We start from the raw sequence: 57671 nt of genomic DNA on the forward strand, positions 1-57671 counted from the left end.
GATAACTCAACAACCTCAACATTTTTTTCATACTTTTTATTAACAAACTCTACGCCAGATTCAAAACCAAATTGATAGTTTACATTTGATGGATAAGCAATTCCATTTACGACTGCAACTTTATTTGATTTTGTTTCAAGTGCTGCTGCCATTCCGGCAAAAAAGCCACCTTCTTGTTCGGCAAAAGTCATAGAGTAAATATTATCGAACGTTTTTTGGTCACCTACAGGTGTAGGCTCAGAATCAATTAAAATAAATTTCTTATCAGGATTTTCTAAAGCAACACTGGAAACTCCAGCAAATTGGAAGCCAGGTGTTACAATCACGTCATAATCTGCCACGATATCAGCAACGGCTTGTACTCCCGCAGCAGGATCACCCGTTTCTTCTTTAATAGCTTTTACAGTAGCTGTTGGATGGTTTTCGATGAATTTTAAAATACCATTGTAGTTATTTTCGTTAAAGTTGCCATCGTCAACACCAGTTAGGCTTGTTACAATCGCAATTTTTAACCCATCTTTATTACTTCCGGATTCTTTATCTTCACTTTTCCCGCATGCTGCCATAGCAAAAGTCAGTAGGGCAATACATACTAACATAACCAATTTCTTTGCATTTCGCTTCAAGATATTATCCTCCTATATCATCTTTACTATTAATTTTTTCTTCTGGCTATAGAACATATCCAATTCCAACTGAAAAAATCTATTTACACTATTCATAATGCCCCAGCAGAAATATTTAAGTCATAGCCTTTATATTATATTAAAATAACATTAATCAGTACAAACCAATCATATCAACAAGAGGTAAGTTCGTCAATAAAAAATCCGTACGATTTTTAAAAAATAACGATTAATATTCGCTATTAATACAACAAACACGAATATTACAGAAGAATACATGCATAAGATTGACAAAAAAACGAAATATCCCTAATAAGAGGGGGGCAATGTGATTTGTATTTTATGGATAGGGATGAAGGAGTTTGATTCATACTTCATATGGACTTGAATAGCATTTGACCTTCCTTTGATCAGGGATAGGCCAGGCATAGCCCGAGTATGTCCAGGCCATAAACCCTTTTCCTCCGAATTTCCCCGGACTTGTCACGCATTTCACCGAGGATACTAGATTCAATGTGGACATGTGAATCAATTAGACCTGGAACCAATGTGTATGAAGTCCCATCAATTTCTTTTTGGCCATTTATAAAAAATCATTAGTATAGGCCGGTTGCTTATTATGTATCGATTTATTCAAAATAGGATATGTAGTTCCCCTACAAGAATGGAATGCAAACCCCTAAGATGCCTAACACCCCGCTAACTATATAAAGCTAGCAGGGTGCTGTATTTTAAAGAGCATCTTCCAATTCTTCTTCAGTATAACCAAACATATAATCTTCATCTTTCCCGTGAGAAGCCCATATCTCCGCTGCTTCGTAAACACTTAATGACTCATCTAATTCTTCAATATCGTCTATATCTTCAATATCATTGATACCATCATACTCGCCTAATTCTTTAGATTTATCAGATTCATTATTAAGTACACCGAATGGAACAAATCGTCCACTTCTTGGAAATTTTAAATTAGCCATTGCTTACCCTCCTTTATATTTATAAAGCAGTCTACTCAAGAAATCCCAAGCCAATTGTACTTAACCGTCATAATTTCTGAAATCATCCTTAGATTCATAGATTGTATCCGAAGAAATGCTATTCTTATGACCACACTCTGTACATTTCCAAACATAGTGATGGTCATCAAAACCCGGCTGCTCGCTCAGGCAAGCATTGCAGCGATCGCAAAACCACACGATACCCGGAAATCTCTCCTGCATAATGTCCACCTCCTTGTTCTGAATTTGCCCCAAGTAATTAATATGCTCCTAATGCCATATGGTGTAATAGCATGGCGCATGGAGCACCTATGAATTAAGCAACACAGTATAAATCATACTAATATATTATATAATTATAGTAATATTTCTCTGAATATTTTATCAAATAATTTCAATTCAATTCGTTCTATCCTATAGTTCATTAATATATTTTCATTAGCAAAAATACTTCTCTACAATGGCATACATCTTCCTTTCCCTGAACAACTGGCAGTATTGTGGCGATTTGGCGCAAAACCGGGCAACCTTGTAAAGTCGAAAGACACATTGAAGTCCACCCCTAAAGTTAGAGTTAAAAAAACTAACTTTAGGGGTGTTTTATTTTGACTAAATACAGCGAATCATTTAAATACAAAGTTGTACAGAAGTACCTTCATGGACAAGTATTCCAAAGTATGTCCCATATGGGCAACTGCCTGGACAATTCACCGACGGAAAACTTTTTTGGCGTACTGAAACAAGAGATGTATTATGGAGAACCTTTATGTACCTATGAAGAATTAAAGAATAAGATTAACAAATACATTAACTATTACAATACAAAACGCATCAAGCAAGAATTGGTTGGTATGATTCCGGTTGAATACCGTCTTCATACCAGCCAACCAGTTGCTTCATTATAACTCTAACTTTTTGAGGTCACCTCACGTCTTTAATACGATAAGACCAGCTATTCGAGCTTTAGCAGTATGGTGATGTACCATTGCGTTTAAACACAATGTAGCAGGACAATTTATTTACCAGAACCTTGCATCTATGACTGTACTATTAATGCACACCTTACTATCCTGCCAATACCGGAGAAGACCCGATTATTAAAGAATTTCCCACTAACTTAACTACATATGTAGATACCGCATTCGATGGATTGTTGAACAAATTTACGTGAATGATTCATACGCATTTAGCTACAAACAAGTGGAAACAGACCTCTCAAGCATGATTGAAGACTTTCGAGAGGCCTCTTCGTTTAATTTACACACTTACATCCACAAACGTAAATGTATCAACATCTAACAATCCTTGATTTGTAAGCTTTAACGAAGGAATAACTGGCAAGAACAAAAAGGATAATGTCAGCAATGAATCAAAAAAACTCCCCTAGATTCAGATTGTTGCTGAATCTAAGGGAGTTTTTATGAAATCATTTATTAAGCTCTAATAAGCTGTTTTTTTTTCTAATCCCCAAGTCCAATTTATAACTTCCGGAATATCTACTCCATGCTCACGAATGTAGCTATGATGGAAGCTGATTGTTTCATCCATTTGTTTTGCGAAATCTGCTGCTCCCATACCATATACTGCATTAGCTGCATCTTTTGCAACATGGAAACGATCCATTTCAGAATAAACACGCATATCAAATGGTGTTGTAATGTCACCATTTTCACGATAACCATGAATATATAGTTTATGATTATGACGATCAAAGAAAATATCACGAATCATTCCTTCATAACCATGGTAACAGAATATAACAGGCTTATCTTTCGTGAAATACTGATCAAATTCTTCATCCGTTAGACCTCTTGGATCAATATCAGGATGGCGTAATCTTAAAATATCTACAATATTGATAAAACGAATTTTAAGTTCAGGGAATGCTTTATTTAGTATTGTAACAGCAGCTAAGGCTTCTAAATTAGGCTCTGTTCCTGCCGCTGCAATAATAACATCTGGATCTTCACCATCAATTTCAGTGGATGCCCAGTCAATTATTTTTAAGCCGTCCTTCACTAAAATTTCCGCTTCTTCGGCAGAATAGAATTGCGGACGTGGATGCTTTGAACAAACAACCAGATTAATTAGTTCTTCTGAACTCAAAACCTCTGCCATGACAGCCATCATTGTATTAGTGTCCGCTGGCAAATATTCTCGAATGAATTCCGGTTTCTTTTCCGCTAAATGCGTTAACAATCCTGGATCTTGATGTGTATAACCATTATGATCCTGTTGGAAAACAGTTGAAGTGGCAATCAAGTTTAATGATGGATAGTTCTTACGCCATGATTGTTCCTTAGCCTTACGCAACCATTTAAAATGTTGGGTAATCATTGAATCTACTACACGCAAAAATGCCTCATAGCTTACAAAGAACCCATGTCGCCCAGTTAAAACATACCCTTCCAAGAAACCTTCACATTGATGTTCAGACAACTGTGAATCGATTACACGACCAGCCGGAGCGATCCATTCATCATAATCATTATGTTTGGCTTCTAACCATTGACGATTCGTTACTTCAAAAACTTTGTTTAAGCGATTCGATTTGGATTCATCAGGCCCAAATATCCGGAAATTATCTGGATTTGCCAGAACTAGATCTCTTGCAAAATTGCCGAATTCCACCATATCCTGTGCGACTACTGCTCCAGGTTTCGTCGTATCAATCGCATATTGCTTCCAATCCGTAATCTTCATTGGTTTTGGATCAATGCCGCCATTTGTAATTGGATTAGCAGACATTCTGCGATCGCCTTTTGGTGAAATCTCACGAATTTCCTCAACAATTGCACCTTTTTCATCAAATAACTCTTCTGGACGATAGGATTTCAACCAATCAATCAACGCATCAATGTGCTGCATATGATGAGCGTCTACTGGAATTGGCACTTGATGGGCACGAAATCCGCCTTCAATTGGTTCTCCATCCCACTCTTTAGGGCCTGTCCATCCCTTTGGTGTACGAACGATGAGAACTGGCCAGTTAGGGAGTTGGGCTACCTCAGCCTTTTCTTGGCGAGCTTCGGTTTGTATAGCTTTAATCTGCTCAATAGCTTTATCTAATTGCTCAGCCATTAATGGGTGGACTACTTCCGGGTCTGTTCCAGAAACAAAAATAGGATCCCAGCCTAAACCTTTAAAGTATTGCGCTAACTCTTCATCTGATTTACGCTCTAAGATAGTCGGATTTGAAATTTTCCCGCCATTTAGGTAAAGAATTGGCAAGACAGCTCCATCATTGACTGGATTAATAAATACATTTGAAAACCAGCCTGCTGCTAACGGGCCTGTTTCCGCTTCTCCATCACCAATAACAGTTGCTGCAATTACATCCGGATTATCTAAAATGGCACCTGTCGCATGTGCTAATGAATATCCAAGTTCTCCACCTTCATGAATAGATCCAGGTGTTTCGGGTGCTGCGTGTGATGCTATACCTCCTGGAAAAGAGAAGATTTTACATAACTCTTTTAAACCCGCTTCGTCCTGTGTAATTTCCGGGTATATTTCAGTGTAGCTGCCATCAATATACGAATTCGCTACCATCACTTGACCGCCATGTCCGGGGCCTTCTATGTAAAACATATTTAAATCATATTTATTGATAACACGGTTTAAATGTGCATAAATAAAGTTTTGACCAGAAATTGTCCCCCAATGCCCAATTGGGTGGGTTTTTATATCCTTTTCTTGAATTGATTCTCTAAGCAGTGGGTTATCTTTTAAATACATTTGTGCTACTGAAATATAGTTAGCAGCACGCCACCACGCGTCAACTTTTGCTAAATAATCTTTCGAATCAAAGTTTGTCATTTATAAGATCTCCTTCCAATTCCCATCAAACGTTAAACCAGTTCATCTTACTTGTTATACCTCAGACCTTATTTGCCAAAGTAACTATGACAAATCTCTTTTGTTCCTTCATATACTTTGCGATAACGCGCATAAACTTCTTTATATTTTTCTACATTCTCTGCTTTAGGTATGATTTCTTCTTTATAAGAAACAAAACGCGCTGCACAATCATTTAAATCAGAGAACCAGCCACAGCCAACTGCTGCCAGCATTACAGCTCCTAAACCTGGCCCTTGTTCTGTCGTTAAGTTAACAACGGCTGTATCAAAAATATCCGCCTGCATTTGTAACCAGTCATTATTTTTGGCTCCACCGCCCACTGACACAATACGATCGAATTTCTTATCTGCAATTTCCTCCATGATTATTTTTGAGTCCATCAAAGAGAAAGTAATACCTTCTAATACACTTCTTGCAAAATGTTTTAATTGATGATGTGTATCGATTCCAATAAAGCTTCCGCGAATCTGACTATCACTATACGGTGTTCTTTCACCAACAATATATGGAGCAAAAAGAAGCCCATCACTGCCAATAGCCACAGAATTAATATCAGCTAAAAGTTCCCCAAATGATTGATTTGGTGCAAAATTTTGTTTAAACCAGTTTAAACTATTTCCTGCAGCTAAGGTGACACCCATTGAATAGTTTGCATCATCCATAGCATGATGAAACATATGCAATTTTCCTTGATAATTCTTTTTGGCATCTTCTTCATATGAGAGAAAAACACCACTGGTTCCAATAGAGCACATACCAATACCCTCTTGCAAAATACCAGCTCCAACTGCAGCACATGCATTATCTGCTCCACCCGTAATAATCTTGACGTCACGAGAAAAACCATAATATTCTTGCAGCTCGGGCTTCAAGAAACCAACGACTTTAGTTGAAGGTACGACATCTGGTAAAATTGACTTTGGAATATCAAATCTGCTTAAAATATCATGATCCCATTCCTTTGTATCCTGATTTAACATCAAGGTACCAGCGGCATCTGAAAAGTCCATATGATATTGATTAGTTAACCAGAAACGTAAATAGTCTTTAGGTAACTGTATGCGTTTAACTTTTGACCAAATTTCCGGCTCATGCTTTTGAACCCATAGGATCTTAGGCAAAGTAAACCCTTCTAATGCAATGTTTTTAGTATGGGAAAGAATCAGTTCCCCTGCTTTTTCTTTAATTTCCTTACATTGTTCGGTGGTACGAACATCATTCCATAGAATGGCCGGACGTAGTGGCTTATCTTTCTCATCTAACAATACCAAACTGTGCATTTGCCCAGAAAAGCTAATTCCCTCTAACAACTCTTTCATATCAGGAACCTTTTCTAAAAGCTCATGCATTACATGATTGGCAGCTTCTATCCAATGCTTTGGATTTTGCTCACTAAATCCTATTTGCGGGGTATCCAATGGATATGTTGCCGTCGCTTCTGCAACCAGATTTCCATCTTTGTTTACTAATAATCCCTTTATTGCACTAGTACCTAAATCTAGCCCTAAGACGTATGCCATTTTTTCACCTCTAAACGATCATTCTAATACATGAGAGATAAACAGTCTGTTTATCTCTCATTCTATTTATCTTCCAAATGACGAACTATGCTTATTATTCTGCATCGTCAGTAGAGCTAGTTTTTACTTTACTTTTTCCTTCTCCATATTCTTTCAAATCATCAGCTTTAACATATTTAACGTCAATTGGAATTGTAGAATCAATTTCTTCACCATCGATTACTTTTACTAGGTTTTCAATTACTTGATAACCAATTTGATAGGCATCCTGATCAACAATAGCAGTAATACGGCCATCTTCAATACCTTTTAACCAAGTATCAGTATAGTCAAATCCATAATGAAGAATTTTTCCAGCTTTTCCTTGTGATTGAATTGCACTCATAACACCTACATCTGGACCTTCAGAACCAAGTGAGAATACAGTTACTAAATCTTTATTCGCAGAAATATAACCTTCTAATTGCTTCTTAGATTCAGATGGTTGGTCATTATCCTGGATAGTAGCTAAGAATTTGAAATTCTTCGCGTCAGCTCCATAAACTTCTTCAAAGCCTTCTTTTATCCCTTTTTCACGGTCAATCATCGTCGGCTGTGCCACGTCTACACAAACAATTGCAATTGAACCGCTTGTAATCCCTTTTTCCTTCATTTCTGTAGCTGCTTGAACCCCTAATTCTTTACCGGCAGATACGTTATCTGTTCCAACATAAGCTGTACGATCTGCCTCATTTTCTAAATCTGCATCAAAAGTGATTACAGGGATATCTTTATCCATTGCTGCTTTGATTGGAGAAACAAATGCTTTCTTTTCAATAGGCGCAACTGCAATACCTGCAACGTCTTTTGCTGTTGCTTCCTTAATAAATCCAATATGTTTTTCTTTCTTACTTGGCTCAGCGGATGGGGAGGTTTTCGTTACTAATGTGTAACCGTATTCTTTCGCTGCATCCTCTGCTCCTTTTTTCATCGGATTCCAATAGGCACCCGTATCTACGATAGGAACAAAATACAAGGACTTATCCTCAGCTCCACTCGCAGTGTTTTCTTCTTTCCCACATCCAGCTAATAACAATGTTGCAATAGTGAGTCCAGTAACTAGTTTTTTCCCTTTTTTCAACATGATAGACTATCTCCTTTACCTTATCTATTTGAGTAGAAATAAACTCCAATTCTTATTTGTTACCCTTTTGCTCAAAACAAGATCAGCGACTTGCTTTGCGTTTGAAGTAATCTATGATGATTGCCAGGATGATTACAAGACCTGTTACCGTATCCTGCAAGAAAGAATTCACTCCCATAAGAGTTAATCCGTTTTTGAATACCTGCAAAGTCATGATCCCAGCTACAGCTCCGCCAATAGTACCAATACCGCCACTAAATGATGTACCGCCCATTATCGCAGCTGCCATGGCGAATAAATCCAAACCATTGGCATCTTTTGAAGCACCGCCATCTAAATTAGACACAATCAATAGACCGGCAATTGCTGCTAGAATACCCTCAATAATGAAGACCTTGACAATATGAAGGTCCGTATTGATACCAGATAGGCGTGCTGCCTCCTGATTAGAACCAACAGCATATGTATTTTTTCCAAGACGTGTCTTTTTCATGATAAAGACAAATAATACGATTATCACAATGAATATCAATGTGTTACTTTTTACAGTTTCAGTACCAATAGGTGTTTTGGCTAATCCACTTAACCACTCTGCTTCTGAACCAATAAATTGTTCGTTCGTGAAAAATCCAAGCATACCTTTAATTACATAGCATGAACCTAAAGTCAAAATAAATGAAGGTAAGTCGAACTTTTTGATTAACAAAGCATTCATCGTTCCTAATATTGCACCTGTCATCAATGCAAGGAGGATCACAACAGGCGCTGGAAGCCCGCTATTAGCAGCATATAAACCTACCATACCAGAGGCCATTGCTACATAACCAATCGATAAATCAACATAACCACAAATCAGAATCATGGCATATGCAACAGTTAAGATTCCTACAGGTGGTATTTGTTGCAAGAAATTCTCAATATTGTATGAACTAAGAAAATCACTATTTGCGATTGAAAAGTATACCAGTAGAACGATTAAAACTATATACACTGAATAATTCATAAATAGGGATTTTAAGTCTATTCTTTTTCCCGCTTTTTCCATGTTTTTGCTCCTATCATTCATAGTAAGTATGATTTGATGAACGACTCCCTAGGATAAGAAATTTATCATTGACTCCCAGTTGCATATTTCATAATCAATTCTTGTGCTTCATCTTTTCTATTCTTATAATCAGAAACAATTAACTCACCGGTTATCTTTCCTTCATGGAAGACATGAATGCGATCGCAAGTACCCAATAATTCAGGAATTTCCGAAGAAACAATCAAAATGGTTTTCCCTCGAAGAGCAAGCTGATTAATAATTGCATAGATTTCTGATTTTGCACCTACATCAATTCCTTTTGTCGGTTCATCAAAAATATAAATTTGATTATCCGCATTTAACCATTTAGCCAGTACGACTTTTTGTTGATTTCCCCCTGATAAACTAGAAACTGGATTATCGATGTCACTAACTTTTATATTCACCTCTTCAACGGAATCATTGGTGATTTTGACTAATTGCTTCTGATTGAGAAGGAATTGTTTCAAGCTAGTAATTGTGATATTGTCCTTAATTGATAGTCCCAAGAAAAGCCCTTGGTGCTTCCTATCCTCCGTCAATAATCCAATCCCATTCTTAATTGCATCTACTGGAGATTTTATGGTTACTTTACGGTTATCAATAGTGATTTCTCCCGATTTTAGGCGATCAGCTCCAAAAAGCAATCGCATCGTTTCAGTTCTACCACTACCAACCAACCCCGCAAATCCTACTACTTCTCCACGCTTTGCTTCGAAGCTCACATCATTTACTTTCCCGGCCTTACATGTGAAGTTTTTCACATGTAAGCGCACAGGTCCAATATCGGTAGGTTGTTTGGGATATAAATCCTTTATTTCCCTACCAACAAGCATGGATATAATTTGGTCTTCTGATAAACTCTTTACTTCCTCCGTCGCAATGTAATTTCCATCACGCATGATTGTAATCCTTTCACATAATTCAAAGATCTCTCTCATGCGGTGAGAGATATAGATACTCGAAAAGCCTTTCTCTTTTAGGCGACGGATAATAATAAATAATACTTCTACATCTTTATCAGAAAGAGACGTTGTTGGTTCATCAAAAATAATTACTTTAGCATTCAAGCTCAAAGCTTTTGTAATTTCAATCAACTGCTTATTTGCCGTAGAAAGAGAGCTTACAAGATCTGTAGGTTTCACCTTAGCTCCAACCATATTCAGCCAGTACTGTGTATCTTCATATAATTTTTTAAAATCAATTATCCCAAGAAACTTATTGATATACGGCAAACGTCCGATGAAGACATTTTCTGCAACTGATAAATCCTCTGCTAAGTTTAATTCCTGATGTACAAAAGCAATTCCTAATTCGGATGCAAGATCTGGTGTCATTTTGCTTATCTGTTTTCCTTCAAAAGTAATTTCACCAGCATCCTTATCTAATAGTCCCGCTAGAATATTCATCAAGGTAGACTTGCCAGCACCATTTTCACCCATCAATGCATGAATTTCGCCCTTACGGACTTCAAATTGAGTATTCTTTAATACATGAACCTTGCCAAAACTTTTTTCAATACCAGTCATTGAAAATAAAATCTCATCTTTCATGGTATCTTAATCCTCCTTTCTCAGAAAATAAGTAACTAAGAGCTACAATTTATTTATTTTTCTTGATACTTGAAGTAATCAAATTTAGCTTCTAGCTCATAACCAGAATAGTCTACGTTCACCATTCCTACAAATGCACCTGTAAAGAAACCGCCATAGCTTTGATTCACATAATCATCAGATAGGATCTTGGCATCCAATTGGACAGGAATATCTATCCACGTTAATCCGTCAAATGAATAAGCATATGTATAATAGCTCTTCTTCACAACCGTCTTAAAGTAAACATATTGAACTTCTTCTGGAATGGCAATTGCCCTTTCCTTTAAATAGCTAGTGAGTACACCACGATTATTCTCAGTCACTTCAATTACACGACCATTAAGCTCGTTCCAGGTTACTTGGACCATGGACCAATGCTGACTATTGTAGTAATTAGTCAGTCCAGCCATTTGTTGAAAAGTTGTTGGGTGATAGCTTAATTTTGTTTCTGCTTCAAATTCAAATGCCTGCCATCTTCTAGCCACAAGTGAATTTTCATGCAGATTAGTTAAGCTTCCAGAGCCCATCAATACAAGATGACCATCTTTGATTTTTCCAATTTGTTCTGTAAATGGTACACGTAGAGTGTTAAAGTGAATGTTTAACTCTGGTTGATCAAAATCATCCATCACTAAATAGTTAGAAGGATAACTATTTGGCACCACATTTTTAGGCGGTTCCACTTCAACGCATCCTTGTTTTCCACCAACAATCATTGGCCATAAATCTTTCGACCATTCAACTTTTTGAATCGCAGTTTCTCTTCCTAACGTACACCAGCCACGAGGATCATGGCTAGATTCGTAAGAATGGTGCCATGGACGTCCCGTTAAATGGGCGAAATACCATTCTCCATCCGGTGTATCCACTAAAGACCCATGCCCACATTTTTGCAAAGGATGATCAGGATGATTAAAAGCGGTCAGGAACGTATCTGGTTGACTTTCATATTCACCATAAATCGAAGAAGATCTAGCTACAACTTCTTGGTGTGTATAAGTTGTTCCGCCTTCGGCACAGAAAAGATAGTACTTTCCGAATAATTTATACAGATGTGGACCTTCAACCAGTTTTACATCCGTACCCTTCCATATAATCTTTGCGGTTTCTGGAAGTAAGCGTTCATCCTGCACAGAATACTCCGTGCACTTAATACCATTAAATGGATGATGGTATTCTCGATGATCCCATTCCATTTGCAGCAGATATTTCCGCCCGTCATCATCATGAAAAAGGGAAGCATCAAAGCCTACTCCATTTAATTTGATTGGTTTACTCCAAGGGCCATGGATATTTTCTGAGGTGGTCAGATAGTTTGTACAATCCTTAAACGCACCGTTTACCACTTTCACATCAGTATAAACTAACCAAAATTTCCCGTCAGCGTAAGATAGATCCGGCGCCCATATTCCCCCAGAATCCGCATTTCCTTTCATATCCAGCAATTCAGTAGTTGATAATGGATGCGAAACTAATTGCCAATGAATCAAATCCTTTGATTCATGAATCCTTACACCTGGAAACCACTCAAAAGTAGAAGTCGCAATATAATAGGTATCTTCTACGCGAATAATAGAAGGGTCTGCATTAAAGCCTTTTAAAATAGGATTTGTAATTTTCATGATAAACTCCATTCTTAAGTTCTTTATACGCTATTCCATAAAGACGGTACCCTGTTAAATCAATACTATATAATAGGTTTAAAAGATTAAGTAGCTTATACACTGTGACTGGAGATGTAAATCCTTTTTAGTATAGATAGTCATTTAAGCGAGATTTCACGTATTCAATATGACTGGATTCCAATTTGATGTCATCTAATTTTAATGCGTATTCTGTCAGGCTTTCTAAGTCTTCCTTGCCATTAACAATGGAAGCTCCAATTCCTTCATAGAAAGAGGCATAGCGTTTTTCTTTCAAACTATCAAAGAAGCGATCTTCTTTTAATTTAGCCGCTGCTTTTAGTCCTCTAGCAAATGTGTCCATACCGGCAATATGGGCTAAGAACAAATCTTCCATTTCAAAGCTGGAACGACGCACTTTAGAGTCAAAGTTAATACCACCTGGTGCAATTCCTCCATTTTCTAGTACACCATACATGGCCATCGTAACATCATAAACATTTGTTGGGAATTCGTCTGTGTCCCAACCTAGCAGAACATCACCTTGGTTCGCATCGAGAGATCCTAAGGCATTATTTATGCGTGCAACTTCAATCTCATGTTCAAATGTGTGGCCAGCAAGTGTAGCATGGTTTGCTTCAAGGTTCAGCTTAAATTCACCAGTAAGATCATATTTTTGGATAAACTGTAATGCGGTAGCAGCATCAAAATCATATTGGTGTTTAGATGGCTCTTTTGGTTTAGGTTCAATCAAAAATTGTGGTTTATGATTAATCTTTTCTCCATAAGCTACAGCCATCTTGAATAAACGCGCAATATTATCTTGTTCAAGAGCCATGTCTGTATTCAATAGTGTTTCATAGCCTTCACGGCCGCCCCAGAACACATAATTTTCGCCGTTCAACTTTTTGGAAATATCAAGCCCTTTTTTGACTTGTGCCGCTGCATAAGCAAATACATCTGCATTATTAGTAGAAGCTGCTCCATTTACATATCTTGGATGACTAAACATATTTGCGGTATTCCACAGTAATTTGATTCCAGTTCTATCCATTTGTTCTTTTATCAAATCAGTAATTTCATCTAGATTTCTATAGAACTCTTCTAAAGAATTACCTTCCGGCGCAATATCCACATCATGGAAGCAAAAATATTCAACGCCTAGTTTCTCTAAAATTTCAAAGAAAGCGACCACACGGTTTCTAGCTGTATCCATTGCTGTTTCACCAAACCAAGTTCGTTGATTTGTAGGCAAACCAAATGGATCACTACCATCTTGTGTCATTGTATGCCAGTATGCGACCGCAAATCTCAAATGTTCTTTCATTGTTTTGCCGGCCACAACCTCTTCTGGATTGTAATAACGGAAAGCAAACGGGTTATCTGAGTTTTTTCCCTCATACTTGATTTTTCCTACATTCGGAAAATAAGTCATCTGAAATCCTCCTCCCAAACTAAGCAAGTTAGTTTGTTTATATGTTTTACTAACTTGATTGTAGTCGCTTTCATTTTAGTAGTCAAGTAATTTTTGCACTATAATAAATTTATACTAAATTACTACTTTTCCAACAAATGACTAGTAAATTACTACTTTTCCAACAAATGACTAGTAAATTTATGAAAAATCTATTAGTATATTAGTTAGTATGTTTAATAAATAAATTAACAAAGGAGGTGTTTATGATATGGAAAACTCTCATTATATTATACGTACTCAAAATGAATCCCTTTGTCTGGAGACGATTATTAATAATCTAGGTGTGTCACGAGCTGAACTGGCTACCATAACTGGTTTAACTAAAGCTACTGTCTCTAGCATCGTTAAGAAATTACTGGATGACAATTTAGTCACTGAAACAGGCAGTGGTCAAAGCAGTAATTTAGGCGGACGTAAACCCATCAAGCTACAATACAATGGAAAATCCGGTCTCTCTATCTCTATTGATGTTGGATATAATTACATTCGCGCCTTATTAACTTATCTTGATGGTGAAGAAATTTCCTACATTGAGAAGAAACCAATTACCTTAAATGAAGACACCGTCAGATCTTATTTTTCTGAGATATTCTCTTCTTTTGATAAGATAAAGCCTAAATCGCTCTACGATATTATTGGTGTAGTAATCGCTGTTCATGGACCTGTTTTTAATGGAAATATTATTTTTACTCCACATTACAATTTAGATAAGATTCGATTCCGTGAAATAACTGAAAGCCTAATTGATTACCCTATATTTCTAGAAAACGAAGCTAACTTATCAGCGCTAGGTGAGTATACTTTTACATCTGAATCCTCTAGTTTAATCAGTATTAATATTCATGGAGGTATAGGTGCCGGTATCGTCCGAGACGGAATTATACAAACTGGTTCGCATGGGTTCGCTGGAGAGATTGGCCACCAAATTATCTCTGCTGGCGGTAAGAAGTGCAAATGCGGGAATCTCGGGTGTTTAGAAGCCTATGCCTCAAATAAAGCTTCCTTTGAATATTTTGCACAATTAAAAGATATGGATTATGTCAATGCAATTATTTTAAGAGAATACTATAACAATGGGGATACTGATGCCAAAAAAGTCGTCAAGGAGAATACACGCTATTTAAGTTTCGGTATAAATAATATGATTGCCCATTACGACCCTGAGGTTATCGTTTTAAATAGTTCTCTTTACCGCGAAATTCCTGAAATGATGACAATGTTAAAAAATAATCTATATAGCACTTTTTCTAAATGTGTAATTGTTCGAAACAGCAAACTTAATGAACGAGCTACTCTTCTAGGAGGCTTAGCCTTAAATCTCCAAAATTTCCTTGGTATTAAACATATGAAATTCAATACAAAGGCTTAGTGGAATTTTCAGATGGACCTAATGGGTTTCTTTGCGTTTGCTCTCGTTCAAATGATTTTCCATAGGTAAAAATGCCCAAGTAGTCAACTATGCAGACTTGTTTGGGCATTTTCAATTAGATTCCCAGAACTTGCATGCATCAAGGCTCAAGCGACTTTACCATGTTCATTAGGCCACACAATGGATAACCAGATAAAAGAGCTGAAAATGCTATGAGGGCATAAATAAAACGTTCGCTTCCGATCCCTGTTAGCCATAAATTCCATGTACCGCAATTTTCATAGTAATTGCCCTCGAATTTACTGACAAATCGTAAAGTTAATCTCATTTCACCCCTCTCTTCACTTCAATTTCAAATATTATATATAGCAAGGCCTTTCTTTTCACGTTTTCGCATGCAAAAAAGCCGGTAAAATTTTACTTATCGTAAACACTTCACCGGCTTTCCTTTTTGCTAAAACACAGTTACTCTCCGCTTTATATGTCCATTCATATCCCTTCGTTTCGAATTTACCAATCGAATAGTTTATAGCCACTTTTTCATAAGTTTGGATGGCACATTATTACAATCACAAACGAATGAAGGCAAAATTAAAAGACCTAAACCCGGTTGAATAACGGACTCAGGTCCTCAAAGCAGCATGACTATTTATTTCTAACTTTCTTGGGTCAGATCAAAAAAGGGCTGACTTCCTTATTTTAATATAAGCTTCGCTACACTTTCCACGTGTGTGGAGTGTAATTGACAACACATGGGATGTTGGTGATGTTTTTAAATAACCTAAAAGAATATATAGAAAGCGTAAGTTGGCTTCTAACAGCCAAATTATTTGCAAGTCTCAAATGTCTCTTATGTTGCTTCACCTTTAAATTGCCAATCTTACTTTCTATTGATCTTATTGATATAGCCGATTCAACAATATACTGAGTAAAATCTTTGAACTTTTCATTAGCTATATTAAAAACAGGTGTTAATCCTACTAAGCTTCGATAAAGGTATTATGTGAGTATATAAAAAAGAGGAAGGTCAAAATTGTAACTCTCCTTTTTTATAAGGTAAAATAAATATAGAACATACTGATATATTTTTTTGCGAAAGCAAAGGGTTATGGAAAGAAAAAATTATACAGGGACAGGAGGGGTAGAACATGCAACAGAAAAAGAAAAAAATTCATTTTGCTTGGTGGGTATTGTTTGGGTTAGCCATTATGATGGGTGTTGCACGTGGTGGCATAAATAATGCTGCTAGTTTATTTTTAACACCTGTGTCAGAAGATTTAGGCGTTGGTATGGGACAACTTACCCTATACTTGAGTGTCTCTTCCATTGCGATGATGGTATTCTTGCCGTTTGCCGGAAAGATAATGGGTAAATACGATATTCGTATGGTCTTGATTGTATCCATTCTGTTACAAGGTGGTGCATTTGCGTTATTTGGAATGATGAATTCGGTATGGGGCTGGTATTTATTAGCGATTCCGCTGTCTGTCGGTAGTGTTCTTGTGACACAATTGGCAGGTCCCGTTCTTATAAACCAATGGTTTAAAAAACGAAACGGACTAGCCCTTGGTATTATGATGGCAGCGAGCGGTATGTTTGGGGCGATCATTCAACCGAATGTAGGAACGTTAATTGCCTCACAAGGTTGGAGAACTTCTTACATCATTGTTGGGATTGCGGCGATTGTCATTGTAATACCAGTGGTTTTACTGTTCATTCGTATGTCACCACTACAAAAAGGTCTATTACCTTATGGCTTAGACAAGGTAGAAGCTAACGATTCGAAACAAGATGCACAAACGGTAGAAAACAAAGGTGTCACAGCCGCAGTGGCGAAAAAGTCATTGGCCTTTTATGCTCTATTATTCTTTTTATTCTTAATTACCGCGGTTGCAAGTTTTGCTCAATTTATTGCCCCTTACGCACAAAGCATTGGGTATGATGTCCAGTTTGCCGGAAATGTCATGGGTGTGTTCATGTTTGGTGTTTTAGTTGGATCATTGGTGTTCGGTTTCTTGACCGATAAAATGGGTGCAAAGAAAACCACCTTTTTCTCCATGTTCGTCGGATTGATTTCCGTTTTCTTATTGATCTTCATACCAGACAATCCAATGGTATTTTCAGTGGCAATCGGATTATTTGGATTTGTTTCTTCATCAGTTGGAACGCTAGGACCGTTATTGACTACTTCTATCTTCGGCACGAAAGAATATGGCGCCATTTATGGAACGGCAGCATTAGGATTAGCATTAGCAGGTATTACGGCGCTCCCTGCTTATGGGTTTGTATTTGATGCAACGGGCAGCTATCTATACGTGTTATATGCTGTTGCAGGGATGATTCTGTTAAGTGTCTTGTTAATCATCATTGCGTTCAAAGGTAAAGAAAAATTAGAAAAAGCGGGTCAATGGAATTAAGCGATATAGTTAAGGAGTAAGCGAAATCACATCTGTGGTTTCGCTCTTTTTGATACCCTCCTTTTTCACTTGTCTATTAGCAGTTTGCTTTAAACCCAAAGGGAACGTTTTCTTTAGAGCAAGGAAAACGGAAATATTCCCGAATAGAAATCAGCAAAGGGGAGCTAAGAATGAGAGTAGATATAAATACATAGAAAAATATAGCTTGCTTTTATGGGTCTGTATTGGACTTGAAAGGCGAAAGAATTATGAGGATACGACTACCAAATTTTTTTAAATAGTATTACCGATTGAAATCATTAAGAAAATTTTCTACTGCTATATATTGAAAAAGTACAGTACTTAAATCTAATTACAGGGAAAAGAAAAAAGCAGCGCCAAAGGGCAACTGCCTTATTTCAATACTAATTTTGCTACACTTTCCACGTGTGTGGAGTGTATGTGGCAACACAAGGGATGTTGGTGGGTTTATCAACATCTTTACCTGTTTTCGTAAGGATTGTTGCTTTTGTCTAATATTTATTCGAGATATGAAAACAGGCACCTTCAGAAAGAAAGTCGGTATACTTGCTCTTAAACAAACGCCCCCGTTAGTTCAATAAGGAAAAGAGAAGCAATCTTATTCAACAATTGCGCCTTTTAATTGAATAACAATCAGCTTTTAAGCTCATTTTCTAATTTGTCTAAGAAAGTATTTTTTTATTTTCAGCAACGTAACGGAGGCTAGCGCTTTCTATTTCAATAATCAACTTTAACAGAGCTATTAATTTTAATAAAAAAACCTACGTTTAAGTAACGTAAGTTTGATTAACTATTAATTTTGCTGAATTTTATATTTGAAAATAAAAATCGAAAGACTAAAAAGGACAGCTGCATAAACTACCACAACATATAAATGGGGAAACATTGCGCTAAAGTCTTCTGCCACAATTGCTCGAACTAAATCAACAGCGTGGACGAATGGCAGGGCATAAGCGACTTTTTCAAAAGCTCCTCCAACTAACGATAAATCTAACCATGCGCCAGATAAAAATGCTGTTAAGTTAGTTAATAAAGCTCCGCATAAGCCTACTGCTGCCTTTTCGTTAAATAAGGAGCCACATAACAGTCCGATTCCTATGAAAATAGTAGATGTAATGAGTAAGGCAATAAATGCAAATACATGGTTGAAAGATAGCTCCAAACCTAAAAAGTAAGCGGTTATAAAACAAGTAATACTTTGAAGCACAGCAAATATCCCTAAAGGAAGCGTATATCCAATAATAAAATCACTTGCTTTCATAGGAGTAGTTAGCAATCTTATTAAATAAGAAGTAGAACGGTCTTTTCCTAACGTTTGTGCTGCAAAGAAAGCAATGAAAGAAAGGCTAAATACTGCGATGCCAGGTGTCAAATGTTCAATATTAAAAAGTGCTTCTGGAACATTGCGATTAATCGCAGTTAAAATCATAAGTAAAATGATTGGAAAGACTATACCAAAAAATAATGAAATCGGGTCACGTACAATTTCTTTCGTACAACGTCCAGCAAATGCCAATGCCCTCATTATAATTCGCCTCCTGTTACGAAATGCACAAATGCATCCTCAAAGTTTTCTTTACTTGCTGTTGTAAGGAGCTCGTCTACTGTACCTAGTGCCTTTATTTCGCCATCCCTCATAATACAAATGCGATCACACAATGCTTCCGCTTCTTCTAAATAGTGCGTCGTAAGTACAATTGTAGTCGTCTCTCTCAGTTTATTAATCATTGCCCATAGTTCCTGGCGGCTAATAATATCTAACCCTAATGTAGGTTCATCTAAAAATAAAATTTTTGGATCTGCAATGAGAGCCATTGCAATACTTAACTTTCGTTGCCAACCACCGGATAATTTTTTACCACGTTGATGTTCGTAAGGCTGTAGTGAAAACTGGCTAATTAAAGCCTCCGTTTTTTCAATGGACTCATCCTTCGAAAAGCCGTGAATGCGTGCCATTAATAATAAATTTTCGCGCACAGATAAATTTGGTGCAATGGACGTTTCCTGAGGTGAGACAGCGAGTAATCCCCGAATACTTGGCAACTCTTTACTAAGCGAATGCCCAAGTACAAGCGCATCTCCTGAAGTCGGTTTGGCAAGGCCACTTAACATATTGATAACTGTCGTTTTACCAGCACCATTTACTCCAAGGAGTCCGAATAGTTCACCTTGGTTAATCGTAAGTGTCATCGGAGAAACGGCAACTTTTTCTTTAAAGCGTTTTGATAAACCTTGAAGTTCAATTGCAGCACTCATTAATTTATTCCTCCTCTTTTTGATGATTTTTCACCATATTTAAAAACTGTTTAATCATTTTTTCAGGTGCTAACGCCAACCCACGATCCTCATCCCCTATAATAACGACTGAATCACCTGGGGTAATTTGAAAAATTTCACGGGCTTTTTTGGGAATTACAATTTGACCACGTTCCCCTACTGTTGCTGTCCCAAAAAAATGCTGGCCTTTGGGTGGAATATCTATACCCATTTCTTCTGGGTTATGGTTTACTAACGCATCTAAGGTTACTCCGAAGAAATTGGCAATATTCATACTATGGTGTAAATCTGGTGTCGATTCGCCTTTTTCCCATTTTGCAATTACTTGACGTGAAACATTTAATTCTTGGGCTAATTGCTCCTGAGTTAGATTATGACGTTTTCTCATCGAGCATAAATTCATATTAATCATACTTTTCATCCTCTCATATGTAATTATAAATACTATTTTAGTAGTAAATCTACCAACGGAGTATAACATTAATGTTATTATTCGTAGCAAAATGTAAAATGAAAATAGATGTGAATGATAAACCCCACATTCTAACAAACCGTAAAATTTTTAAGACTTTAGCTCTGTTAAAATTGAATGTTAAGAAAAAGAGGGATAGCCTCCTTTACGGCTATCTACAATTATTTAATAAGAAAATTAAATCTACTACTAATTACCACTTAAAATCTTCTCTCATTTTTCAACGTTGAAATTTAACATATCCTAATTAAAATATCTACCTGAGATGCTGACTAAACAGCATCTCAGGTAGATATTTTATAATTCCGTACTTACTTACGATACGGTCTTACCTGATGTAATGCTATACAAGTAAATATTTACTTGACAATATGGACCGATTGTTGAACATAAGTTTAATATCGATCTTCAACTAACCTGCCCCTTTAGCTGCATAACAAAAAAAAGAGCAGATCATACAGCCCTTGATATTGGGGTAAAGCCCCCATTAGTTTAAGTACGTTTCTTCACAAACTTACTTCACACTCTTCATTCAATACAGGAATGCTGCCCTGTTTCTACAATAAGAAACTCAATAAAGATACTCTCTAAGCTAAAAATACGCCTTCTTTCTAACCTCTACTCTCCTATCCTCCATACCGATAAAATAGTATATTTAAAAAAATGAAACTTTTTACCATATAGTCTCCTCTAATGAGTAAAAGGAGGTAAAAGAGTTGGATGAGCTAATATTAATCAAAAAAGCAATTCAGGGAGATTCCGAGGCATTTGGAAATTTGCTAAGTATACATAGTGATCGTTTATATAGAACGGCATATCTGTATGTCGGTAATCGAGATGATGCTCTAGACGTCATACAAGAGACCGCTTATAAGGCATTCTCCTCTATAAGGCAATTAAGGAATGAGGAATATTTCTTAACTTGGATAACAAAGATTCTCATTCACTGTGCGTATGATGTCCAAAGGAAAAGAAAAAATGTGGTTGCTTTGGCAGAACAATTAACCTTACCGAGAGAAAGAAATGAAGAAAAGATAGACCTTGCAGAAGCAATAGGTAAATTACCAGAGAAGCATCGGACGAGTATTATCCTTTTCTATTATTACGATATGAGTTTAAAAGAAATATCCAAAATCTTAGGAATACCAGAAAACACCACAAAAACATATTTAAGCCGTGGAAAGAAACTGTTACGAAAGTTATTGGGAGGGAGTTACTTTGATGGACAAAAACACATTCTCTAATAAAGTTAACGATATTGAAGTACCAAAGGAAGAGGTTTTACAATCAATAAAATTAGGGATTGATCGTGCCGAAAAAGAACAAAGACCTAAGAGAAGGAAACCTATTTTAAAGACTTGGATTATGACAGTTGCTGCTGCGGGAATCCTGATGTCTTCTAGCTTTATCGTCCCCTCTTTTTCAAGAGTTTTGGCGGATGCACCTATAATCGGAGGTTTGTATGCAAACTTTAACGATATGGTTGGAAGGAGCTTAGAAAAGCAAAATCTAGTGAAGGAACTCAATCAGACCTATACAAGCAATGGTGTGGATATCGCGTTAACAAGTGCTTACTATGACGGATATCTAATTGGCATTACCTTTGATGTGAAAGGGAATCTCCAGGAGAAAGATGGATATTATTATGCATTATATGAATTGTTTAAAGGTGACCCGCTAGCCGATGAAACAAAGGAACTGACCACTCTGACGAAAACGAAAGATGGCTATACAGGACATATCCAAATTGTTTATCCATATAAAGATTTACCCAAGAATGATACCATTCCTGTTTCCTTTGAAGAAATAGGAACGAAAAAAGGCAATTGGCAATTTGATGTACCTGTGCAACAAAACCCAATCGAGAAATACGTGTTTAACAACAAGGAAAGCTCGAATCCTGAGGGCGATATAGTATTTAAAGTTGAATCTGTCATAACTGGTAAAGCTTCTACTGCTCTCATTTATAGTGTCACTTATCCAAAGGGAGAATTAGATTCCTCCTTTAGAATGCTGAATATAAACAATAATCGTCCATTAACAATGGGGGGAATGAGTGATGGGAAAATCGATCAAATAAATATTGGCGATAAGTCCACCATTATTAGAAGACTCGTTATTCCAGATTTGTTAGAAGATACAACCTTGACGGTGTGGCCGTCATATGATGAAACTCATTCACCTGTGGCACCAATAAAAATAGATCTCCCATAAATAAAAGGCGTGCATAGAATAATCTATCGCACGCTTTTTGATTTTCATCTTCCGCTAAACTGCCCCTTTACTGATATAAGAATCCCTGAATAGAAACATAAAAAGCAAAACCAGAAACACCGATACACATATAACCCCAAAATGCTTTTTTATCTTTTTGAAGCTCAATTACTCCCGTAGTCAACATCAAAAAACTCAGTGCTATCATTAAATAAGGCATATACTCGAAATTTTCGGTTATTAGACCATATAAAGCTAACACAAGGACACCTATTGATAAAATATTTCTTAATGTTTTTAGCATATTCCCTCCCCTTTTAAAAAGTCATTCCCTCAAGTTTTTGTCTAATCATATCACAATTACATTATTACTTTATTCAAAAACGTAAATTCCTTTTTGAGCTAAACTGCCCGTTAGTAGCATAAAAAAGACCGTCAATTTGACAGCCTTGATTTCAGTTATCGCCTTAGCTTAATTCAACCTTCATCATTTAGATGCTGGAATTGGTACTAGCGAAACTAATTTTAATATCCCAAACGAAATACCAAAGATAATAAATAATTCAATAAATTGGTAAAACCAACCTTCAACAGTTGTTTGTACAGTTGCATTTACTACAAGTAATGTGATAACTAATGCTGTCGCAGACAAAAATAGATTATTTTTGAGAAAAGACAAGATATCCCCTCTTTCTTAAATATTTCCTGGGAGTAGTTGATGAATTTGGTTATTTTTGTTTTTATTGTAACATTTTATGAAAATTAATTAAATCCTTTGTAGAGCTAACCTGCCCCGTTTCTAAAATAAGAAGTTCAACACAAAAAGGCATTAATCCTTCTTTTTGGATCAATGCCCAGTTTGTTTAAGTACAACCTTTCACTTGCTATTTCCACATTTCATCTAATTTATCAGCATAGAAATTAATTGCTTTTTTATAACTCAGTATTTCAGAGTCTGTTGTGGTATCTATCAAGCATTTTAGTAAAAACTCCATAGCTTTTTTATGCTCGCTTAAATTATATAAGGTCATTGAATAAAACACTTGTATTGCTCTATTAGTCGGGAATAATTCTATTCCTTCTAAAAAGACCTTTTCTGATTTTTCATATTCCCCTAAAGTTCTATATGTACTTCCAAGTCCCAATATTGCTCCTTCTAAATCTTTACCTGATAACCCTTGCTTAATAGCCTTTTCATAGAAAGGAACTGCTTTTGACTCTTCTCCTAAAACATCAAAGCTCCAAGCACATTGGTAGTTAATAAACGCATTATCAGGATGTTCCTCTACCATTTTTAGTAGTATGTGATTTGATTCTTTCTTCTTATCCTCTTTTCGTAATTCAAGTGCTTTTACCAATTGTTCTTCATTCAATATTAATAAACTCCTTTTCAAAATGTATTTGATAACAAGTTCATCACATCACTTTGAAAATCCTTCTTCAACTAAACTGCCCCGTTTGTTCAATAAGAAATTCAACACAAAAAGGCATTAATCCTTCTTCTTGGATCAACGCCCCTGTTAGTTTAAGTACAAACATTCACAATGTTTATTATGTGAATTGGCATAATTCCATCATTTTTCTGTATAAAAAGGAAAGGCAGCTAAAATATAGCTGCCTTTAAATGAAAAGAGAGGTTATCCATAATCTTCAAAGAAAAATCCCTCTATTGAGGAGATTGTCCAAGACCATTCAGAATAAAAAATATGGCTTCCTCAATTTCATTTTCGCTAACCGAATGTTTATTTAACAATGCAAAATTAGAAATAAATAATCCACCTATTACAGTGCCTAGCATTTTTAAAATTATTTCATTCGGTATATCTCTAATTTCGCCCCGTTGTTTAAACGCTTCAATCACTTTTATTAAGTGATTGGATCCAACTTCTAAAACAAAGGGAAGGAATTCGTTTCTAAGTTCCTCTTTATAAAATATTTCCTTAATGAACACCTGAAATATTTCTCTATTTTCCGCAAGAAAAGCACTACGATTTGTTAAAAGAACTCTTAAGAATTCCTCAAAAGAACGCTTATCATTCATTAATTCCCTAATGAGTTCATCTGCCATCGTAGGAAAAAAATCTTTTAGAAAAGGAACCATTATAGATAACAATAAATTTTCCTTTGTTCCATAATGTTTGAAAATTGTTCCTTCTGCTACGCCTGCTTTTTTAGCTATTTCAGATGTTGATGTATTTGAATATCCTTTTTCCGCAAAAGAGGTGATAGCAACCTCAATAATTTTCTTTTGCTTAACCGTTTGTTTATTGGATTTTTCAAGTATTTTAGCCATTTCATCCAGTAGATTATTATTAACCATTTAAATCACCATCTTTGCGTAAAGCTGTATCGCTTCCGTATTATAGCTTACGATACTTTTTCAAAGCAAACAAATTTAAAACGATAAATACTGCTGCAAAAGCCAATAGAATATATAGATTACTACTAATTTCAGATAAACTTAAGCCCTCGTACATTACTCCTTTTAATGCATCTGCTGCATAATACAACGGCATAAAGTTTGCGAATACTTGTAGCCAATCCGCCATTCCCTCAATGGAGAAAATACCTGAGAAGAATATTTGTGGCACAATAATAATTGGTATGAACTGAATCATCTGAAACTCGGAACTTGCGAAAGAAGATAATAATATTCCAAGTGACAAGGCTACAAGGGCGATGATGACATTGATTAACATAACAGTCCAAATGGAACCAACTAAAACCATATCTAATACATTTATCGCAAACAAAACGATTATAACTGTCTGTATCAATGCCAGTAAACCATAGCCAACAAGGTATCCTGCGACAATCTCTCCTCTTTTAATAGGGGTTGCTAATAGTCGTTCCAACGTGCCAGTTGTTCTTTCGTTTAATAAGCCTATGCCAGAGATTAAGAAGACGAAGAAGAAGACAAAGAACCCGACTAAAATAGGACTAAAGGTATCAAAAAGCTCTGTTTCACTGCTGCCATAAACATAATTTGTGTTCAAGGAATCTTGTGAGAGCAATTCACTCTGTATTGCGTTAGTCCCCATCAATTTTAATTGCTTTGCTTGAGTATCAATTTGCTTTACTTTCATTTCTAAGCTTTTTGCTATTGTCGGATCATCATTCAGTAAAGTTAAGGTTGTTTGATCGCCTTCCACTTGTAAAAAACCATCTAAATCTTTATCAAGTATCATATCCTTAACATTAGAAACTTTGTTATATTCTTTTACTACAATATCTGCGTCTTCTAATTTTTCGATGATTTGCTGATTCCCATTAGCAACTCCTAAAACAGGATCAACGGTATTTCCATTAAAGACTAGGTTCATTAGTGTTAATACTAATAATGGAGCAACAAAGAGAAGAGCCAATGTACGCTTATCTCTAAGTATTTGCAATAAAATCCTCTTAATAAGTGCTACTGTTCTCATTGTACTTTCCTCCCAGCATCCAAAAATACCTCATCTAAACTATTGACATTATATTGTTCTTTCAATTGGCGAGGTGTGCCAGATGCTATGAATGAACCATCTCTAACCATTGCGATATAATCACATTTTTCGGCTTCATCCATTACGTGAGTCGTTACAATAATCGTTTTGCCTTCCTCGTTTTTCAATCTTAACAGCTCATTCCAAATACTTAATCTTAATTCAGGATCTATTCCCACAGTAGGTTCGTCTAATATCAAAACTTGGGGATCCTGAATTAAAGCGATTGCAAGAGATAATCGACGTTTCATACCACCTGAGTACGCTGACACTCTTTTATTAAGATCTGCGGTCAAGTTAACTAATTGTGCTGCATAGGCAATCCGTTTCTGTTTTTCAGTTTTGTTTAATTTAAAGAGCGATGCGAAAAACATAAGATTTTCTTTACCAGTAAGTGCTTCATATAAGGCATCTGATTGTGCCATATAGCCAATTTTTTGCAAGATGTTTAAATTAGGCATTTTTTCACCTAATAAATGGACGTAACCTTCATCAGGAAAATCCATTCCAACAATCAACTTTATCAAGGTTGTTTTTCCTGCTCCTGAAGGCCCTATAAAACCATAGATACTACCTTGTTTAATATCTAAGTTGATATCTTTTAATACCACTTTTTTGCCGAAACTTTTCGTTACTGCTTGTATTTGAATAGTATTAGTTTCATTCATTATGTAATCCTCCTTTCAAAAGTGAGCGTTTACTCACTTAGGTTGATTATAATTCCAAGTTAACTGGTTTTCAATAAAAAAGTGAGTAATTACTCACTTTTTTTAAAGGGTTTATATATTATATTTCTTATGCAACTAACCTGCCCCTTTAGCTCTATAAGAGGTTCAACATAAAAAGGCATTAATCCTTCTTGGATCAATGCCCTTGATCGTATCAGAAAAACTTTTTATATAACTCCCTTCGCAATGCCCCACTTAAATAAGCGTAAATTTTAGTCGTTTCGCTCTTTTCGTGTCCCATCAAATTTTGAATGACTTCTAAAGGTGCCCCATTATTCAATAAAGTAGTGGCATAACTATGTCTCAACTGATGGGGGTGAATACTTTTATTGATGCCAGATCTTTTCGATATCTGTTTTATGATATATCTCATTTGAGCTATGCTCATACGATGAGGAGCACGTACGGTTACAAATAAAGCTTCTTGATCATCTGTTCTCTCATCCAGGTACCTCTTCAACCAGATATCACACCTAGTATTAAAGTAAACTTCTCTTTCTTTATTTCCCTTACCTAAGACAATTACGGACTGGTTAGAAAAATTAATAGATTGTCGATTCAAATTAACGGCTTCCCCAATTCGACAACCGGTTGAATACATAAACTCGAACAATGCATTTTCTAATGTTGTATCACAAGCTTCTCTTAAATGCTCAATTTCTACTTCAGTTAAAAACTTTGGTATGCGGACATCTAGTTTCGGTTCCTTAATTTTCGCGGCTGGATTACCATTCAGGACATTTACATCTTGAGCCCATCTAAACAACGACTTTATAAAACGTATCCTATGACTCAGGCTAGCAGCCTTTAATTGATCAGCAACATTCCCAAGATAAAGCTTTAATGAATCGGTGGTTATTTCATCAAGGGATCGATCACCGAGATTCCGGATTAACAAGTTTAATTGGACATTATAGGCTTTTAAAGTCTGAAATGAATATCCTTGGATCTGTTTATCAGCTTTATATAAATCCCACGCTTCAGATAGTATCATCCTATTACTCTCCTAATCTATTTTTATCAGTATAGACAAATAGAAAGGAAGTAATACTCCAATTTTATTAAATGATTTCTTATGAAACTTTTTTATAAAAGATAAGATTTATAAGGTTTTATTTAAAAACCACGAGGGCAATTCTATTACTTAACTCCACAGGTACTACAAATTTTTGTAGAAAAATTACTTGTAAATCTAGTGAGGAAATTAGGATTAAGTATCACTTCGTAATTCCTTTGTAAGAAACGAAAAAAGGCAGTGCCCCCTATTTAGAGGGCTTACTGCCTTATTTTAAAATAAGTTGCGAGACACACTCTACGTGTGTGGAATGTATGTGGCAACACAATGGGATGTTGGTGGGTTTATGTTCAACAGCTTCTCTCTGCAGACATTAATAGTTAAAAATTAAATTACAGAGATCTGCACTTATAGTTGAGTAAGGAAAGGTACAATAACAATCGTTACAGAAGAATTTAAATATAATTAACGAAATATATTAAATATAAAAATATTTTTGTCTATTTATTCACATAAGCTTGAAATTATATTATTCTAATATAGTAAAGGTGATTAGGTTTTTTCTTTTGTTGTTCTCAATACTTCCTACTATCACTTTAATAAAGTTACTAGCTCTTCTTTTGTTCAAACATATCCATTTAATCAGAATGGCCATTAGCAGGAACCTTACAAGTAATATATAGAAATCCCTACAGTTTGAATCTACTACTTAAGTAGATAGGAAATATTTCCTTTTTTATTCTAGCTTTCATTTCTTTTTTTCATTGTTATTTATTTTCTTCCCTTTAAGAATAAATATTTCACAACAAAATAACACCGCTCACTATAATTTAAAAACATCTATGAAAGGAAGAACATCGTGCCTAAAGTTAAATTATTTATTATTGGAGCAGCTTCTACAGCAATTCTTGTAGGATTATTTTTAGTGTTTTTCGGAGACTCTGAAGCAAAAGAAACGATTATAGCCCCACTAGGGAAAGACATCTATAAAATTACTGAATTAGAGGTTGGAGCTATACAAGATATCGTTAAAGAGACTTACATAGCAGGTAACCCAGTGACAACTACTATTAAACCTGTTGATAAACAAGGGAACTTTTTCTATAACGAGGTTATGGGAATGCAAAAGGTAGTTGAATTGAAATATAAGGCCATAGTTAGATGGGGGTATAAAGGTGAGTTTGATGAAAAAACAGTAGAATACAATGAGAAAGAGAAGATACTAACAATTAAAGAGCCTCAACTAACTGCATTTTACGCAAAAGAATTAGTTGAATCTGATGAAAATTTAGGCTGGGTACAATCCATACTCTCTCCGACTTCCTATGATGAAGCAAAAATATATGATGAACAAGCTAACACAGTTATCGAGCAGACAATTAGAGATAATATTCAAACAGGTAGAGAAAAAGTGCAAGGTCATTTAAAAGACGAAATAAACAAATTAATTGAAAATGAAACAATCAAAGTTCCTATCAGAGATATCAAGTTCGAAGAATCGGAAGAAGAGCTAGATTTAGTTAACAAAGAACTAGAAGATCTTTAAATCATTAGAATGAAAATAAGGATAATAAGGCAGTGCCCTGTGGGGCACTGCCTTATTTCAATACTAATTTTGCTACACACTCCACGTGCATCGTTTGCGGGAACATATCCACAGGCTGCACTTCCACCGTTTGATATCCATGCTCCTCCAAATACATTAAGTCACGTGCCAATGTTGCTGGGTTGCAGGAAACATAGACGACTTTTTTCGGCTTCATTTCTGCGATGGTGTTTAAGAGATTTTCGTCACAGCCTTTACGTGGTGGATCGACAACTAATACGTCTGCTGTGATTCCTTCTTCGTACCAGGCCGGGATGACGGTTTCAGCACTGCCTACCGAAAAGTCGACATTGGTGATGCCGTTTAGTTCTGCGTTCTTTTTGGCGTCTTCGATTGCTTCTGGGACGATTTCGACTCCATATACCTTTTTGGCTTTTTGTGCTAAAAATAAGGAAATTGTACCGATTCCGCAATAAGCATCAATAACCGTTTCGTTACCTGATAGATTCGCATACTCCAGCGTCTTATCATAGAGAACCTTCGTCTGAGTAGGATTCACTTGATAGAAGGAACGCGGAGAGATGGCAAATTTAACATCACCGATATAATCATAGATCACTTCTGCTCCCCATAATACTGTTGTTTTCGACCCAAGAATAACATTTGTCTTCAAGGAATTCACATTCTGAATAATGGATTTAACCCCAGGAACTGCATCAATAATCTCTTTGATGATTTCTCTCGCATGCGGGAGCTCAGGTGTTCTTGTTACAAGGACAACCATAATTTCACCAGTCACTTGTCCATGACGTACCATAATATGACGAAGCAATCCTTTATGATTCCGTTCATCATAGGCACGGACACGGTACTTTTCGCAAATATTCTTCACTGTGCGGATCGTATCGTCGTTTTCTGAAACCTGAATCAGACATTCATCCATATTAATAATTTCATGTGAACGTTTAGCATAAAAGCCGGCAACTAAGCCGCCTTCCATTTCTCCAACAGGTACTTGGGCTTTATTACGATAGTTCCATGGCTGTTCCATACCAAGTACTGGATGGACCGGTACATCAGGCAGTTTTCCGATTCTCGCCATAATTTCCCGAACCATTTTTTCCTTTGCTTTCAGCTGGCCTTCATAGGATAAATGCTGAAGCTGGCAGCCTCCGCACTGACGATAAATTGGACAGGGAGGCTCTACTCGATCAGGACTTTCTTCCAATAGCTCCATCAAGCGGCCAAAGGCATAGCCTTTATTAATTTTGGTCACTTTAATGCGGGCTTTTTCTCCCGGTAAACCAAACGGAACAAAAATAGGATACCCTTCCACTTTTGCAACTCCGGAGCCTTCATGAGTCAGATCTTCAAATACAACATCTATATAATCATTTTTTTGAATTGGCGCTTTTTTCTTTTCAGTCATTCTTTGCTAACCTCGATTTTTTATTGAGTACTCATGATTGTATCATAAAACAGGACAGACAGATAATCCATGGATTTTACCATAAAGTGAAACTTTGCTCAAACGGGTTTTCATTCATCTCCCATTGAGGAGTAATTGACTACTCGGGTTCTGCTGGCGCTTATCTTCCAATTTAACTTCTGCTTACGTTTAATATAGAGGTGTCTATGCTAGTTTGAACGGGATAAAAAAACCAACCTCTTAAAGAAGTTGGTCTAAATCTGGCTTCTCAAATACGGCATCGTCTGAAACAAGTATATGCCGATCTGTTATTTTCTGCTTTTCGTGTACGCTTTCCGGCACGAATACATCCAAATGACGATAGAGGTTAACAAATTCAGCAGGTGCCAAACCGCCAAACTCTCCATCTAAATTTAACTGCAGCTTTTCGGATGAATGTACTTTAATGCGGTTCGCCTTCACATATATCACAGACGGATCATGAATATGCTCTCCTCGTAAAGCCAACGCTGCGATCCGTACAAAATCTGGCAGGTTAATTTTCTTTAGAATTAAAAGCGTAAACATACCATCATTGAGGGAAGCATCTGGTGCTAAGCGTTCAAAACCAGCAACTGAGTTCGTGTTAGCAACAAGGAAAAGCATTGCATCACCTTCAAACAGTTTACCGTCATATTCTATTGACACCGGAGTCGCCTTAAGAGACGGAAGCAACATTTCCAACCCTTTCATATAATAGGCCAGCTGTCCCAGTCTGGTTTTCAGCTTGCTTGGCACTTCATATGAAAGCTCGGTTAAGCGGCCACCAGCTGCTATATTGATGAAATAACGATTATCCATTTTTCCAATATCAATTGGAATCGTAAGCCCTTCTGCAATAGTTTCAGCAGCTTCAAGTATCGATTTCGTTGATATACGTAAAGCGCGAGCAAAATCATTTGTGGTACCTACTGGGATAATTCCCAATTTAGGTCGGTATTCCTGTTCGGCCAATCCATTTACCACTTCATATATCGTTCCATCTCCACCCGCTGCAATAACCACGTCATAGCGCCTTTCCACAGCAATTTGTGCCGCTCTTGTCGCGTCGCCCGCTCCAGTAGTTGCATGACAGGAAGCTTCATATCCAGCCTTCTCTAAAATTTCCAAAACCTCAGGTAACTGTCTTTTAAATGCTTCTTTCCCGGAGGTAGGATTGTATATTATCCTTGCCTTTTTCATAATCAATCATCATCCTATATTACAAATTCGGAGTTAATATATCTGTCAAAAAAAATACCTCTACTATTATACATCCGTGATAAAACAATTGCTAATTTTACTTATCTTCGGGCAGATTTGATGATACACTGATCAAAATGGCATCCCCATTACTGCCGACTTTTATATTTGCATATTTAGCATTCTGTTCTACTTCTATCCCCGTGCCTTCTTCAATGAAAAAATTCTCAATGCCATAGGTAATCGTATTTCCATTTGCTTTTCCTGTAACAATCACTTGATGGTCATCTGTTCTTTCTTTTTTAGCTTCTTCTATAGTATCATATATCCCTTTCATTTGATAAATCCCTTTTGAATTCTTTTCCACAAGCACATATACACGATCATAACGTTCATCGGAATCTATCTGGCTAATATTATAGGATAATTGAACATAATCCCCCTGTATAATAGAACGCGGGTCAACCGGCTCTACTTTTAAGATAATATCTGTCCCATTCCGTAAGATCGTTTCCTTCTGAAAAATAATCACGATCAGGATGATTAGCTGAACGAATACAATTGGTACCCATTTACGCACACTCCTTAGGACAAATTCGAATCGCCCCGTGCTATTGTTTCTTTCTGTTTTCTTATCCAGATAAATTGCTATAAAGAAGAATATTGCTCCTACAATCGCAAAGGTAATCGACTTATGGAGCAGTGTCCAAAATAAATCATAGTATTTATAAGCGAGGTATCCGATCAGATAAAGAATAGCGGCATACTCTAACCAGTGATTTCTTTTATATACAACACGGTATGTAAAATAAACCAGGAAGAAAAGATAACTGAAATTGTAAAGGTAGTAAAGCACACTGTTTTCCGAGAAAAATGTAAGAATGAGCCAAAGTGTCAGAATCGCAACCAGGTTCCATCCTTTTGTATATGGATTTTTTAACCAAAAGTAAAGTCCAAAGGCTAATGCAATCAGTAGTATGACGACCAACTCACCTGATATTCCTGAGAATAATTCATAGAGCAGAAGTACCACTGCATAAATCGTCCCACCTAAACCCAATGGGTATATGATTCTCTCTCTTTCACGCCAGGTTGTATAGCCAATCAGGAGTAAATAGATGATTAGAACAACGCTTGAGTGATACCACAGAATCGAAGATGAAATAAGCCAGCCCGTCAACATCACTGTGTATCGAAGAATGGAATGCTCTCTGCCAATATGACTGCCAATTGGAACGAGAATGACCATACTCACCATTAACCATGCGATATCCTCACCTAATCCAATCAAATAAAGCATACCGATTAAAGAGGAGGATAAAAGTAAAACTGCCAGGAAAACAAAGACTAGCTTAATAAGTGTTGGGAGAAAGTTATTTTCATCATTTGTTTTGGAAGCAGTGAATTTAGCCAGCCATTTAGAGCCCAAAATAATGAGGGTGATTGCAATAAGTAACCCAACAAAATATGCTAAGAATCCATTTATCCATGATGAAACCATGATAAACTGCGCTATGAGATTAATTGAAATTCCTAAAGAAACAATGACAATAACTACTTTATTCTGTCTGTTATTCATATAGTCATAGAAAATCCAGCCCGAAATGAGGGCAACTGCCAGATAGACAAAGATCCCGATATAAGAAAAAGCATGCTCCTCATTAAATAAATAGATAGATGTCCACCGGATAGTCAGTTCAATAGATAATAACTGAATCCAGGCGCTGGATAAATAAGAAATAAGCCTTGGTCCTCTTTTTGAGAAGCCATACAGACAAGCAATGTTTAACATAATGACTCCCAGAAGAATTAATGTGTGCTCTGTATCACTTCTATCAATCCAGCTATTTAAAGGAAAGAAATACGTGTATACCGTTATATTCAAAAGTATGTAGGATTGAACAAAAAATATCGGATATTGGGTAAACACAGCTAACAGGACAGAGGGAATCAGCCACACTAAAAATAATGTATAGCTATCAGCGTGTGAATTATATACCTGCCCCAAAAGTGCTACCACTACTCCAAATGCGATTGATCCTCCCCAGAATATCCAGGCTCCTACGTCCTGCTGATGCTGCTTCCATTTTGAAAAGCCATAGCTTACTCCGTAAAATAAAAGCATTAAAATTACGATTAATGCTATTTTCACATAGCGGTCCATTCCTCCCCAGTTGGCCGCAAAAAAATAAATGATCGCGCTCAACCCAAAGAGCAGCCCAATCAGGTAACTTGTTTTCGTCATCTTTTCATACTTCAATCCTTTCACCCCTTTTCTCTATCATGTATATTCTTTCTACTCATCAAAAAAACCTCCACCTTACCAAAGTTGTTAACGCCTAAATAACTGACTAATCTGAAAATATGTATATATCTACCATATCAAACTTTCCGACAGAGAGGAACCTAAAAAAGCCGACAAAGACTGTTGGCTTTCCAGTGATACTTAAAAAGCCTCCCATACATATAGGGAGGCTGTCAGTTACCATTTATCTTTTTTGAAGCTCTTCCATGATCAATTTATTGACCATTTGCGGATTGGCTTGCCCTTTTGTTGCTTTCATCATTTGTCCAACAAGGAATCCAACCGCTTTTTGCTTACCATTTTTAAAGTCCTCAATGGATTGAGGATTCTTATCCAATATTTCTGTGACGATTGTACGTAAGGCTCCCTCATCAGAAATCTGTACAAGACCTTTTTCCTTTACAATCGTTTCAGGATTTCCACCATGCTCCACTAATTCTTTAAATACAGTTTTAGCAATTTTCGAAGAGATTGTACCATCCGTAATCAATTTGATTAAGCCAGCTAATCCTTCTGGAGTAAGAGCCGTGTCATGCAGTTCTTTTTGAGACGTTTTTAAGTAAGCTGAAAGCTCACCCATAATCCAGTTGGAAGCCTGCTTAGGTTCAGCACCGGCAGCCGTTGTTGCTTCAAAGAAATCGGCTGTTTCCCTTGTAACAGTTAGCACACCCGCATCATATGCCGGCAGTCCGAAATCTTCTGTATAACGCTTGATCCTTGCATCCGGCAATTCAGGAATTTCCGCACGCACACGGCTTTTCCATTCATCATCGATATATAATTCAACTAAATCTGGTTCAGGGAAATAACGATAATCATCAGAGCCCTCTTTAACACGCATCAAAAGGGTAGCACCTGTCGCTTCATCAAACCTGCGAGTTTCCTGCTGGATTTCTCCGCCTTCATTCAGTACTTCCGCTTGTCTTTGTTGTTCAAACTCAAGTCCTTTACGAACAAAGTTGAAGGAGTTTAAGTTCTTCAATTCCGTCTTCGTACCAAACTCTTCCTGACCATATGGGCGTAAGGAAATATTCGCATCACAGCGTAAGCTTCCTTCTTCCATCTTACAATCAGACACACCTGTGTATTGAATTATCGTTTTTAGTTTATCAAGGTAAGCATACGCCTCCTCAGGTGTACGAATATCCGGCTCAGAAACAATCTCGATAAGCGGTGTTCCCTGTCTGTTATAATCACACAAAGAATAGCCATCAGCAGTGTGTGTCAATTTCCCGGCATCTTCTTCTAAATGAAGACGAGTAATTCCGATTTTTTTCTTCTCACCATTTACCTCAATTTCAATCCAACCATTTTCACCAATCGGTTTATCAAACTGTGAAATTTGATAAGCTTTCGGATTATCCGGATAGAAATAGTTTTTACGATCAAATTTTGTATCAGTCGCCACTTCACAGTTCAGTGCCATTGCTGCTTTCATAGCATATTCAACTGCTTTTTTATTCAACACCGGTAAAACACCTGGATATCCTAAGTCGATAACGGATGTATTCGTATTAGGCTCCGCTCCAAATTGGTTCGGAGAGGAGGAGAATATTTTTGATTCGGTTTTTAATTCAACATGGACCTCAAGCCCAATGACTGTTTCGTATTTCAAATTACTCCACCTCCTGTAGAGACGGTTTTTGTTTATGAAAATCTGTTGCCTGTTCATAGGCATGGGCAACTTTATAAACCGTACTTTCGTCAAAATGCTTCCCAATAATTTGTAAACCAAGCGGTAAGCCTTTACTAAATCCATTAGGAACGGAAATTCCCGGCACTCCAGCAAGATTGACAGGGATAGTTAAAATATCATTCATATACATCGTCATCGGATCATTTGTGTTTTCACCCAATTTAAATGCAGGTGTCGGTGTAGTTGGTCCTACAATGACATCATACTGATCAAATACGTTTTCAAAATCCTGTTTAATTAATGTACGTACTTTTTGTGCTTTCTTGTAGTATGCATCATAGTAACCGGAGCTTAATGCAAAGGTACCAAGCATAATCCGTCTTTTTACTTCATCCCCAAAGCCCTCGGCTCTCGATTGTTTATACATTTCAAGCAAGTTCTGTGGGTTTTCCGTTCTATGTCCATAACGAACACCGTCAAAACGAGAAAGGTTTGCAGATGCTTCAGAAGAAGACAATAAATAATACGTTGATAGAGCATATTTAGAATGCGGCAGAGATACCTCTTCATATGTTGCTCCCAATTTCTCCAGAACTGCCAATGAATCGAGGACTGACTGACGTACTTCCTCAGTCACGCCTTCGCCAAGATATTCTTTCGGAACAGCAATCCTAAGCCCCTTTACATCACCAGTTAATGCCCTTGTAAAATCTGGCACCTCAATATGCGCTGAAGTTCCGTCCATTGGATCCAGTCCGGCTATGGCATTTAATAAATAAGCATTATCCTCTACATTACGTGTAATCGGCCCAATTTGGTCCAATGAAGAAGCAAATGCTACTAAACCATAACGGGATACACGTCCGTATGTCGGCTTCATCCCTACAACCCCACAGAAGGAAGCCGGTTGACGGATAGAACCGCCTGTATCTGACCCCAGGCTAAATGGGACTTCACCAGCCGCAACCGCAGCCGCTGATCCACCTGAAGAACCTCCAGGCACACGTTCTAAATCCCATGGATTAGCTGTTTTTTTGTAACCTGAATTTTCTGTGGAAGAACCCATTGCGAATTCATCCATGTTCAACTTACCAATTGTGATGGTTTGCTCTTGTTTCAACTTTTCTACAACTGTTGCATCATAAATTGGGTTAAAGTTGTCCAAGATTTTGCTGGCACAGGTCGTGCGAAGATTCTTAGTCACAATATTATCTTTAATTCCAATGGGCATTCCAAATAAAGGCCCGCCGATTTCTCCGGAAACTAGCTGTTCATCCAGTTTTCCAGCTTCTATGTATGCATTTTCCTCATTTAATGTTAGAAATGCATTTACATTGTCTTCAACTTTTTTAATTTTAGAAAAGGATTCTGAAACTAAATCTGTTACTGATAATTCCTTTTTACGAAGCGACTCATGTAAGTCCGCTATTTTACGTTCAAATAAAGACATGATTTTCCCTCCCTGACTACTCCATTATTCCCGGTACACGTATTTGTCCATCTTGATGGTCAGGAGCATTTTTCAGTACTTCTTCCCTAGGCAATCCTTTAGACGCCTTGTCTTCTCTCAAGACATTCTTCATATGTAAAACATGTGTAGTAGGTTCGATGTTTTCAGTATCTAACTCATTCAATTGTTCAGCAAACGTAATAATTGAATCCAACTGTTTTTGTAACTTTTCAGTTTCTTCTTCTGTAATAGCTAATCTTGCCAAATTAGCCACATGCTTTACTTCTTCTTTTGAAATGCGAGTCATTTCATACACCTCCATTTTGCTACGTGCTCCAAATACAATTATTATGATAATACCAAACTTTCGCGCGTTAAAGCAATCGGAATTAACCACAGAAACTAGCTTATAGACAATTAAATAAAGAAAGATGGAATTATTCCCCTGATCACCGAATTATTGCCCGGGAAAAGTTTGTCGTGATTTGAAAAATCCATTAATCTCAATTGTTGATAAAATACGACATACTACACCTTTTTATAAATCAATCTTCCTTCTTTGACCAGTCACTTATACATTTCTTTCAAAGACCCGATAGATAACTCAACCTTTTTCCACCTATGACCTGTTTTTTTGTCAGCAGAATAGCTCGAAAATACTTCGGTTATTCAAATAGTTTGGAGATTCATTTTCCAAATATAAAAAAAGGAATCTGAATAAGTTTCAGATTCCTTTTGTATATTAGGCTTCTTGGAATTGCTCTTCTTCCGTAGAACCTTTTAGGGCCGTTGTAGAAGAAGTTCCTCCAGTAATAACCTGTGCTACTTCATCAAAATAGCCAGTTCCTACTTCACGTTGGTGTCTTGTTGCTGTGTAGCCGTATTGTTCGCTTGCAAATTCATTCTGTTGCAGCTCAGAATAGGCAGCCATTCCGCGCTCTTTGTATCTTCTTGCTAATTCAAACATGCTATGATTCAGGGCATGGAATCCGGCAAGTGTAACGAATTGGAATTTGTAGCCCATTTTCGCGATTTCCTTTTGGAAGTTTGCAATGGTATCATCATCCAATTTTTTCTTCCAGTTGAAGGATGGTGAACAGTTATAGGCTAATATTTTATTTGGATATTTTTCATGGATGGCATCGGCAAATTTCTTCGCATCCTCAAGATTAGGCTCAGATGTTTCACACCAGATTAAATCTGCGTATGGTGCATAAGAAAGTCCCCTTGCAATTGCTTGATCAATGCCTGCCTTCGTACGATAGAATCCTTCAGGAGTTCTTTCACCTGTGATAAATTCCTTATCAGTAGGATCAATATCAGTTGTGATTAAGTCAGCTGCATCCGCATCCGTGCGGGCAATCAGAATAGTTGGGACACCCATTACGTCTGCAGCAAGACGAGCTGCAATTAGGTTTCTCACTGCTGTTTGCGTTGGAAGAAGTACTTTACCGCCCAAATGGCCGCATTTCTTTTCAGAAGATAGCTGATCTTCAAAGTGAACACCTGCTGCACCTGCTTCAATCATGCCTTTCATCAGTTCAAAACAATTCAACTGACCGCCAAAGCCTGCTTCAGCATCAGCAACAATCGGTTGGAACCAATCGATATCTTCTTTACCTTCTGAGTAGTGGATTTGATCCGCACGTTGAAGCGCCTGGTTTATACGTTTTACGACAGCCGGTACGCTATTGGCTGGGTATAAAGATTGGTCAGGATACATATTTCCGGAAAGGTTCGCATCTGCAGCAACTTGCCATCCGCTTAAGTAAATCGCTTTTAATCCTGCTTTTACCTGTTGGACAGCCTGATTACCTGTTAATGCACCTAGCGCATTAATATAATCCTCTGTTTTAAGGTAATTCCAAAGCTTTTCGGAACCTCTTCTTGCTAAAGTGTGTTCAATTTGCATGGAACCACGCAGTTTTAATACATCTTCTGCTGTATAAGAACGTTCAATTCCTTCCCATCTTTCATCTTTCCACTCAGCCTCTATTTGTTTAATCAGTTCTTCTCTCATCTTTTGTACTTCCTCCTTTTATATGAAACCTAATGATTTGTTTTATAGAATTTCGTAGGCAGGTAAAGTCAAGAAGTCATAATACTCATCACTGATAATCAATTTATCAAAAAGCTCTGCTGCTTCGGTGAAACGCCCATTCTCAAAACGTTCTTCACCAAGATCCTGTTTAATCTTTTGCAGCTCTTCTTCTTTTAATGTTTTGTACATCTCCATATCAATCTTGCGTCCATCATCCAATACACCTTTAGGATGACGTAACCATTGCCACACTTGAGCTCGGGAGATTTCAGCAGTAGCTGCATCCTCCATCAGATTATTAATCGGTGCTGCACCTCTTCCATTAAGCCAGGATTCTATATATTGAATTCCAACATTAATATTAGTCCGAACACCTTGCTCTGTGATGGAGCCCTCTGGCACCTCGAGGAGATCAGTTGCTGTAACCTGAACATCGTCACGCTTTTTATCGATTTGATTCGGCTTCGGCATATAGTGGTCAAATACTTCCTTTGCCACTGGTACAAGAGCAGGATGGGCGACCCATGTTCCATCATGGCCATTTTTCGCTTCGCGTTCCTTATCAGCCTTTACCTTGGCAAAGGCCTCTTCATTTGCTTTTTCATCATTTTTAACCGGGATTTGTGCAGCCATGCCGCCAATAGCTGGTGCATTCCGTTTATGGCAGGTTTTAATGGCCAACTGGGAATAGGCAGACATGAATGGCACAGCCATTGTGACAACAGATCGATCCGGTAGAATGATAGAATCATGGTTTCTGAATTTCTTCAGATAGCTGAAAATATAATCCCATCTTCCACAGTTTAAACCGGCTGAATGATCCTTCAATTCATACAGAATTTCATCCATTTCAAATGCTGCAAGGATGGTTTCAATGAGGACAGTTGCTTTAATGGAACCTTGTGGAATACCTAGGTGATTTTGTGCATAAACGAAGATGTCATTCCATAAGCGTGCTTCCAGATGACTCTCTATTTTAGGCAAGTAAAAGTAGGGACCGCTTCCATTTTCGAGTAAGGTCTTTGCATTATGGAAGAAGTAAAGTCCAAAGTCAAAAAGTCCACCGGAGATCGGCTGTCCTTCCAACGTGACATTTTTTTCTTCCAAATGAAAACCTCTTGGTCGAATGATGGGAACAGCAGTTTCTTCATTTAATTTATATTTTTTACCGTTTGGATTTTCAAAAGTAATTGTACGGTTTACAGCATCGCGGAGATTAATATGGCCTTCAATATTGTTTTTCCATGTTGGGGAGTTGGCGTCTTCAAAATCAGCCATAAAGCATTTAGCGCCTGAATTTAAAGCATTAATCACCATTTTCCGATCTACAGGTCCTGTAATTTCAACTCTTCTATCCTGCAGGTCCTGTGGTAAAGGTGCAATTGTCCAATCACCTTCACGAACACTTTTTGTCTCCGGCAAAAAGTCTGGAAGTTTACCATTATCAATTTCTTCTTGGCGCTTGGTACGCTGCTCAAGCAATTCCTTTCGCCTTGATCCAAAGTGCCTTTCCAGATTCTCAATGAATTCAAGAGCTTCCGGAGTCAATATCTCATCAAAACCATTCTCCATTTTTCCAAGAATATTGATTCCATTCGTTTGTACTGCCATGTAAGACATTCACTTCCTTTACCTGTATGTTTTGTTATAAAACAGAAAAATTATTATATTTTGTATTATATAACAGTTTGTGGTTTTTGCAAACTATTTTGCAGTAAAATTTTGCATATTTTATAAAATAGGGTAAAACATCTCACAAACTAAGGAGAAATGTAATATTTAGAGATTACAGGTATAGTATGAATTTCATAGACAATAACCATTTTGATATTCTTAACTTTATCTTGAACACAAGACGACTGATTGATAATCTCGCTCAATCAAAGTAACAATCGCTAAAAAACTATGATTATCACTCATTAGGATCTATTTCCGCTCAATAAAAACCTATTCGCTCATAAATTTCTGTTTCCGCTCAATTCCTACCAAAATCCGCCCAATAAAGTGCTCTTTCGCTCATTTCTCCATTAAAAGTCTTAGTTTTCTTACCCAAGAAACTCAAAAGCTTATTATTTTTGATAGTTTGCTTAAAAAATTTGATTTCCCCCTCAATCAAATTTTTTATGTTAATAGACTCTTATTCCCCCTGTTAATAAAAAAGCTCCCCACCGAAAACAATCGGAGAGGAGCTTTAATATAGCCATATATATTAATAGGTTTCAGATGTAGTTTTAGCTTGCATATGCAATGTTAAGTAGTCAGGACCGCCTGCTTTTGAATCTGTACCGGACATATTGAAGCCGCCAAATGGTTGGTAGCCGACTATCGCACCTGTACAGCCTCTATTAAAGTATAGGTTTCCAACATGGAAATCTTCACGGGCTTTTTCTTGGTGTGCACGATTTCTAGTAATTACAGCGCCTGTCAATCCGTAATCTGTATTATTAGCTATTTCAATTGCTTCATCAAAGTTACGGGCTTTGCTGAATGCTACAACAGGACCGAAGATTTCTTCTTTCATAATTCGAGCATCAGGTGCCAAATCGGCTATAATGGTCGGTTGAACAAAGAATCCTTTGGAATCATCCGATTCTCCGCCTGTCATGAGGCGACCCTCATTTTTGCCAATCTCAATGTACTCGGTTATTTTCTTGAATGCAGAAGCATCCACGACTGGTCCCATAAATGTAGCAGAATCGGTCGGATCTCCTACAGTCAATTCTTTTGTCAATTCAATCGCTCTGTCCAGTACTCTATCATACACATCTTCTACAATAACAGCTCTTGAACAAGCAGAGCATTTTTGTCCGGCAAATCCAAACGCTGACGCAACGATTGACTTGGCAGCCAATTCAAGATCAGCATCTGAATCTACGACAATTGTATCTTTACCGCCCATTTCAGCGATAACACGCTTCAGCCAAATTTGGCCTTCCTGTACCTTAGAAGCTCTCTCGTAAATCCTGGTTCCAACTTCACGGGAACCTGTGAAGCTGACAAAACGAGTTTGCGGATGATCAACAAGATAGTCTCCCACTTCACTTCCATTTCCAGGTACAAAGTTAATAACGCCTGCAGGAAGACCGGCCTCTTCCATAACCTCTACGAACTTAGCAGCCACGACCGGTGTTGTGGAAGCTGGTTTTAGCAATACTGTATTACCCGTAACAACAGCTGCTACGCATGTACCGGCCATAATCGCAAATGGGAAGTTCCATGGGGAAATAATAATTCCCACTCCCAGTGGTATGTAGTCATATCTATTATATTCATTAGGACGGCTTTGTACCGGCTGCCCATTCTTTAATTTCAACATTTGTCTAGCATAGTACTCAAGGAAATCAATTGCTTCAGCTGTATCCGCATCCGCTTCAACCCATGGTTTTCCCGCTTCTCTTACCATAATGGCAGAAAATTCATGCTTTCTGCGGCGAATAATGGCAGCTGCTTTAAATAAAACATCTGCACGCACTTCAGGTTTCGTTTTACTCCAAGTCTTGTAAGCTTTTAGTGCCTCCTGCATTGCCTTTTCTGCTAAATCTTTATTTGCCTTGGAAACGCGGCCTACTACTACTTTTTTATCTGATGGGCTAATGGAAACAATTTTATCATCTGTAGATACTCTTTCTCCACCGATAATCAAATCATAGTCCTTGCCAAGATAGCTATCTACTAATCCCAAAGCATCCTCAAACGCTTTTTTGTTTTTGCTTACAGAAAAATCAGTAAGTGGTTCGTGCTTATATGCTTGTACCATTTGATTCCCTCCCTATATTTCTGTAGTAACCCCTTTTTATTCTACTCTATTGGAAGCTTGTAAGTCATCTAATATAGTTTATATTCAAAATCTTCACAAGAAACTAACTACATATCTATATCCACAAAAAAGCTACCACAATGGGTAGCTCTGTTTATTCATTATATATATACACATCTGGTTCTTTGGAATTTGCCTTTTTCACAATGAGTGATTCCTGTCCATTGGAAGATGCAATTTTTGTCTCCACCGATAAATATTCAGGGAAACTCGATTTCACCAATCCAGCCACATATTGTGTAAATCCAATAACCTCTGTTTTTCCGTAAAACTGCATATCTATGGAGATGGTCAGCTTTTGCAATTCTTTATTCACATAAAAGGCTTTTCCAATTACTCCATTAAAATTAGGGAAGTATTCTTCAACATCCTGCTTAAAATTAGCAAAGGTCGTTGCATCATCACGGAAATCCTTTGTTGCTTTATTGGATGGGAACAAATAATACTCTTCTTGTACGTTTGTCCATTTGGAAATCTTATTACTTTTCTCTCCTACTTTTGTATAAGAAATAAAATTCCCAGGCACAACCGCATCCTTGCTTCCTTGTTCAAATAAAGCAACCATAATCGGAACGGTTTCTCCGCCTTCCATTGTTCTAATTCGTTTCACAACTTCAGCTGCAATTTTTTGACCTTCTTCAAGCAGTTTATCTTCTTCAATTTTTATTTCGTACGTTTCCCCATACTTTTCCTTTTGATAATAAAATACTGAATTCAAGGCAAGCCCTATCGAAATGCCGCCCAACTCAACTTTATTATCATCTGTTTTGATCAGATAATCATGCTCTAAAATATGGGCAAGATATTCTGGATTTTTCTCATATCTTTCCTCAATATCACCCTTCCCATCATCTAAAGGGTTTAAGCCGACGTTGTCCTCAGCAGTCAGTTTGTTCTCTTTCAACTGCCCTTTTGTATATTTACGATTCAGCCAGCTTTTAATCGTTTTCGTGTCCAATAACTGACCTTCTCTAAAAATATATTCCTCCGTTGAGAATGGGTCATGAGACAATCTCATCAGCCCTGTTTCAAACTCTTCCAAATCAAGTCGCGTATTAATGTTTGAAACCACAAGACCTCTGGAACTGCTTATCTGATAAGGCAGCATCGTTTGATAATAATTGTCGGAGATTTGATATTCAGGAATAATGGAAGACTCTTTCTTGGAATCTTTCTCGGTATTATCCTCTACTACCTCATCCTTATCAAATTGTGGTGCGCAGCCTACAAGCATAAGTGCCAGTACCATGGTTATTGCTATCAAACGCTTCATCCCTACACCTCTATCCCTGCTTGCCCAGTTCTTCCAGTAAATTGCTTTCATCCCATATTTCAATTCCTAAATCCTGGGCTTTTTTTAATTTTGATCCGGCATCTTCTCCGGCTATTACTAAATCTGTCTTTTTACTTACGCTACCCGTTACAGTTCCACCTAAAGCTTCAATCAACTCTTTTGCTTCAGTTCGTCCGTACTTTTCCATCTTTCCTGTAAGTACAATGGTTTTTCCAGAAAAATAACTATCTGTAGCTTCAGCGATATTTTTCTTTTTACCTTTATAGAGCATATTAACCCCAGCATTTTTTAATTCATCGATCAATTGCTGGCATTCTTCCTGATTAAAATAAGTCACAACCGCATCAGCCATTTTGTCCCCAATTTCATTAATAGCTGTCAATTCAGCTACATTTGCCGACATTAGACGATCCATGTCTTCAAATTCTTCCGCGAGGATTCTTGCAGCCTTAGCACCAACATGGCGGATTCCCAGTCCAAATAAAAGGCGCTCCAATGAGTTGCTCTTAGATGCTTCAATAGCGTTCAAAAGATTGTTCGCTGATTTATCCCCCATACGCTCCAAATTAATCAGCTGGTCATATGTCAATTTATAAATATCCGCTACATCCTTAATTAACGATTCATCGAATAATTGAATGATGACTTTTTCACCCAGACCATCAATATTCATGGCATTTCGTGAAACAAAGTGAATCATCCCCTCTTTAATCTGAGCTGGACACTTTGGATTGATGCAGCGCAAAGCTACCTCTCCTTCCAAACGAACAAGCTCACTATCGCAGTCAGGGCAATGCGTTGGCATATGGAATTCCTTTTCTTCCCCTGTCCGCTTATCAAACAGAACATTGACAACCTCCGGAATAATATCACCGGCTTTTTTGACGACAACATGGTCTCCAAGCCGAATATCTTTTTCACGGATTAGGTCCTCATTATGAAGGGAAGCCCGTTTAACTGTTGTACCTGCTACTCTTACCGGGTCCAATAAGGCGGTTGGCGTAATAACGCCTGTACGACCGACAGTCAATTCAATATCGCGAAGAATAGTGATGACTTCCTCTGCAGGGAATTTATATGCAATCGCCCATCTTGGACTTTTTGCAGTATATCCTAATTCCTCTTGTTGAGAAAGTGAATCGACTTTGATGACGATTCCATCAATATCATAATCAAGCTCAGGCCTTTTGGCTGACCATTCCTCAATATACTCTAATACATCTTCAATCGTAGCACATCTTCTGCGATGCGGATTGGTTTTCAATCCTAATTTTTGAAGAAAGTCAAGTCCTTCACCATGGGATTCAACACCTGTTTCTCCTGTTTCACCAATCCCATAAAGGAAAATATCCAAATTCCGCGAAGCAGCTATGCGTGGATCAAGCTGACGCAAGGATCCTGCTGCTGCATTTCGTGGATTGGCAAATGGCTCTTCCCCATTTTCTTCCTTCTTTGCATTTAAGGAAACAAACGATTTCTTTGGCATATATGCCTCACCGCGTACCTCAAATGTAACTGGTTCATTCAATCGGAGTGGGATGGAACGAATGGTTTTAAGATTAGCAGTAATATCCTCACCAATTGTTCCATTTCCTCTTGTAGCCCCTTTAACAAATAGCCCTTCTTCATAACGCAGGGAAACTGCCAGTCCATCTATTTTCAATTCACATATATAAGAATATCGGTCTGTACCAAGCCCTGAATTTACTCGGCGGTCAAAATCGCGCAAATCACTTTCGTTAAAGGCGTTACCAAGACTTAGCATCGGTGTAATATGTTCTACTTTTGCAAACGTATCAAGCACTTGTCCACCAACTCTTTGAGTAGGTGAATCTGGGGTTTGCAGCTCCGGATATTGACTCTCCAATTCCACCAACTCTTTATACGTCTGATCATATACAGAATCAGGAACTGATGGCTGGTCGAGAACATAGTATTCATATCCATATTGGTTTAATAGTGATTGAAGCTCAGCCACTCGTTTTTGCGCTTCTTTTATATCCATATTTTCAGCCCTCTCTACTCAATGTTTCTCTTGCGGACTATTGTTTTGTGATTGGTGCAAATTTGGCAAGGAGTCGTTTGATACCCATAGATGGGAATGCAATATCCAGCTCCAGACCGTCTCCGCTTCCTTTTACGCTGACAACTGTACCTACGCCCCATTTACCATGGGCCGCTTTATCGCCAACCTGCCAGTCGAGTTTTTCTCCGCCGGACTCATTCATCATCGATCTTCCGACAGTTTTAGGTCTTGCTGCACCATTGATTCCTGAATTGTTAAGACCGGCACCATTTATACCCGTTCTAGTTCTTGTACCTGAACCTGAATGCATAAAGGAAGGTCTTGACTGCCTTTGCTCTTCAGGCGGATTTAACAGTTCAATTAAATCCTGTGGAATTTCTTTAATAAAGCGAGATACAGGGTTCAGATTAGTACGTCCATATAATGTACGCATCTGTGCATTCGTAATAAATAATTCACGTTCAGCCCGTGTGATCCCAACATAAGCAAGCCGTCGTTCTTCTTCCATTTCCGCTTCTTCCATTAAGGCACGGCTATGCGGGAAGACACCTTCTTCAAGTCCAATCAGGAATACAGCAGGGAATTCCAGCCCTTTTGCCGAGTGAAGTGTCATTAATACAACGCCATCTGTCACGGCTTCATCCTCATCCATACGGTCAATGTCCGCAACAAGTGCAAGGTCTGTTAAGAAGGCAACCAGGCTCTTATCATCACTGCCCTTTTCAAAGTTTTTCGTAACAGATAAGAACTCATCAATATTCTCTAGGCGTGTTTCTGCTTCAATCGTCTTCTCAATTTCCAACGACTTTCGATACCCTGATTTTTCAATGACTTCTTCTATTAATTCTGTAACAGACAGGAATTCCTGCATTTGCGTATAGTTTTTAATTAGGTCCCTGAATTCAGCAGCCCCATTATAAGCTTTACCGCTAAGTCCAATAAATTCAAGCTCCATCATAGCCTGATACATAGAAATATCATGATCGGCAGCATAATTAGCAATTTTATCAACTGAGCTTGCTCCAACTCCACGCTTTGGAACATTGATGACCCTGCGCAAGCTAATATCATCGTCCGGATTGGCAATGAGTCGCAGATAAGCAAGAATATCTTTAATCTCTTTACGATCATAGAACTTAATACCGCCAACAATCGTATATGGAATATTGGATTTAAGCAGAACTTCCTCCATTACCCTTGACTGAGCATTCGTACGGTACAAAATGGCAATATCAGATAGCTTCTTCCCTTGCTGTTCTGTCAGCTCTTTAATCTTTCCAGCAACGAACTGTGCTTCACCTTGTTCACTGTCCGCACGGTAATATGCCAACTTATTCCCTTCCAGGTTTTCTGTCCACAAATTCTTTTCCTTACGATTCAGGTTGTTGTTAATTACTCCATTGGCAGCCGCTAAAATCCGTTTTGAGGAGCGATAATTCTGCTCAAGCAAAATAACATTGGCATCAGGATAATCCTTTTCAAAGGAGAGAATGTTGGCAATATCAGCACCACGCCAGCGATAGATGGACTGATCGGAATCACCAACTACACATAGGTTTTTAAAACGCTGTGCCAATTTCTTTACAAGCATATATTGTGCACGGTTCGTATCCTGATACTCATCCACGTGAATATATTGAAACTTTCTTTGATAGAATTCCAGTACTTCCGGAACCTTATCAAAAAGTTCAAATGTCTTCATAATCAAATCATCAAAGTCCAATGCCTGATTTTTACGGAGTCGCTTCTGATACTCTGTATAAAGATCAGCTACTGTTTGCTCATAGTAATTGCCTGCACTGTTCGCAAATTCCTCATAGTTGATCAATTCATTTTTGGCAGAGGAAATGGACCCAAGAATCGTCTTAGGATCGAATTTCTTCGTATCAATATTCTTCTCTTTCATTATTTGCTTAATAACCGTTTGCTGATCACCTGGGTCAAGAATTGAGAAATTGCGATTCATACCAATTCGGTCAATATCACGGCGCAGGATTCGCACGCACATTGAGTGGAAAGTAGAAATCCAAATATCCTCTGCAGCGCCGCCTAGGATTCCCTGAATTCTTTCCTTCATTTCTCTTGCTGCCTTATTGGTAAACGTAATGGCAAGAATATTCCACGGTGCTACTTCTTTTTCTACAATTAGAAAGGCAATGCGGTGGGTAAGTACCTTTGTCTTCCCACTGCCCGCTCCGGCCATAATTAGCAAAGGTCCATCCGTAGCTTGTACAGCCTCTTTTTGTTTATTATTTAATCCCGTTAACAGTCGATCTGTTAAGAATTGCATTATGACACCACCCTAACGAACATTTGTTCTTATTATACTTCATCCAATGGCTTTAACGACAATTTTATTTATTCTTTTTGGCAGAATCTACTGTCAAGAGAGCCGTTTTTAAATCCTCATAGACGAGGTTTCCGACTACAATTACATCTGACAAGCTGGACATTTCCTCAGCTTTTTCGATGCTTGTAATCCCTCCGCCGTAGAATAGCGTTGTATTCATCAATGTATTTTTAACGGTTTTGACAAGTGCTGGATCCCCATACTTTCCGCTGTATTCCAAATAAAAGATAGGCAAATGTAATACTTTTTCTGCCACAAGAGCATAAGCTGCCGCATCTTCTTCCGTCATATCGGTATTGGCATCCGTTAAATCTGCTGCCTTACAATCAGCATTCATGATGCAATACCCTTCCACATGCATTTCGTCCCAATTAATCATGTGGCCAAATTCTTTAATTGCTTCTTTATGCAAACCAAGGATCCAATCTGGATTCCTGCTATTTAAAACAGATGGTATAAAATACAAATCAAATCCTGGGGTTATGGATTCTATATTTGATACTTCAAGCACACAAGGTAAAGTATAACGCCTAACGCGGGCCATTAAGTCAAGAACATTTTCTAATGTAACACCATCTGTTCCTCCGACAATAATGGCATCCGTACCCGATTCACAAACCTTTTCGAGTGCTTCATCTGAAATTTCCTTATTAGGATCGAGTTTAAACACATGTTTCCACTCGCGAAAATCGTACATGCAAAACAGCCCCCATTCTAATTTCCATTTAACCATTATAGCATTCCTTTTAGAGTTCCCAAAGAGTTAGAAAATTCATATGCACAACTGTTATCTAACCGGTAATAAATATGTGCTCTACCCCGGTGCGCGCCTACTTAATTGTCAATTAGATGATACGTTCCCAGCCTGAGTACATATAAAAAAGCAAGCAACCGATGTGCATATTCCACGCGGTCTGCTTGCTTTTATTTATTTCAGGCATTATCTTCTTTTAATCTTCCCAGTGCCATTGAGTACGCATCATTCCCATAATTCAAACAACGTTTAACCCTTGAAATAGTTGCAGTGCTTGCTCCGGTTTCAGTTTCAATCATATGATACGTTTTACCTTCTTCAAGCATTCGGGCAACCTCGAGGCGTTGGGCAAGAGATTGTATTTCATTCACCGTACATAAATCATCAAAGAAACGATAACATTCATCGAGATCTTTCAAGGATAATATCGCGTTGAATAATTGATCCAACTCTTTCCCTTTTAGTTTGTTAATTTGCATATATCCAGGTTCCTCCTAATCATTTGAGAGTTTGACACTATTATTTAAGCCCGGTTGATCCGGAATAATATTAATCCATGTTTTTCCCTGCACCAATTTTACTTCCGTTTCACCGGATACAGGTACAATTCGACCATCTTTACTTACCCATTGAATCTCCAGGCGTTTACCTTTTTGCAGTAAGTATGCATCTCCGCCCGCAGTTAAATCAATACTCCTGCGGCCTTTATCATCAATCACCTTATGAATAGCTTCCACAATAAGGATATTATCCAGTAGAACGGGATCTTTCGTATCTTGATCTTCCGTGCGTACTCCCGCTGTATGGCGTGTATACTTTTCACTCGCCGAATCATACTTATAGGTCACATCATAATCTAGAGATCCATAAGATAGAGCAGCAACTTTATAGTCATCACCGGAAATTAATCCTGTTTCATCGTCGGAAAAAAAGCTATACGGCGGGGTATTCTCTTCCATTGAATAACCTTCTTTTTGTGCACCCTCTAAGATATTTTCATAGGTGATATAGGAATTATGCGGCGCTTTTCGATCAGAAGATCGTTTGAAGAGTGTCCCGTCATGGTTAAGTCCGTTCAAGTGGTCTATATAATCAGATTGAATCAGCTTTTTCGCATCAGGACTCCAGCCATGAAAAATATACAGGCTTTCATATCCTTTGGCAAGCTCTATATAATAATCTCTCGCACTTCTAATTGGCCCAATGTTTTCGGGAAATTCGCTTTGGTAGATAGCCAAAAACCTAGTTATATTACTTTCAGCTAAAACCTCATATACGACATCTGCTTTAGATAGGCCAGACTGTGGTCTTGCTTTGGGATGATTATTGACCATAACCGATACAGCCCTGTGGTTGACCTCTTCGTCCGTTCCCACACCCGTTAACGGATACGTATTCACCGGCTTAGCAGCTACCTCTTCTTTATCAGTTTGAGGTTTATCAATAATGGTTTCTTCCTTATTCCCTGAACACCCTGCCAGAAGGACAAAAACTAAAGCCACCATGAACCCAGCTTTCCTCAACATGCCCTACACCCCTTAAAGTGAAATTAACCCACCATGATCTACCTTTTATTTTTCTCTATTCTTTATTATTTTAACGCATTATAGTCGGAAAGAGTACAGATTTATTCATAACGTCATATAATCCTGCCTGTGTTACCCTTATATAAGGTAAATGAGTAGAGGAAAAGAACAGTAAAGAATAAATCGGATCCTCGAATGGGTATCCCTTTTCAGTCAATATTTCTCGCAATCTAGTTTCTTCTTCTATTAAAATCGGGAGTTCTTGATTAGACATCATTCCTTGCAGCTCCAGAGGCATTTCGAACAATATTTCACCTTTCTCTGCAATCACAATTCCCCCACCGATTTCTTTCATTCGGTTAAAAGCCAGTCTCATATCTTTCTTACTTTTTCCAATCAACAATATATCCCCAGAGTTAGAAAAGGATGAAGCAAATCCATACAAACGGTTGGCAAACCCCTTTAATATCGTATTGATTCTGAATTTACCATCTCTTGTTAGGTACGTAAAAAAGCTCTCATCATGGTCTTCATCCAAAACTTCTCTTGAAATATCAATATGAATCGAATATGGCTTAGTGATGACGCTATTTTCCATATTGATGCCAAATGGCATTGAGTATTGGAAGTCGTAATCTGTAAGCTCCCAATCAAGCTCCAGAGGGCTAAGGCCAAAGTCTTTCCAGGCGATCGATGTTCGATTCGTTTCAACCTGTCTTCCATCCCTTTTCACCCACTGCCCTTTTGATAAAACAGAGTGAGGAGTAGGCTGATCCTTGGCAGACAGGAAGTTAATATTGGCTACTCGTCCTGTCGCAATATTTCCGTGTAAATAATCGATATTATAATAGCGGGCTATATTTAAGGAAGCCATATTATACGCATCAATAATAGGCACACCTTTTTCAATTGCTATCGAGATTAATTGATCCGTAAATCCATCTTTATAAAATCCAGGTGTTGAACCATCTGTATTAAAAAATAATCGATCATAGGAGTTCAATTCGTATTCTTTTAAATCATCCAAAATACGGGGTAAATCCGGACGAATGGATGAATGCCTCAAGGACACATCATATCCCTGCATCAGTCTGCGAATGACTTCTTCTCCTGTCATAGCCTCATGATCACAATCCGCACCAAGCAGCATTAATTTAGATAATGTTTTTTCAGAAGCGCCCGGGAAATGTCCTTCAATTTTCTTTCTCATTCTTTTTGCTTCCTGTATCCAGTGAAGCATCATGTCATCTCCATCAAGAAGACGCGGCCATCCTGTTAGCTCTCCAGCCTGCAGGACTCCATCGTGCTCAAGCCAGCTCTTTACATTAGAATGCGAGAATACCATCTCTTCATTTCTCAGCTCAGTTTGAGAATCCAATCTGGCCCACCAATACATGCTGATTGGAAGATGACGTAATTCCTTCAGCAGTGCAAACGCTTGTCTATTGTCCAAAAGAGTAAACAAAAGCATGTTATCATTGATTAAGGTGGTTGTTCCATATTGAGCAGCATGCATGCCAAGAGTAGCCGGATTATATAATTGATATGGATGGGCATGCGGTTCAATATAACCTGGTACCAGGTATTGATCCGTACAGTCTACAATCTCATACCCGTCCTGTATAACAGGCATGTTATCCCCGACATATACAATTCGATCTTCATAGATCCATATATTCGCCTTCATCCACTTTTTAAACACCTGATTCAAATACACGGCATTCGTTAAAACAAGAGTTGGCGCTACTTTACCATCTATCACATGAACATGCTCGCGCAGTTGTTTATTTTTCCATCTATATCGTTGTCCAAGCATAAAAATACCCCCTTCGCAAAACATCATTTCTTATATTTAAAAAAACGGAAGCATCGCCCTTCCATTTTTAAAATTAAAATGTAAGCCTTTTCAATATACTAACATATTTTTATTATTTAGAGCATTAAAGAATGAAATTAATTTGTAATTCTTTACATTTCAGCATTATTAAATAACTATAAGTATTTTTGGATATATGACTTTTACGTATAATCACATTAAAAAGTTCCCTTTAATAAAGGAAAAAGATTAGACAACCCCCAAATAGACTCTTCCCTTGCCCCTTTAAACTAAACCTGTAAAGCCGCATTATTTATTTTATCGCTCTCAAGATGCAGGGATACAAAAATGTATATGGATAGGAAGTATCCTATACTTCTTCAAAAAACATCATTTCTCTTTAAAAAATGATATCTTTTTAGTAATTTTTGTCGCAAAGAACAAGTTAATGATTTTTCTAGTCTAATATTTAAGAATATTATTGTTTTTTAAAGGTATATGAGCGAATTTATTAAACTATTGAGCGATTTTAAAAATAAATGAGCGAAAACAAAGATTATTGAGCGATTTTAGAGGATTTATGAGCGAATTTCAGAGAATAGAGCGAATTATACTGTGATTGAGCGATATTAATAGATTTTACGCGAATTCCCTTCTGATTTGTTGAAGTTTGTTTGAAGCGATTTAAAATTTATCTTATTACTAAACATAAAGTGATTGGATCACTTTTTGCCAACGTTAACCATGCTCCTCTGCATACCTTTTTGGCATATGAAAAAGGCCGACCTCTTCAGGTCGACCAGTAGCCAATTTAATGTTCCTTGCATTACTAACTAGCTAATAAACAGCCTCTAACCGTTATATTTTTCAATAGCACGCTCTCCAATATCATGGCGATAATAGAGACCATTACATTGAATTCCCTCTAGCTCCCGATAAGCCTTTTTCTGGGCAATCTCCAGTGTTTTACCGAGTGCAGTTAGTAAGAGGACTCTTCCTCCATTTGTCAAAAACTCACCCAGTTCATTTTTATTTGTCCCTGCGTGATAAATATGTGTATCGATATCAACATACTTTAAGCCTTTTATAATACTGCCATTTTCATACTCACCTGGGTAGCCATTAGCTGCCATGACGACTCCAAGGGCGCTTTCTTCAGACCATTCCAAATCCATATCGACAGAATTCAGAACGTTTTCAACCACATCCATAAAATCTGACTTTAACCTTGGTAGGATGACCTGTGTTTCCGGGTCACCAAATCGGGCATTAAACTCAATCACCTTTGGACCCTCAGCAGTAGCGATTAATCCGGCATAAAGGACCCCGGTGAATGATTTACCCTCTTTCACCATTGCCTTTGCTGTCGGTATCAGAATTTTCGCTAACGCCTGGCTAACCATGTCTTGACTGATGTGCGGAACAGGAGAGTAAGCTCCCATTCCACCTGTGTTCGGACCTTTATCACCATCAAAAGCACGTTTATGATCCTGAGCAATTTCCATCGGATAGACCTTTTCTCCATTTACAAAAGCCATAAAGGAGAACTCCTCCCCAATCAAAAATTCCTCAATCACAACTTTTTTAGAAGACTCTCCAAACCTTTGATTGAGCAGCATTTCTTTCAAGGCACTGAGCGCATCCCCTTCCGTCATTGCGACGACTACACCCTTGCCTGCTGCAAGACCATCCGCCTTAATAACAATTGGTGCACCCTTTTTCTTTACATATTGGACTGCCTTTTCATAATCCGTAAATGTTTCATATTCTGCTGTAGGAATATCATATTTTTTCAGCAAATCCTTCGTAAAAGACTTACTTCCTTCTATTATGGCGGCAGCTTTGGTGGGTCCGAATACGATTAGGTCATGGTCCAGAAATTCATCTACAATTCCGTTCACTAAAGGAGTTTCCGGACCTATAAATGTTAGTTCTATTTCATTTTCTTTCGCAAAATCAACTAATCTGGTATGATCTATCTCCTGGATATCCACAATCTCAGTAACATCTGCCATTCCGGGATTGCCTGGTGCTACAAATACTTTTGTAACGCGCTTGCTCTCAGCAAATTTTCTGGCCAATGCATGTTCGCGACCTCCACGCCCTATAACAAGTACTTTCATCATCTCGTGTCTCTCCCTCTTAATGTTTGAAATGCCGTACTCCGGTAGTAACCATCGCAATACCATACTCATCTGCTTTTTTTATAGAGTCCTCATCTCGCTTTGATCCGCCTGGCTGAATGATAGCGGTAATCCCGGCTCTGGCCGCGGCTTCCACTGTGTCATCCATTGGAAAGAATGCATCTGATGCGATAATGGCGCCTCTCGCTTTTTCACCAGCCTGTTCTAAGGCAATCTTCGCAGCGCCGATACGATTCATTTGACCAGCACCTACTCCCAGTGTCATTTGCTCATCTGTTACGATGATTGCATTTGATTTAACATGCTTTACGAGTTTCCATCCAAATTGAAGAGCTTTCCATTCAGCTTCAGTAGGTTCTCTTTTTGTAACAACCTGAAGCTCTGCATCCTGTATAGTTGCCTCATCTGACTCTTGGACAAGTAAACCGCCTGTAATGGAAGATAGTTTTTTCTCCCTTTTCTCTCTTCCCTCAAATTGAATAGTAAGTAAGCGAATATTTTTCTTAGATGTTAAGACCTCTAATGCCTCGTCAGTAAATGATGGGGCAATCACAATTTCCAAGAAAATTTCATGAAGCAGTTTCGCCGTTTCAGCATCTACTTCCCGATTTAACGCAACAATACCGCCAAAGATAGATGTAGGATCCGCTTCATATGCCTTTTGGAATGCTTCATAAATAGTGTCTCCAGTTCCTGCGCCGCAAGGATTCATATGCTTCACAGCAACAGCAGCCGGCTGTTCAAATTCCTTCACGATTTGCAGGGCAGCATCTGCATCATTGATATTGTTATAGGATAATTCCTTACCATGCAGCTGCCTGGCTGCTGCAATTGAAAAAGTAGAGCCAAGTGGTTTTGCATAAAACGCAGCTTTTTGATGAGGGTTTTCACCGTAGCGAAGTGGTTGCTTTAACGTGTATGTAACAGTATAGTTTTCAGGCTGATCCTCTTCTGCCAAATTTGTCATGTATTCAGCAATCAGGGCATCATAAGCCGCTGTATGGCGAAAAACCTTTGCCGCCAGCTTTCTTCTATCCAATAAGGAAAGTTCTCCATTACGGAAACCATTAAGTACTTTTCCATAGTCAGCAGGATCCACCACAACTGCTACAGACTCATGGTTTTTAGCAGAGGCCCTCAGCATTGCAGGACCGCCAATATCAATATTCTCGATTGCCTCTTCAACTGTCACGCCTGGTTTAGCAATGGTTTCTTGGAATGGATAAAGGTTCACACAAACCAGCTGAATAGGAGCAATCCCTTGTTCTTCAAGCTGAGCCATATGGGATTCATCGTTTTGTTTTCCAAGGAGACCCCCATGAATATAGGGATGTAAAGTTTTTACGCGCCCATCCATTATTTCCGGAAAACCTGTCACGTCACTGACGCTGATAACTGGAATACCATGATCCGACAATGTTTTTTTGGTTCCACCTGTGGAAATAATCTCAAAGCCCAGCTCCGTAACTCCTTTGGCGAATTCTACAATCCCCTCTTTGTTTGATACACTGATCAATGCCCGCTTTTTCATACTTTCTCCTCCTGTTCGTTGCTTAACTGCTCTATAATGCGTGGATATAGGTTATGCTCTACCTGCTGAATTTTCCTGTGGATCTCCTCCACGCTCTCCCCTTTATGTATCGAGACGGCTCTCTGTGCAATAATCGGTCCCGTATCCATGCCTTCATCTACATAATGAACCGTAACCCCCGTCACTTCGACGCCTGCTTCTATCGCCTGCAAAACGGCATTTTTTCCTGGAAAGGCTGGCAATAAAGAAGGATGAATATTAATAATGTGATTAGGATAGGCCCTTAACAGCACTGAGCCAATTAATCGCATATAGCCTGCCAAAATAATCATCTCGACTTCTTTCGCCTGCAACTCCTGTAAAATTTGCTGTTCATAATCCTCTTTCAAAGGAAAATCCTTTGGAGAAAAGGATAATACCGGAATATTTAACTTTTCCGCCCTATCTATACAGTAAGCACCTGGATGATCACAAATCAGCAATTCTATCGAGGCATACAATTTTCCTTTTTCCACCGCTTCTGCTATCGCTTGAAAGTTACTGCCATTACCTGATGCAAATATAGCAATTTTTTTCATAGCTTCTCCCTTAGTCTTATATGATTTCAACTTAATAAGCTACTAAATTGTCTTTGCCTTTTTGTAAATCAACGGAAATGCACGCCTTCTTTTTGAATCACCCGACCGATTCTTTTTGCGTCTTCCCCCAATTGATTCAGGGTACCAATTAGCTCACTCGCTTTTTCAGCCTGTACAGCTAGAACCATGCCAATCCCCATATTAAAAATCGAATACATGTCATCCTCTTCAAGTGATCCTTTATCCTTTATAAGGTTGAAAATCGGATTAATTTCCCATGTTCCTTTTTTAATTTCCGCCCCAAATCCATCCGGAAGCATG

Annotated in this window: 47 protein-coding genes and 1 pseudogene (2 of these 48 running past the window's edge); 6 read left to right on the forward strand and 42 right to left on the reverse strand. The window is 37.8% G+C overall.

Annotated elements, in window-relative coordinates:
* The 3 genes from AC4G3N_RS15255 to AC4G3N_RS15265 all read right to left on the reverse strand — a co-directional run.
* On the reverse strand, positions 1-626 hold the 5' portion of the coding sequence (locus tag AC4G3N_RS15255; protein WP_217491086.1) for a BMP family lipoprotein. Its footprint begins 514 nt before the window's first position; the window shows 626 of its 1140 coding nt (coding positions 1-626); the start codon lies at positions 624-626; its stop codon lies off the left edge, out of view.
* 731 nt (positions 627-1357) lie between these two features.
* Entirely contained in the window at positions 1358-1603 is a 246-nt protein-coding gene (locus AC4G3N_RS15260; protein ID WP_066108394.1) for a hypothetical protein, read from the reverse strand.
* Between the two features lie 60 nt (positions 1604-1663).
* Complete coding sequence (locus AC4G3N_RS15265) at positions 1664-1846, reverse strand: Sec23/Sec24 zinc finger-containing protein (protein ID WP_066108395.1); 183 nt, start codon at positions 1844-1846, stop codon at positions 1664-1666.
* 383 nt (positions 1847-2229) lie between these two features.
* Between AC4G3N_RS15265 and AC4G3N_RS15270 the strand changes: the two genes are divergently transcribed.
* On the forward strand, positions 2230-2529 hold the full coding sequence (locus tag AC4G3N_RS15270; protein WP_066108397.1) for an IS3 family transposase: 300 nt from the start codon (positions 2230-2232) through the stop codon (positions 2527-2529).
* Positions 2530-2881: 352 nt separating this feature from the next.
* Here the strand turns inward: AC4G3N_RS15270 and AC4G3N_RS15275 are convergent.
* From AC4G3N_RS15275 to xylA, 8 genes and pseudogenes are all read right to left on the reverse strand, one after another.
* Positions 2882-2998, reverse strand: a pseudogene (locus tag AC4G3N_RS15275) (adenine deaminase C-terminal domain-containing protein); the annotation flags it as partial.
* Positions 2999-3064: 66 nt separating this feature from the next.
* Complete coding sequence (locus tag AC4G3N_RS15280) at positions 3065-5443, reverse strand: phosphoketolase family protein (protein WP_066108398.1); 2379 nt, start codon at positions 5441-5443, stop codon at positions 3065-3067.
* 68 nt (positions 5444-5511) lie between these two features.
* Positions 5512-7005, reverse strand: coding sequence for a xylulokinase (gene xylB, locus AC4G3N_RS15285; RefSeq protein ID WP_491090519.1), 1494 nt, complete (start codon positions 7003-7005; stop codon positions 5512-5514).
* 94 nt (positions 7006-7099) lie between these two features.
* Positions 7100-8128 carry a sugar ABC transporter substrate-binding protein gene (locus tag AC4G3N_RS15290; RefSeq protein WP_066108405.1) on the reverse strand — a complete coding sequence of 343 codons (1029 nt, stop codon included), beginning with the start codon at positions 8126-8128 and terminating at the stop codon, positions 7100-7102.
* 82 nt (positions 8129-8210) lie between these two features.
* Complete coding sequence (locus AC4G3N_RS15295) at positions 8211-9173, reverse strand: ABC transporter permease (RefSeq protein WP_077248174.1); 963 nt, start codon at positions 9171-9173, stop codon at positions 8211-8213.
* Positions 9174-9238: 65 nt separating this feature from the next.
* Entirely contained in the window at positions 9239-10747 is a 1509-nt protein-coding gene (locus AC4G3N_RS15300; protein WP_066108411.1) for a sugar ABC transporter ATP-binding protein, read from the reverse strand.
* 53 nt (positions 10748-10800) lie between these two features.
* On the reverse strand, positions 10801-12411 hold the full coding sequence (locus AC4G3N_RS15305) for a glycoside hydrolase family 43 protein (protein ID WP_066108416.1): 1611 nt from the start codon (positions 12409-12411) through the stop codon (positions 10801-10803).
* 127 nt (positions 12412-12538) lie between these two features.
* Positions 12539-13846, reverse strand: a complete 1308-nt coding sequence (gene xylA / locus AC4G3N_RS15310) for a xylose isomerase (protein ID WP_066108417.1) — start codon at positions 13844-13846, stop codon at positions 12539-12541.
* A gap of 250 nt (positions 13847-14096) precedes the next feature.
* Between xylA and AC4G3N_RS15315 the strand changes: the two genes are divergently transcribed.
* Positions 14097-15257: an ROK family protein gene (locus AC4G3N_RS15315; protein WP_491090524.1), complete on the forward strand. Its 1161-nt coding sequence runs from the start codon at positions 14097-14099 to the stop codon at positions 15255-15257.
* Positions 15258-15396: 139 nt separating this feature from the next.
* On the opposite strand, the gene AC4G3N_RS15320 is transcribed toward AC4G3N_RS15315, so the two are convergent.
* Complete coding sequence (locus tag AC4G3N_RS15320) at positions 15397-15585, reverse strand: hypothetical protein (RefSeq protein ID WP_066108423.1); 189 nt, start codon at positions 15583-15585, stop codon at positions 15397-15399.
* 820 nt (positions 15586-16405) lie between these two features.
* On the opposite strand from AC4G3N_RS15320, the gene AC4G3N_RS15325 reads away from it, so the two are divergent.
* Positions 16406-17674 carry an MFS transporter gene (locus AC4G3N_RS15325; protein WP_066108425.1) on the forward strand — a complete coding sequence of 423 codons (1269 nt, stop codon included), beginning with the start codon at positions 16406-16408 and terminating at the stop codon, positions 17672-17674.
* A gap of 814 nt (positions 17675-18488) precedes the next feature.
* On the opposite strand, the gene AC4G3N_RS15330 is transcribed toward AC4G3N_RS15325, so the two are convergent.
* Genes AC4G3N_RS15330 through AC4G3N_RS15340 form a run of 3 tightly spaced genes read right to left on the reverse strand, consistent with a single transcriptional unit; the run spans position 18489 to position 20384 of the window.
* Positions 18489-19220, reverse strand: a complete 732-nt coding sequence (locus AC4G3N_RS15330; RefSeq protein ID WP_066108426.1) for an ABC transporter permease — start codon at positions 19218-19220, stop codon at positions 18489-18491.
* Positions 19220-19951 (reverse strand): ABC transporter ATP-binding protein, encoded by a 732-nt coding sequence (locus AC4G3N_RS15335; protein WP_066108428.1) that lies wholly within the window; start codon positions 19949-19951, stop codon positions 19220-19222. The genes AC4G3N_RS15330 and AC4G3N_RS15335 overlap by 1 nt, the downstream gene beginning before the upstream one ends.
* 4 nt (positions 19952-19955) lie before the next feature.
* On the reverse strand, positions 19956-20384 hold the full coding sequence (locus AC4G3N_RS15340) for a helix-turn-helix transcriptional regulator (protein WP_066108432.1): 429 nt from the start codon (positions 20382-20384) through the stop codon (positions 19956-19958).
* Between the two features lie 776 nt (positions 20385-21160).
* On the opposite strand from AC4G3N_RS15340, the gene AC4G3N_RS15345 reads away from it, so the two are divergent.
* Positions 21161-21688 carry a sigma-70 family RNA polymerase sigma factor gene (locus AC4G3N_RS15345; RefSeq protein WP_491090528.1) on the forward strand — a complete coding sequence of 176 codons (528 nt, stop codon included), beginning with the start codon at positions 21161-21163 and terminating at the stop codon, positions 21686-21688.
* The gene (locus tag AC4G3N_RS15350; RefSeq protein WP_491090531.1) at positions 21666-22658 is read left to right on the forward strand and encodes a DUF4179 domain-containing protein; all 993 of its coding nucleotides are present in this window, start codon (positions 21666-21668) and stop codon (positions 22656-22658) included. Before AC4G3N_RS15345 ends, AC4G3N_RS15350 begins: the two co-directional genes overlap by 23 nt.
* Before the next feature lie 67 nt (positions 22659-22725).
* Here the strand turns inward: AC4G3N_RS15350 and AC4G3N_RS15355 are convergent, their stop codons facing one another.
* The 7 genes from AC4G3N_RS15355 to AC4G3N_RS15385 form a co-directional block, all read right to left on the reverse strand.
* Positions 22726-22962: a DUF3953 domain-containing protein gene (locus tag AC4G3N_RS15355; RefSeq protein WP_140461953.1), complete on the reverse strand. Its 237-nt coding sequence runs from the start codon at positions 22960-22962 to the stop codon at positions 22726-22728.
* 183 nt (positions 22963-23145) lie between these two features.
* Positions 23146-23337: a hypothetical protein gene (locus AC4G3N_RS15360; RefSeq protein WP_491090533.1), complete on the reverse strand. Its 192-nt coding sequence runs from the start codon at positions 23335-23337 to the stop codon at positions 23146-23148.
* Between the two features lie 205 nt (positions 23338-23542).
* Complete coding sequence (locus AC4G3N_RS15365) at positions 23543-24031, reverse strand: tetratricopeptide repeat protein (RefSeq protein WP_490553209.1); 489 nt, start codon at positions 24029-24031, stop codon at positions 23543-23545.
* A 293-nt stretch (positions 24032-24324) separates the two neighbouring features.
* A complete protein-coding gene (locus AC4G3N_RS15370) occupies positions 24325-24978 on the reverse strand; it encodes a TetR/AcrR family transcriptional regulator (protein ID WP_066108434.1) in 654 nt (217 codons plus the stop codon).
* A gap of 40 nt (positions 24979-25018) precedes the next feature.
* The gene (locus AC4G3N_RS15375; protein ID WP_066108436.1) at positions 25019-26083 is read right to left on the reverse strand and encodes an ABC transporter permease; all 1065 of its coding nucleotides are present in this window, start codon (positions 26081-26083) and stop codon (positions 25019-25021) included.
* Positions 26080-26811, reverse strand: a complete 732-nt coding sequence (locus tag AC4G3N_RS15380; protein WP_066108437.1) for an ABC transporter ATP-binding protein — start codon at positions 26809-26811, stop codon at positions 26080-26082. Before AC4G3N_RS15380 ends, AC4G3N_RS15375 begins: the two co-directional genes overlap by 4 nt.
* A gap of 214 nt (positions 26812-27025) precedes the next feature.
* The gene (locus AC4G3N_RS15385) at positions 27026-27865 is read right to left on the reverse strand and encodes a tyrosine-type recombinase/integrase (RefSeq protein WP_066108443.1); all 840 of its coding nucleotides are present in this window, start codon (positions 27863-27865) and stop codon (positions 27026-27028) included.
* 880 nt (positions 27866-28745) lie between these two features.
* Between AC4G3N_RS15385 and AC4G3N_RS15390 the strand changes: the two genes are divergently transcribed.
* Positions 28746-29432, forward strand: coding sequence for a hypothetical protein (locus AC4G3N_RS15390; protein ID WP_066108446.1), 687 nt, complete (start codon positions 28746-28748; stop codon positions 29430-29432).
* 52 nt (positions 29433-29484) lie between these two features.
* Here AC4G3N_RS15390 and rlmD read toward each other — a convergent pair whose 3' ends face one another.
* The 20 genes from rlmD to purM all read right to left on the reverse strand — a co-directional run.
* Positions 29485-30861: a 23S rRNA (uracil(1939)-C(5))-methyltransferase RlmD gene (gene rlmD, locus AC4G3N_RS15395; RefSeq protein WP_066108449.1), complete on the reverse strand. Its 1377-nt coding sequence runs from the start codon at positions 30859-30861 to the stop codon at positions 29485-29487.
* 240 nt (positions 30862-31101) lie between these two features.
* Entirely contained in the window at positions 31102-32082 is a 981-nt protein-coding gene (locus AC4G3N_RS15400) for a diacylglycerol kinase (protein ID WP_139892753.1), read from the reverse strand.
* A gap of 97 nt (positions 32083-32179) precedes the next feature.
* Positions 32180-34342, reverse strand: coding sequence for a GDYXXLXY domain-containing protein (locus AC4G3N_RS15405; protein ID WP_491090537.1), 2163 nt, complete (start codon positions 34340-34342; stop codon positions 32180-32182).
* A gap of 229 nt (positions 34343-34571) precedes the next feature.
* Entirely contained in the window at positions 34572-36002 is a 1431-nt protein-coding gene (gatB, locus tag AC4G3N_RS15410) for an Asp-tRNA(Asn)/Glu-tRNA(Gln) amidotransferase subunit GatB (RefSeq protein ID WP_148631364.1), read from the reverse strand.
* A 1-nt stretch (position 36003) separates the two neighbouring features.
* A complete protein-coding gene (gene gatA / locus AC4G3N_RS15415) occupies positions 36004-37473 on the reverse strand; it encodes an Asp-tRNA(Asn)/Glu-tRNA(Gln) amidotransferase subunit GatA (protein WP_491090540.1) in 1470 nt (489 codons plus the stop codon).
* 16 nt (positions 37474-37489) lie between these two features.
* Positions 37490-37780 (reverse strand): Asp-tRNA(Asn)/Glu-tRNA(Gln) amidotransferase subunit GatC, encoded by a 291-nt coding sequence (gatC, locus tag AC4G3N_RS15420; RefSeq protein WP_490997233.1) that lies wholly within the window; start codon positions 37778-37780, stop codon positions 37490-37492.
* A 435-nt stretch (positions 37781-38215) separates the two neighbouring features.
* Complete coding sequence (aceA, locus tag AC4G3N_RS15425) at positions 38216-39493, reverse strand: isocitrate lyase (protein ID WP_491090542.1); 1278 nt, start codon at positions 39491-39493, stop codon at positions 38216-38218.
* A 42-nt stretch (positions 39494-39535) separates the two neighbouring features.
* On the reverse strand, positions 39536-41125 hold the full coding sequence (gene aceB, locus AC4G3N_RS15430; RefSeq protein ID WP_491090544.1) for a malate synthase A: 1590 nt from the start codon (positions 41123-41125) through the stop codon (positions 39536-39538).
* 598 nt (positions 41126-41723) lie between these two features.
* Positions 41724-43271 (reverse strand): L-glutamate gamma-semialdehyde dehydrogenase, encoded by a 1548-nt coding sequence (gene pruA / locus AC4G3N_RS15435; RefSeq protein WP_491090546.1) that lies wholly within the window; start codon positions 43269-43271, stop codon positions 41724-41726.
* A 154-nt stretch (positions 43272-43425) separates the two neighbouring features.
* Positions 43426-44604: a CamS family sex pheromone protein gene (locus tag AC4G3N_RS15440; RefSeq protein ID WP_066108482.1), complete on the reverse strand. Its 1179-nt coding sequence runs from the start codon at positions 44602-44604 to the stop codon at positions 43426-43428.
* 10 nt (positions 44605-44614) lie between these two features.
* The gene (gene ligA / locus AC4G3N_RS15445; protein WP_066108485.1) at positions 44615-46630 is read right to left on the reverse strand and encodes an NAD-dependent DNA ligase LigA; all 2016 of its coding nucleotides are present in this window, start codon (positions 46628-46630) and stop codon (positions 44615-44617) included.
* Positions 46631-46667: 37 nt separating this feature from the next.
* Positions 46668-48941 carry a DNA helicase PcrA gene (gene pcrA / locus AC4G3N_RS15450; protein ID WP_066108490.1) on the reverse strand — a complete coding sequence of 758 codons (2274 nt, stop codon included), beginning with the start codon at positions 48939-48941 and terminating at the stop codon, positions 46668-46670.
* Between the two features lie 64 nt (positions 48942-49005).
* Entirely contained in the window at positions 49006-49698 is a 693-nt protein-coding gene (pcrB, locus tag AC4G3N_RS15455; RefSeq protein WP_491090549.1) for a heptaprenylglyceryl phosphate synthase, read from the reverse strand.
* Positions 49699-49934: 236 nt separating this feature from the next.
* Positions 49935-50234, reverse strand: coding sequence for a YerC/YecD family TrpR-related protein (locus tag AC4G3N_RS15460; RefSeq protein WP_066108496.1), 300 nt, complete (start codon positions 50232-50234; stop codon positions 49935-49937).
* Between the two features lie 15 nt (positions 50235-50249).
* Positions 50250-51281, reverse strand: a complete 1032-nt coding sequence (locus tag AC4G3N_RS15465) for a DUF3048 domain-containing protein (RefSeq protein WP_148631360.1) — start codon at positions 51279-51281, stop codon at positions 50250-50252.
* Positions 51282-51351: 70 nt separating this feature from the next.
* Complete coding sequence (locus AC4G3N_RS15470) at positions 51352-53097, reverse strand: adenine deaminase C-terminal domain-containing protein (protein WP_066108501.1); 1746 nt, start codon at positions 53095-53097, stop codon at positions 51352-51354.
* Between the two features lie 851 nt (positions 53098-53948).
* A complete protein-coding gene (gene purD / locus AC4G3N_RS15475; RefSeq protein WP_491090562.1) occupies positions 53949-55220 on the reverse strand; it encodes a phosphoribosylamine--glycine ligase in 1272 nt (423 codons plus the stop codon).
* Positions 55221-55239: 19 nt separating this feature from the next.
* Complete coding sequence (gene purH / locus AC4G3N_RS15480; RefSeq protein WP_066108505.1) at positions 55240-56772, reverse strand: bifunctional phosphoribosylaminoimidazolecarboxamide formyltransferase/IMP cyclohydrolase; 1533 nt, start codon at positions 56770-56772, stop codon at positions 55240-55242.
* The gene (gene purN / locus AC4G3N_RS15485) at positions 56769-57350 is read right to left on the reverse strand and encodes a phosphoribosylglycinamide formyltransferase (protein ID WP_066108508.1); all 582 of its coding nucleotides are present in this window, start codon (positions 57348-57350) and stop codon (positions 56769-56771) included. Before purN ends, purH begins: the two co-directional genes overlap by 4 nt.
* A 68-nt stretch (positions 57351-57418) precedes the next feature.
* Positions 57419-57671 carry the 3' end of a phosphoribosylformylglycinamidine cyclo-ligase gene (gene purM / locus AC4G3N_RS15490; RefSeq protein WP_148631358.1) on the reverse strand. Its footprint extends 773 nt past the window's final position, so 253 of the gene's 1026 nt are visible here — the last part of the coding sequence; its start codon lies off the right edge, out of view; its stop codon occupies positions 57419-57421.

It is taken from the genome of Bacillus sp. z50 (assembly GCF_058313585.1).

What these genes read in the sequence shown, in the direction of transcription:
- gatC (WP_490997233.1), bottom strand. Translation starts at nt 37,780, where the DNA reads ATGACTCGCATTTCAAAAGAAGAAGTAAAGCATGTGGCTAATTTGGCA.
- xylB (WP_491090519.1), bottom strand. Translation starts at nt 7,005, where the DNA reads ATGGCATACGTCTTAGGGCTAGATTTAGGTACTAGTGCAATAAAGGGA.
- AC4G3N_RS15340 (WP_066108432.1), bottom strand. Translation starts at nt 20,384, where the DNA reads ATGATTAATATGAATTTATGCTCGATGAGAAAACGTCATAATCTAACT.
- AC4G3N_RS15465 (WP_148631360.1), bottom strand. Translation starts at nt 51,281, where the DNA reads ATGTTGAGGAAAGCTGGGTTCATGGTGGCTTTAGTTTTTGTCCTTCTG.
- purH (WP_066108505.1), bottom strand. Translation starts at nt 56,772, where the DNA reads ATGAAAAAGCGGGCATTGATCAGTGTATCAAACAAAGAGGGGATTGTA.
- AC4G3N_RS15355 (WP_140461953.1), bottom strand. Translation starts at nt 22,962, where the DNA reads ATGCTAAAAACATTAAGAAATATTTTATCAATAGGTGTCCTTGTGTTA.
- xylA (WP_066108417.1), bottom strand. Translation starts at nt 13,846, where the DNA reads ATGACTTATTTTCCGAATGTAGGAAAAATCAAGTATGAGGGAAAAAAC.
- aceA (WP_491090542.1), bottom strand. Translation starts at nt 39,493, where the DNA reads ATGAGAGAAGAACTGATTAAACAAATAGAGGCTGAGTGGAAAGATGAA.
- AC4G3N_RS15325 (WP_066108425.1), top strand. Translation starts at nt 16,406, where the DNA reads ATGCAACAGAAAAAGAAAAAAATTCATTTTGCTTGGTGGGTATTGTTT.
- AC4G3N_RS15305 (WP_066108416.1), bottom strand. Translation starts at nt 12,411, where the DNA reads ATGAAAATTACAAATCCTATTTTAAAAGGCTTTAATGCAGACCCTTCT.
- AC4G3N_RS15375 (WP_066108436.1), bottom strand. Translation starts at nt 26,083, where the DNA reads ATGAGAACAGTAGCACTTATTAAGAGGATTTTATTGCAAATACTTAGA.
- AC4G3N_RS15295 (WP_077248174.1), bottom strand. Translation starts at nt 9,173, where the DNA reads ATGGAAAAAGCGGGAAAAAGAATAGACTTAAAATCCCTATTTATGAAT.
- AC4G3N_RS15380 (WP_066108437.1), bottom strand. Translation starts at nt 26,811, where the DNA reads ATGAATGAAACTAATACTATTCAAATACAAGCAGTAACGAAAAGTTTC.
- aceB (WP_491090544.1), bottom strand. Translation starts at nt 41,125, where the DNA reads ATGGCAGTACAAACGAATGGAATCAATATTCTTGGAAAAATGGAGAAT.
- AC4G3N_RS15320 (WP_066108423.1), bottom strand. Translation starts at nt 15,585, where the DNA reads ATGAGATTAACTTTACGATTTGTCAGTAAATTCGAGGGCAATTACTAT.
- AC4G3N_RS15315 (WP_491090524.1), top strand. Translation starts at nt 14,097, where the DNA reads ATGGAAAACTCTCATTATATTATACGTACTCAAAATGAATCCCTTTGT.
- AC4G3N_RS15460 (WP_066108496.1), bottom strand. Translation starts at nt 50,234, where the DNA reads ATGCAAATTAACAAACTAAAAGGGAAAGAGTTGGATCAATTATTCAAC.
- AC4G3N_RS15300 (WP_066108411.1), bottom strand. Translation starts at nt 10,747, where the DNA reads ATGAAAGATGAGATTTTATTTTCAATGACTGGTATTGAAAAAAGTTTT.
- pruA (WP_491090546.1), bottom strand. Translation starts at nt 43,271, where the DNA reads ATGGTACAAGCATATAAGCACGAACCACTTACTGATTTTTCTGTAAGC.
- ligA (WP_066108485.1), bottom strand. Translation starts at nt 46,630, where the DNA reads ATGGATATAAAAGAAGCGCAAAAACGAGTGGCTGAGCTTCAATCACTA.
- AC4G3N_RS15470 (WP_066108501.1), bottom strand. Translation starts at nt 53,097, where the DNA reads ATGCTTGGACAACGATATAGATGGAAAAATAAACAACTGCGCGAGCAT.
- pcrB (WP_491090549.1), bottom strand. Translation starts at nt 49,698, where the DNA reads ATGTACGATTTTCGCGAGTGGAAACATGTGTTTAAACTCGATCCTAAT.
- AC4G3N_RS15350 (WP_491090531.1), top strand. Translation starts at nt 21,666, where the DNA reads ATGGACAAAAACACATTCTCTAATAAAGTTAACGATATTGAAGTACCA.
- purN (WP_066108508.1), bottom strand. Translation starts at nt 57,350, where the DNA reads ATGAAAAAAATTGCTATATTTGCATCAGGTAATGGCAGTAACTTTCAA.
- AC4G3N_RS15385 (WP_066108443.1), bottom strand. Translation starts at nt 27,865, where the DNA reads ATGATACTATCTGAAGCGTGGGATTTATATAAAGCTGATAAACAGATC.
- AC4G3N_RS15400 (WP_139892753.1), bottom strand. Translation starts at nt 32,082, where the DNA reads ATGAAAAAGGCAAGGATAATATACAATCCTACCTCCGGGAAAGAAGCA.
- gatA (WP_491090540.1), bottom strand. Translation starts at nt 37,473, where the DNA reads ATGTCTTTATTTGAACGTAAAATAGCGGACTTACATGAGTCGCTTCGT.
- AC4G3N_RS15370 (WP_066108434.1), bottom strand. Translation starts at nt 24,978, where the DNA reads ATGGTTAATAATAATCTACTGGATGAAATGGCTAAAATACTTGAAAAA.
- AC4G3N_RS15265 (WP_066108395.1), bottom strand. Translation starts at nt 1,846, where the DNA reads ATGCAGGAGAGATTTCCGGGTATCGTGTGGTTTTGCGATCGCTGCAAT.
- AC4G3N_RS15440 (WP_066108482.1), bottom strand. Translation starts at nt 44,604, where the DNA reads ATGAAGCGTTTGATAGCAATAACCATGGTACTGGCACTTATGCTTGTA.
- AC4G3N_RS15290 (WP_066108405.1), bottom strand. Translation starts at nt 8,128, where the DNA reads ATGTTGAAAAAAGGGAAAAAACTAGTTACTGGACTCACTATTGCAACA.
- AC4G3N_RS15280 (WP_066108398.1), bottom strand. Translation starts at nt 5,443, where the DNA reads ATGACAAACTTTGATTCGAAAGATTATTTAGCAAAAGTTGACGCGTGG.
- rlmD (WP_066108449.1), bottom strand. Translation starts at nt 30,861, where the DNA reads ATGACTGAAAAGAAAAAAGCGCCAATTCAAAAAAATGATTATATAGAT.
- AC4G3N_RS15260 (WP_066108394.1), bottom strand. Translation starts at nt 1,603, where the DNA reads ATGGCTAATTTAAAATTTCCAAGAAGTGGACGATTTGTTCCATTCGGT.
- AC4G3N_RS15330 (WP_066108426.1), bottom strand. Translation starts at nt 19,220, where the DNA reads ATGAGGGCATTGGCATTTGCTGGACGTTGTACGAAAGAAATTGTACGT.
- AC4G3N_RS15335 (WP_066108428.1), bottom strand. Translation starts at nt 19,951, where the DNA reads ATGAGTGCTGCAATTGAACTTCAAGGTTTATCAAAACGCTTTAAAGAA.
- pcrA (WP_066108490.1), bottom strand. Translation starts at nt 48,941, where the DNA reads ATGCAATTCTTAACAGATCGACTGTTAACGGGATTAAATAATAAACAA.
- purD (WP_491090562.1), bottom strand. Translation starts at nt 55,220, where the DNA reads ATGAAAGTACTTGTTATAGGGCGTGGAGGTCGCGAACATGCATTGGCC.